The organism is Helicobacter pylori, assembly GCF_015904775.1.
Classification (GTDB): domain Bacteria; phylum Campylobacterota; class Campylobacteria; order Campylobacterales; family Helicobacteraceae; genus Helicobacter; species Helicobacter pylori_DM.
Genome location: NZ_JADZNC010000004.1, coordinates 57,513 through 114,814 on the forward strand (window position 1 = coordinate 57,513; position 57,302 = coordinate 114,814).

The window sequence follows — 57,302 nt, forward strand, 5'->3', positions numbered from 1 at the left end:
TTTCCTTAGGACTGATGCGCCTGCTTTTCTTTTCTAACCCTGCAATCCCTCTTTCAACCGCTTCTTTTAAATGCTGTTGCTTGACTTCTTTTTGATTGTTTCTTCCTGCTAAAAGCGCGGCTTCATTGATGATATTCGCTAAATCCGCTCCTGCAAGCCCTGCAGTGAGTTTGGCGACTTCTTGCAAATTCACATCGTTAGCGAGTTTCACGCCTTTAATATGCACTTTTAAGATTTCTACCCTGCCATTAAAATCAGGCTTATCCACTAAAACCTGTCTGTCAAAGCGCCCTGGACGCATTAACGCCGGGTCTAAGATTTCGGGGCGGTTCGTTGCGGCTAAGACAATCACAGGCGCATTTTCGCTCCCAAAACCATCCATTTCGGCTAAGAGTTGGTTTAAGGTTTGCTCTCTTTCATCGTTCCCGCTCACCACGCCTCCAGCCGCTCGGCTTTTACCTATGGCATCAATTTCATCAATAAAAATGATGCTAGGGGCTTGTTTTTTAGCGGTTTCAAATAAATCCCTAACCCTGCTTGCCCCTAATCCCACAAACATTTCAATAAAACTGCTCCCTCCCATAGAGAAAAACGGCACATGCGCTTCGCCGGCTACCGCTTTTGCTAAAAGGGTTTTACCGGTTCCTGGAGGCCCCACTAATAACACGCCTTTAGGGATTTTGGCCCCTAAATTAGCGTATCGTTCAGGGTATTTTAAGAAATCTACGATTTCTACCACTTCTTCTTTGGCTTCTTCATTGCCTGCCATGTCATTAAAACGCACATTGGGTTTTTCAGCGTTAATGAGTTTTTTCGCACTCCCCATGCCAAAAATACCCCCACCCATATTTTTTTGCATGCGGTTTGCCATAAACATCCATAGCCCTAAAATCACTAAAATAGGCATGAGCCACCCTAACATGTCCGTAAAAAAGTTAGACTCGCTAAAACCAGAATAATTGATTTTTTTCTCGTCTAACAAAGGCACTAAGGTCAAATCAGGCACTCGTTTAGCGATATAAATCACACGATTGTTGCCCTCTTTATGGCTGGCTTTGATCAAAGTTTGACCGATACTCACATTTTCCACTTCATTATTGCTGATGAGCTGTTTGATTTCATGGTAGCTCACATTTTTAGTGCTAGAAGCTAAGAAATTGTCCGAAAAACTGCCATCAGAATTGAAAGAGCGCAGAAAAAAAATGAGTAAAATCCCTCCAAGAACCGCAAGGATAATGGGACTTTGAAAAAAAGGTTTTTTAGGTTCGTTCGTTGGTTTCATTATAATCCTTAATTTATTGGTTGTTTTTTAAGCAATTTTAGAGCGACCCATTCGTTACGCTGTCGCTGTTCTAAAACCTCAAATCCATTATAATAGATCTGTAAAACAGAGTTTAAATGGGTTTCTAAAATCCCTGATAAAATAAGAGTGTGGTTACAAAGCCGCACAAATTCACTATACAAACTCTTAATCACATCAGCGACAAGGTTCGCCACAATAACATCAAAACGCCCTTCAATTTTTTGCGTAGAGCCATAAATGACCTTATCTTGCGCTAATAGGGGTATTTGATTCAAGCTAAAATTTTTTAGGGTTTCTTCAACGGCTAAACTATCCGTATCGCAAGCTACTAAAGCGCTAACGCCTTGTTTTTTTAAAGCGATGCTTAAAATCCCGCTCCCACAACCCACATCTAAAGCGTTTTTGCGTTTTAAATCAAGGTCAGAGAGCAGTTCCAAACACATAGAAGTGCTTTCATGATGGCCTGATCCAAAGGCCAAAGCCGGATCAATCATTATGCTATCATCTATAGCGGCATGGCTTGGTTTTTGATGCCAGCTAGGGTGTATGTAAAATTTGGCGCATCGCACCGGTAAAACAGCTTGTTTGTAGGCTTCTAGCCAGTCTTTTGAAGCCAGATTGCGTGAAAGGTAGAAAAAATCAAACTCACTTTGCAGGTTTTGCTTTAAGTTCAAACAAAACGCTTCTAACGCCGGAAAAAGCGAATCGCTCAAATTTTTTTCAGAGCGTAAAATAACGAAATTTTTGAGATGTGGGGGTTTTTCTTTTAAATTTTCTTTTAGGGGGTTATGAGTGGCGAAATAACGCCAACTGGATTGGCTTACAAATTCAATGGTTTCTTCATCGTCAAACGCTTTTAAATTTTCTAAGCTTGATTCTTCTAAGGCTAGATGCGTGGCGTCTAAAAGAAAGCTCTCAAAAAGCTCTCGCTCCTTAGGGAAGATAAAGAAAAACTCATAATACATTGGCTTTAACACTCAATCGTTTGTCCCTAAAACAACCTCTAATTTTTCTTTCAAAACTTGGGGGGTAAAAGGCTTCACAATATAGTTATTCACGCCCGCTTTCAAAGCCGTAATGACCTCAGCCTTACCGCCCTCTGTGGTGATCATGATAATAGGGATTTCTTTAAAACGGCTATCAGAGCGCACCTTTTTAACGAGATCCAAGCCGTTCATTTCAGGCATGTTCCAATCTGTAATAAGCACCTTAGTGTCCGCATTAGCGTCTAGTTTCTCCCAAGCTTCCACCCCATGCTCAGCTTCTAAAACATCTTCATAGCCTAAGCGTGAAAGTGTGTTTTTAATAATTCTTCTCATAGTTGAGCTATCATCTACTACCAGTAGTTTCAAAGCGCTTCTCCTTTTAAGATTGCATTTAAATTAGGCTCTTTTTAAACAGCCAAAGCGTCTCTAACGCCTTATAATAATAAATCATTCCAAATAATAGCATGTTTTGATTAAAATTACCTTGACCAACAATAATCATTGGCTAAATGGAGCGTTTAATGAGCGTTCTCATTTGTAAAAAAATTCAGTTTGTTTGCTATCATAATCGTTTAAAAGTAATAAAATAACTTTTGAGCACGATAAAGGGTCATTGGATGGTTTGAAAAAAGAAAGACAAGGATTTTACAAGTAAGTGTATTATTTAAGAATTTTAATGCTGGGTATAAGTTTTTTAAATATTTTAAATGCTGAAAATTTGAGTTACATGTCTTCTTCTTATCAAATAGGCACGGTGTTTATGCGCCCTTTAAACACTAACAAGCTTTTACAAGGGGCTTCAATCCTTCAAGGCTATGAAGTGAATCCTAAAAACGATTGGGCTTATTCTAGGTATTATTTCTTTATAGATTATGGCAATGTGCTTTTTAATAATGACTCTACTTTGCAGGCGAACATGTTCACTTATGGGGTGGGAGGGGATTTTATGGTCGCCTACGCTAAAAACCCTATCAACCGCTGGGCTTTTTTCTTTGGCTTGCAACTGGCCGCCAACACATGGATACTCAACAATAAAGTCAAAGATTTGGTGGTGAACACTTGGGATTCGTTAAAAGATTTCAATTTTCGTAACACTTATTTCAGGGCTATCGGGAAATTTGGGGTGCAGTTTCGCACGATCGTTTTGTACCATAAGGTGGATGTGGAAATTGGCATGAAAATCTTTCTAACCCCTGAAAGGAGCAGCTTGTTTGAAAGGAGCTTTTTGTTTTTTGTTTCGCATTCGTGGCATTTTTAAATGGCGGAGAGAGAGGGATTCGAACCCTCGAAGGCTTGCACCTTACACGCGTTCCAGGCGTGCTCCTTCAACCACTCGGACATCTCCCCTTAAAAAGGGTTTATTATAACTAAGATTTGTTTAAAAAGGGCTTATTTTAAAAGGAGTGAGTCTTTAGAAATCACGCCATCAATCTGACTTTTAGCACAAATTTCCCACAACTCTGTATCGTTTAAATCCATAGAAAACAAGATTTTGCTATCTAACAAGTAATTCGTGGCGTGTTGTTGGGCGAGTATGGCTTGTTTAATATCCTTAAAAATACAATAGAGCGGTTTGAAAGCGTTGAATAAAAAAAAGGCGTCCGTTTCTATCTTGTGCGATAAAAAGATTACGCTAAAATGGACGCTATTTTCACAGCAATACTTAGCTAATTCCAAATTTTTTGGGTGCGCTTCAAAACACACTATATCGTTATTGGTGCTGGAATGAATAGCATCGGTGTCTTTAATGAAAACAAAACGAGCACTAGGGATTAAAGGGTGTCCTAAAATAAGCATTTTTATCTCTTATCTTTCAAACAAGTTTCACTGCAATAGGCTACCGCTCCGCTGTAAATAGCGTCTTTGCTAGAGACATAGGTTTGGCATTTAGAGCATACAATCATGTGATCTTCTAATTCTTTGGGGGTTTGTTGCGTGTAAGAGTGGTTGTCTTTGGGGTCGTCTTTGTGGGGTTTTTGCCTCAAAAACAAACGCCATAAAATCCACACAATAATGAGCAAGGGGATTAAAATTATTAACATAAACTTTCCTTTGATTTGTAAAAATAAACTCGTTTTTGATACATAAAGCATTCAGTGTCTTTACAAGCGATTTCATCTTTTAGCTGCTCGCCTTTATAGAATAAAAAATACCCCTTATCTTTTAGGAAGCGTTGGCTTTTTTCTATCAAAAAAGAAGAGCTAGCGACCGCTCTAGAAGTGATCAAATCCACTTGTAAAAGATTTTGATAATCTTCTAAACGCTTTTTAATGATTTCAATATTTTTTAAAGGCAAAACACTTTTAAGGTAGTTTAAAAAAGCCGCTCTTTTTATTCTTGGCTCTAAAAGAATGAATTGCGCTTCAGGTTTTTCAAGGGCTAAAGGGATAGCAGGAAGTCCCGCCCCGCTCCCAATATCCAAGCAGCTTTTAAAATCTTTGATAAATTCTAAGGGCTTTAGAGCGTCTGTGATCTGGGGTTCTAACTCGCTTAAATTCCTCGCGCCGCTCAAGTTGTGCGTTTGATTCCATTCTAAAAGGATGCGCGCATAATCTTGCAATAAGGGGTTCATAAAATCAGCATCCCATCGCCATAAGAATAAAAACGATACTTCTTTTCTATGGCTATTTTGTAGATTTCTTTGGTTTTTTCTAAGCCTATCATCGCGCTTACAAGCATTAAAAGGCTTGATTTGGGCAAATGGAAATTAGTGAGCAAGTGATTGACATGCTGAATAGGATTGGCAAGATGCAAGAATATATCGCATTCAAACGATTCTTGATTAGGGTTTTTTAAACGCTTAAAGTATTCCACGCTCCTTAAAGCGGTCGTGCCGATGCATAAAATCTCTTGGGATTCTTGCAAAATTTCTTGGCTCTTTTTAGGAATATGCAAAACTTCTGTATGGATTTGATGCTCTCTAATGTCCTTAGTTTCTACGCTAAGAAAAGTCCCAGCTCCCACATGCAAGGTCAAAAAAGCGTGCTTGAAATCTTTCAATAATTTTTCTAAGGTATTTTGAGAAAAATGCAATGACGCCGTAGGGGCAGCCACCGCGCCGATGTGTTTAGCGAACACGCTTTGGTATTCATGTGCATCCAAACTCTCATCCGCTCTTTTAATATAAGGAGGTAAGGGCATATGTCCGTATTGCTCTAAAAGCTTTAAGATATTTTCTTGATTTAAGGGGGTTTGATTGTCATAAAAAGCGATCAAGCGCTGGCCGTTATGAAGCAATTCCAAAACTTCAGCGTAATAATTTGCATCAAAGAAGATCTTATCCCCCGCTTTGATCTTACCCTTGATTTGAGTTAGGGCGGTGTTGCCTTTAAAAAAGCGGTGGAAAAACACTTCAGTCGTTTTTGATGGCAAAAAGGCATGTTTAGATCCAAAAAGCCTGGCCTTCATCACTTTAGTGTCGTTCAACACAATAAGGGCGTTTTTAGGGAAAAAGTCTAAAACATGCTCAAAAGTGGTGTGCGTGATTGTTTGCGAACGCCTTTCATAGACGAGCAATTTAGCCTTTTCTTTGGGCAAAATGGGGTAGTTGGCGATCAATTCCTTAGGCAAATAATAATCATAGCTTTCTAGATCAAATTCTTTCAACTACGACTCGCTCTTTGTATTCTCTTTGGTGTTATTTTCGTTATCATTTTCGTTATTATTTTCGTTGTCTTTAGGAGCCGGATTGACCATTTTGGCGATTAAAATAGAAAGCCCATAAAGCCCCACTAAGGGTAACGCCATAAAGATTTGACTCACCACATCAGGGGGAGTGATAATGGCTGCTACAATAAAAATCACTACAATAGCGTATTTGAAATACGCTTTCAAGCTCGCATCGGTAATCAAGCCCACTTTGGCTAAAAAATACGCCAAAACAGGCAGTTCAAACGCCACGCCAAAGCCTAAAATCAAGCGTGTGAAAAAGCTCACGTAACTGGACGCAGAAATATTAGCCGCAAACACATCGCTCCCAAAAGTGGCTAAGTATTCAATGATGAAAGGGAACACCACATAATAAGAAAACGCCGCCCCAATTAAAAACATGCCGCTCCCAAAAAACACAAAAGGCAAAATCACTTTTTTTTCATTCTTATAAAGGCCTGGAGCGATAAAGAGCCACAATTGCCAAAAAATAATGGGCATGGAAATGACGATAGCGGCTGAAAAACTGATTTTAACCGCTACCATGACCCCTTCAATAGGGGAGAGCTGAATGAGCGTGCCTTTATAAGAATTTTTAACAAATTCAAAAATATTTTTCCAAAAATGAAAACACCCCAAAAACGCCACTAAAATCGTTCCCACAGAAACCATCAAACGCTTTCTTAATTCCTGTAAATGCGGTTTTAAATCTTCAAACATGCTCTTTTTCTTTGTCGTGTTCTTTGGCGTTGTTATCGGTTGTTAATTGGACTTCTTTAGGAGATTCATCGCTTGAAACTTCTTCATTTAAGACTTCTTCATTGGAAACTTCTTTATTGGAGTGGTTAGGGGGTGCGTTGTTTTCTAGGCTTTTTTGGTAATCTTGCATCAAATCCTGAATGCTTTTAATCTCCTTTTCCGCAGTCACTTTAGCGTCTTCTAATTCTTCAATCTTAACGCCTTTAAGACTCTCCACTTTGTTTTCAAAGAGCTTTTGATACTCTAGGGTTTCTTTTTTGATTTCTTCAATATTGATTTCTTTATCTAAAGTGTCCTTAGCGTCATTGAGCGTTTTTTTAACCGCACGAAAAAACTTCACCACATCCACGACCGCCTGGGGGAATTTTTCTGGCCCTAAAAAAATAATCGCTACAACCAACACCACAAGGATTTCAAAAAAGCCCATGCCAAACATAATAACCTGCTTTTACACCCTTTAAAATTTTATCGTTATTGTAGTGTAATTTTCTTTCTAAACAAGATTAAAATAAAGTTTGGGGGTTTAAAGTGGGGATTTTTAAAAGCGCATGGGTTTTAGGCGTGGCGATTCTGCCTTTAGCGGTGCGCTCTAAATAACCATTAGCGAGTAAAAAAGGCTCAATCACATCTTCAATCGTGCCTTCATCTTCTCTCATAGACGCTGCAATCGTATTCAAACCCACCGGCTTTCCTTGAGCGTTAGCCAACAAAGATAAATACGCCAAATCCGCTTCATCAAAGCCCAATTCATTCACGCCTAATTCATTCAAAGCATGCAAAGTGATGTTTAAATCCATCAAGCTTGAATTTTTGACTAGCGCAAAATCGCGCACCCTTTTTAAAAGCCTTAAAGCGATCCTTGGCGTGCCTCTGCTCCTTCTAGCGATTTCATCAGCGCTTTCTTCTTTGATGTCTTGGTTGAGTTTAACGGCGGCTTTTTTGATGATGAGAGCTAGTTCGCTAGGGCTATAAAATTGCATTCTAAAACTCATACCAAATCTGTCTCTTAAGGGGTTAGAGAGCATTCCGGCTCTAGTGGTAGCGCCGATGAGGGTGAAAGGGGGTAAATCAATTTTAATGGTTTGAGCGGCTGGGCCTGAGCCTATGATAATATCCAGTCTAAAATCTTCCATAGCCGGGTATAAAACCTCTTCAATCGCTGGGCTGAGTCGGTGGATTTCATCAATAAAAAGAATGTCTTTAGCTTGCAAATTCGTCAAAATGGCGGCTAAATCACCGCTTTTTTCTATCATGGGAGCGGCGGTGATTTTGATATTGGTTTCCATTTCTTTAGCGATGATATGGCTTATTGAAGTTTTACCCAAACCGGGCGGGCCAAAAAAGAGCATGTGATCCAAACTTTCTTGGCGTTTTTTAGCCGCGCAAATAGAAATTTGCAAGTTGCTTTTAATCTTTTCTTGACCGATAAAATCTTCCCAAAGATTAGGGCGCAAACTCACTTCTTGAGAAGTTTCAAAATCCAAAGTTTCTAAATTGACTATCCGTTCTTTCATTTAATGATAACTTTCTAACTCGTTAGGGAAGTTTCCCTTTTTCACATCATCAGCGTATTGCTTGATAGCGTTTTGAACCAATTCTTTCCCTTTGAGGTATTCTCGCACGAATTTAGGCTTAAAACTATCAAAAAAGCCTAACATATCGCTCCACACTAAAATCTGCCCGTCGCAATCTTTACCGCTCCCTATGCCGATCGTGGGGATTTTGATTGTTTGCGTGATTTTTTGAGCGATAGGGGCGGTTATGCCCTCTAAAACCAACAAACCCGCCCCGGCTTCTTCTAAACTCAAGGCGTCTTCTAAAAGTTTTTTTTGTTGCTCTTCATTTTTGCCCTTAATCTTATAACCTCCATCAAGACGCACGAATTGGGGCATTAAGCCGATATGCCCTACCACGATAACGCCCTCATCAGTGAGCGTTTTAACCAGTTTCGCTTTTTCTTTCCCTCCCTCTAGTTTGATCGCGCTCGCTTGGGTTTCTTTATAAACTCTGATGGCGTTTTTTAGGGCTGTTTTTTCATCTTTATAGCTTCCAAAAGGCATGTCTGTGATGATAAAAGGAGTCTTAGCGCCCGCACACACGGCTTTGGTGTGATAGAGCATCATTTTTACACTCGCGCTTAAAGTGTCGTTTTGGTTGAAAAAACTCATATTCAAACTATCGCCCACCAAAATCACATCCACTAGCGGATCAAATATTTGAGCGAACAGCGCATCATAAGCGGTAATGGCGATGATTTTTTCTTGATTTTTTTTAGCTTGGAGGTGGTTGAGAGTGATCTTTTTAATTGGGGCGGTTTGCATGCTCATTAAAAATCCTAAGTGTTAAATATAGTGGCATTGTAGCATGACTTTATTGGGGTGGGTAAAAATTTTACTCCATTTTAACCGGTCATTTTAATTATTTTAGTATAATTGAAAGAAACTTTTAACAAACAATTCAAGGGATTTAGCGATTTTGGGTCTTAAAAAACATGTTATTTTATGGTCTTTAATGGGGTTTTATGCGGGATTGAATGCGCTTGATTATGATACCCTAGATCCGAAATACTATAAATATATCAAGTATTATAAAGCCTATGAAGATAAAGAAGTTGAGGAATTGATCAGAGACTTAAAAAGAGCGAACGCTAAAAGCGGGCTTATTTTAGGGATCAATACCGGGTTTTTTTACAACCATGAAATCATGGTTAGAACCAATAGTTCCAGTATCACCGGGAATATTTTAAATTATTTGTTCGCTTATGGCTTGCGTTTTGGCTATCAAACTTTCAGGCCGTCGTTTTTTGCGCGCTTGGTTAAGCCCAATATCATTGGCAGGCGCATCTATATCCAATATTATGGAGGGGCTCCTAAAAAAGCGGGCTTTGGGAGCGTGGGGTTTCAATCGGTTATGCTGAATGGGGATTTTTTATTGGATTTTCCTTTGCCTTTTGTGGGGAAATACCTTTATATGGGGGGTTATATGGGTTTAGGTTTAGGGGTTGTAGCGCATGGGGTGAATTATACGGCGGAATGGGGGATGTCTTTTAACGCAGGATTGGCTCTAACGGTATTAGAAAAAAACCGCATTGAATTTGAATTTAAAATTTTAAATAATTTCCCTTTTTTGCAATCTAATTCTTCAAAAGAGACTTGGTGGGGAGCTATAGCAAGCATTGGGTATCAATATGTGTTCTAAAAAAATAAGAAATCTCATTTTATGCTTTGGTTTTATTTTAAGCTTGCACGCTGAAGAAAATACGGCTCAAGAGAATACGACTGAAGAAAACATGATTAAAGAAAATACCTCTAAAGACGCTCCCATTCTTTTGGAAGAAAAACGCACCCAAACGCTAGAGTTTGAAGAAAACAAGGAAGTTAAAAAGAATATTGATGAAAAAAGTCTGCTTGAAGAAATCCATAAGAAAAAACGCCAGCTTTACATGCTCAAAGGGGAATTGCATGAAAAAAATGAATCTCTCTTATTCCAGCAAATGGCTAAAAGTAAGAGCGGTTTTTTTATAGGCGTAATCCTTGGCGATATAGGGGTTAGCGCTCATCCTAACGCCCGATCTTATGAGAGCTTTGAACCTTTAAACAATATTCAGGCTTCTCCTTTGTTGTATGGCTTAAGGAGCGGGTATCAAAAGTATTTTGCTAACGGGATTAGCGCCTTACGCTTTTATGGGGAGTATTTAGGAGGAGCGATGAAAGGGTTTAAAAGCGATTCTTTAGCCTCTTATCAAACCGCAAGCTTGAATATTGATCTATTGATGGATAAGCCTATTGACAAAGAAAAAAGGTTTGCGTTAGGGATATTTGGAGGCGTTGGAGTGGGGTGGAATGGGATGTATCAAAATTTAAAAGAGGTTAAAGGGTATTCACAGCCTAACGCTTTTGGGCTGGTGTTGAATTTGGGGGTGAGCATGACGCTTAACCTCAAACACCGCTTTGAATTAGCCTTAAAAATGCCTCCCTTAAAAGAAACTTCGCAAACTTTTTTATATTATTTTAAAAGCACTAATATTTATTATATTAGTTACAACTATTTATTGTAAAGGCTAAAATGTTGAAATTTAAATATGGTTTGATTTATATCGTGCTCATACTGGGACTTCAAGCGACAGATTATGACAATTTAGAAGAAGAAAACCAACAATTAGACGAAAAAATAAACCATTTAAAGCAACAGCTCACCGAAAAAGGGGTTTCACCCAAAGAGATGGATAAGGATAAGTTTGAAGAAGAATATTTAGAGCGAACTTACCCAAAGATTTCTTCAAAGAAAAGAAAAAAATTACTCAAATCTTTTTCCATAGCCGATGATAAGAGCGGGGTTTTTTTAGGGGGTGGGTATGCTTATGGGGAACTGAACTTGTCTTACCAAGGGGAAATGTTAGACAGATACGGCGCGAATGCCCCTAGCGCGTTTAAAAACAATATTAAGATTAACGCTCCTGTTTCTATGATTAGCGTTAAATTCGGGTATCAAAAATACTTCGTGCCTTATTTTGGGACACGATTTTATGGGGATTTATTGCTTGGGGGAGGGGTGTTAAAAGAGGATGCAAGCAAGCAGTCTGTAGGCTCGTTTTTTTATGTTTTAGGGGCTATGAATACCGATTTATTGTTTGACATGCCTTTAGATTTTAAGACTAAAAAGCATTTTTTAGGCGTTTATGCGGGTTTTGGGATAGGGCTTATGCTTTATCAAGACAAGCCTAATCAAAACGGGAGGGATTTGGTAGTAGGGGGTTATTCAAGCCCTAATTTTTTATGGAAATCTTTGATTGAAGTGGATTACACTTTTAATGTGGGCGTGAGTTTAACGCTTTATAGGAAACACCGCTTAGAGATTGGCACCAAATTACCGATTAGCTATTTGAGGATGGGAGTAGAAGAGGGAGCGATTTATCAAAATAAAGAAAATGATGAACGATTGTTGATTTCAGCTAACAACCAGTTCAAGCGATCCAGTTTTTTATTAGTGAATTATGCGTTTATTTTTTAAGGCTTGATCTTGGAGTTAAGGTTTAAAATTTTAGCGTTAGTCGTTTTAATTTTGGGGGGTTATTTGATTTTTAACGCTTTAATCACAAAACCTAGAGCTTTAAGTTTTATTTTAAAGAGCGAAGAAAATGCGCTTAATGACAACAATGGAGCGCTTTTTTGGGATTTGAAAAAACCCATTAAGGTTAAAATAGTAGCCCCAAAGGGCATCAAACGCTATGAGATAAAAGTAACCACAAAAGACAATTTGATCTTATATGAAAAAGAAAGTCTGGTATTGGATAAACCCAAGTCTTTAGAAGTGCCTTTGATTAGGCCTGAAATCATGGGATTAGAAGACAAGTGCCTTGATTATGAATTTCAGGCGAGCGATTGGAGCTATGCTAATTTTTTCAATGGCAATAAGGCGTCTTTCAAACAGGAAGTGTGTGTTGATACGATAAAACCCTCAATCGTTATTTTATCTCGTTCTCCAAGCATCGCTTATGGAGGGAGCGCGATAGTCATCTTTGAAGCTTTGGATAAGAACTTGTCTCAAGCGTTTGTGCGCGTCAAAAAAAAGGATTTTAAAGCTTTCAGGCTTGTAGAATTCAAGCAGCGTAATGTTTTTATCGCTCTAGTGCCTTGGTCTTATAAAAATAAGGATTTTAAGGCGTTCATTGTCGCTAAAGATAAAGCCTATAACTCTAATACCACCCCTTTATTACTCAAGCGAAAAACCCATCGTTTGAGGGAAAAAGATATAGACTTAAGCGCCTTAAAAGATAAGATTGCAAAGCAAGAAAAATTTCAAAACTACACTGAGCAAACTTTATTAGAAAGATTTTCCAACGCGCGCTTAAAAGATTTAGAAAAAATCCAAAAGATCGCTTTAGAGCAAGGGGATTTTGATAAGGATTTTTCCCATTTTCAAGCGCTAAAACCCTTGAATGGGCCTTTTAAAATGGCAAGCAATTTTTTAGAAAATCGGCGTATCTTAAAGGACAATCAGGTGTTGTTCCAATTCTTGCATTTAGGGGTGGATTTGATACCTAGTAAGGATTTATCTTTAGCGTTTGATTTATCTGTGAAGAGGGTTTTTAAGGGGGAGTTGGATTTTTATGGTAATAGTTTAATCAATTGCTATGGGCTAGGTTTGTGCGTTTTTTTAGCGCATCTAAAAGATGATGAAAGCGTGGGGAGTAGTGGTTTGAAATTAGGGATTGGGTTGCATTTAGGAGTGCTTTTGCAAGGGGTTTTTGTCCGGCCTAATGAATGGCTTAATGAGCAATGGATAAAAACCAATATCATCACCCCCATAGAGCAAGCCAAACGGCTTTTAATGAAAGGATAGTCATGTTAAAAACGAATCAAAAAAACGTGCATGCGTTTGAAATTGAAAAGCAAGATCCTGAAGCGGTCATGGAATTTTTAGAAAAAAACCATGCCCTTTTGCAGTATTTTCTTATTATATTTAAATATGATATTGAACCAGAAGTCAAAGCCATTTTGCACAAATACCAGCTTTTGTTTTTAGAAACGAATCGCGCTTTAAACGGACGCCATATCAAAACCATGCCTTTAAAAGAAGAAACCAATCATTCAAAACCCAATCATTCTAAAACAGAAACCAAAACAACGATTTATGAGCACCATATCAGGAGTGGGGAAGAGATTTATAGCGCTAATCATCTTATTTTTTTGGGTAATATCCACAATGGAGCGAAGATTATTTCAGAGGGCTGTGTGTCGGTTTATGGGGTTTGCGAAGGGGCGATTGTGTGCTTTGGAGAGTGCTTGATTTTGAAAGAAGTCAAGAGCGCTCAAATCGTTTTTCAAAATAAAATTTTGTCTTTAAAAGAGGTTGAACGGCTTTTAGTAAATAAAAATATTAAAATAATCACTAAAAATGACGATATACTAGACATAAAGGAAGTATTATGAAACAAACAACCATTAACCACTCTGTGGAATTAGTAGGGATAGGCTTGCACAAGGGCGTTCTTGTGAAGCTTGTTTTAGAGCCTTTAGGAGAAAATCAAGGCATTGTTTTTTACCGCTCTGATTTGGGCGTGAAGCTCCCCTTAAAACCTAAAAACATCGTGGATACCAAAATGGCAACCGTGTTGGGTAAGGATAACGCTAGAATTTCTACGATTGAGCATTTGCTTTCAGCTATCCATGCGTATGGTATTGACAATCTTAAAATCTCTGTGGATAACGAAGAGATCCCTATCATGGATGGGAGTGCTTTGACTTATTGCATGCTTTTAGATGAAGCAGGGATTAAAGAATTAGACGCTCCTAAAAAGGTGATGGAAATCAAGCAAGCCGTTGAGGTTAGAGAGGGCGATAAATTTGTTAAAATTGAGCCAGACAGCCAACTTTCCTTGAATTTCACGATTGATTTTAACCATCCGGTTATCGCTAAGCAAGCCCACCATTTTGTCTTTAGTAAAACCGCTTACAAAGAGCAAGTCGCTAAAGCCCGCACCTTTGGGTTTTTGCAAGAAGTGAATTACTTGCGATCCATTGGTTTGGCTAAAGGGGGGAGCTTGAATAATTGTATCGTGCTGGATGAAAACAGCATTTTGAATAAAGAGGGCTTGAGGTGCGAAAAGGAATTCGTGTGCCACAAGATTTTAGACGCTATGGGGGATCTAATGGTCTTAGGCATGCCTGTGATGGGCAAATACACTTCTTTTTCAGGGAGTCATAAACTCAATTCCATGTTGGTTAAAGCCATTTTAGCGGACGCTAAAAATTACGAAGTTTTGATCGCTACGAATCCGGCTAAAGAATTTGCGTTGCAAAAGGCTTTCGCTTAATCCTAAATTAGGGTTTATTTTTTGGAATTGGATTTAGCACTTATTTCTTTAGGCGAGGGGGTCTTGCTTGGGGTGTATCAAAACAATTTTTTATGCGCTTCTTACACTTCCAAATCAAAAACAAGTGAAGCTTTGGTGGAAGTTTTTTTGCAATTATTCAAAGATTTTAAAAACCCCACCATTTACCCCACGATCTACCCTACTTTACCGGCGATTAAAGGGGTTTATTACGCTAAAGGGCCAGGGAGTTTCACTAGCCTAAAGCTCACGCATGTTTTCTTACACACTTTGGCTTTAATCCATGACTTTGAACTCTATTCCACCACAGGCTTTGATTTTAACGACAACACGCCCATTTTGGCGTATGCCAATAAATACTTTGTTTCAAAAGAAAGGGAAAGCTTAACCGATTTTAAGGATTTGAAAATTGCACCAAAAGATTTCATGCTGCCCTCTTTTTTAGAGAAAGACAAATTCACCCAATTGAACACGCCGTTTTACATTTTGCCTCCTATTTAGTGTATAATGCTAGTTTTAAAAATGAAAGGGTATCAACAATAGGGGTTTAAAATTTGGTAGTGAGTGTTCCTGCAACAAGTGCGAATTTAGGCCCCGGTTTTGATTGCTTGGGTTTGAGCTTGAATTTACGCAATCGGTTTTTTATTGAGCCTAGTAGCTTCCATGCGGTGAAATTGGTTGGGGAGGGTGAAGGGATCCCTAAATTTTTAACCAACAATATTTTCACTAAAGTGTTTTATGAGATTTTAAAAAAGCATGGGAATGACGGATCGTTTAAATTTTTATTGCATAATAAAGTCCCTATTACAAGGGGCATGGGGTCTAGCTCGGCGATGATTGTGGGTGCGGTCGCTTCAGCGTTTGCGTTTTTAGGGTTTGATTTTGATAGAGAAAATATTGTCAATACCGCTTTAATTTATGAAAACCACCCAGATAATATCACTCCGGCGGTGTTTGGGGGGTATAATGCAGCGTTTGTGGAAAAAAAGAAAGTGATAAGTTTAAAAACCAAAATCCCTTCTTTTTTAAAAGCGGTGATGGTGATCCCTAATAGGGCCATTTCTACCAAGCAATCGCGCCATCTCTTGCCCAAGCGTTACAGCGTGCAAGAAAGCGTGTTTAACCTTTCGCATGCGAGTTTGATGACGATGGCGATTGTGCAGGGGAAGTGGGATTTATTGCGTTGTTGTTCTAAAGACAGGATGCATCAATATAAGCGCATGCAAACTTATCCCGTGTTGTTTGTGATCCAAAAGCTCGCTTTAGAAAATAACGCCCTAATGAGCACGCTTTCAGGGAGCGGTTCGTCGTTTTTTAACATGTGTTATGAAGAAGACGCCCCTAAATTAAAGCAGGTTTTGAGCAAGAAATTCCCTAAATTCAGGGTAGCGGTTTTAGATTTTGATAATGATGGAGTCCTTATTGAGAAAGACTGAAATTAAAATCCGCATGTGTGTGGCGTGCAGAATGCGCCAACCTCAAAAGGATTTGTTGCGTTTGAAAAGTTTTGAAAATCAAATCATGGAATTTGATGGCAAAGGCCGTAGTTTTTATGTGTGTGGAAATTGTTTGAAAAATGGAGAAAAAAAGTTGTTGAAAGCGGTTTCAAAAATAAAGAACGCCCCAAAAGATACCAAAAATATCATTACTTGGATTAAGGAGAGAAGCATAGCATGAGTGGTATGGTTGATTTAAAAGAATTTTTAGCCGAGCTTGGTAAGACCCAAAAAGAGCTTAAAAATGTGATCGAGCAAGCCAAAGACATTGGTTTAGAGCTTAAGACAAATTCTAAAATGACCCCAGAGCAAGCAGGCAAGCTATACAAATACATTGTGGATGGCATTAAAGAACAAATACAAGCCAATCAACCCGCTAAGAATCTTGAACAAGACAATAAAGACGATTTGAAGATAGCCGCAACGCCTAAGCCGCTTGCTAAAAAGGCTTCCAAAACGCCTAAAAAAGAAGAAACAAAAAGCCAGCCAAAGCCCAAAAAAACTAAAGAAAAGAAAAAAGAGACTCCTACGCCTATTATCAAAAAGAAAGAAATAGAGATTGTCAATACTTTTGAAAACCAAACGCCCCCTGTAGAAAGCACCCCTAAAGCGGTTAGCCACTCTCAAATAGAAAAAGCCAAACAAAAGCTCCAAGAAATCCAAAAAAGCCGAGAAGCCCTAAACAAACTCACCCAAAGCAACACCAATACCACTAACAACGCTAACAGCGCTAGTAATGTCAGCAACGCTAAAAAAGAAATCAGCGAAGTTAAAAAGCAAGAGCAAGAGATCAAACGCCATGAAAACATTAAAAGACGCACGGGTTTTAGGGTGATTAAACGCAATGATGAAACTGAAAATGAAAGTGAAAACAGCGTAACAGAAAGCAAAAAACCCACTCAAAGCGCGGCAGCTATTTTTGAAGACATTAAAAAAGAATGGCAAGAAAAAGACAAACAAGAGGCTAAAAAAGTTAAAAAACCCAGTAAGCCCAAAGCCACCCCCACAGCCAAAAACAACAAATCCCATAAAATTGATTTTAGCGATGCGAGGGATTTTAAGGGCAATGATATTTATGATGATGAAACCGATGAAATTTTATTGTTTGATTTGCATGAACAAGATAATTTCAATAAGGAAGAAGAAAAAGAAGCACGCCAAAATATCAACGACAGGGTGCGCGTCCAAAGGAAAAACCCTTGGATGAATGAAAGCGGGATCAAACGACAATCCAAGAAAAAACGCGCATTCCGTAACGATAGCAGCCAAAAAGTGATCCAAAGCGCGATTGCAATCCCTGAAGAAGTGCGCGTCTATGAATTCGCGCAAAAAGCGAATTTGAATCTGGCTGATGTGATTAAAACCCTCTTTAATTTAGGGCTTATGGTAACTAAAAACGACTTTTTGGATAAGGATAGCATAGAAATTTTAGCCGAAGAGTTCCATTTAGAAATTTCTGTTCAAAACACTTTAGAAGAATTTGAAGTAGAAGAAGTGTTAGAGGGGGTGAAAAAAGAACGCCCACCTGTGGTGACTATCATGGGGCATGTTGATCATGGTAAAACTTCACTATTGGATAAAATCCGTGATAAAAGAGTCGCTCACACGGAAGCTGGGGGGATCACTCAGCACATTGGCGCTTACATGGTAGAAAAAAATAACAAATGGGTGTCTTTCATTGACACCCCAGGGCATGAAGCCTTTAGCCAGATGCGTAATCGTGGGGCTCAAGTAACAGATATTGCAGTGATTGTGATAGCGGCTGATGATGGCGTGAAGCAGCAGACTATTGAAGCTTTAGAGCATGCAAAGGCGGCTAATGTGCCTGTGATTTTTGCGATGAATAAAATGGATAAGCCTAATGTGAATCCGGACAAACTCAAGGCCGAATGCGCTGAGCTTGGTTATAACCCTGTGGATTGGGGCGGGGAGCATGAGTTTATCCCTGTTTCAGCTAAAACGGGCGATGGCATTGACAATTTATTAGAAACCATTCTTATCCAGGCGGATATTATGGAATTAAAAGCCATAGAAGAGGGCAGCGCTAGAGCGGTTGTTTTAGAAGGAAGCGTGGAAAAAGGGCGTGGGGCAGTGGCCACTGTGATTGTCCAAAGCGGGACTTTGAGCGTGGGGGATAGTTTTTTTGCCGAAACGGCGTTTGGTAAAGTAAGAACGATGACTGACGATCAAGGCAAGAGCATTCAAAATTTAAAACCCTCTATGGTGGCTCTCATCACAGGCTTGAGCGAAGTGCCGCCTGCGGGATCTGTTTTAATAGGGGTAGAAAACGATTCCATCGCGCGCTTGCAGGCTCAAAAGAGGGCGACTTATTTACGCCAAAAAGCCTTGAGTAAAAGCACTAAAGTGTCTTTTGATGAGCTTTCAGAAATGGTCGCTAATAAGGAATTAAAAAACATTCCTGTAGTCATTAAAGCGGATACGCAAGGAAGCTTAGAAGCCATTAAAAACAGCTTGTTAGAGCTTAATAACGAAGAAGTGGCGATCCAAGTGATCCACTCAGGGGTGGGGGGCATTACTGAGAATGATTTGAGCCTAGTCTCTAGCAGTGAGCATGCCGTGATTTTAGGCTTTAATATCCGCCCCACCGGTAACGTGAAAAATAAGGCTAAAGAATACAATGTGAGCATTAAAACTTACACGGTGATTTATGCCTTGATTGAAGAAATGCGATCGCTACTATTAGGCTTGATGAGTCCTATCATTGAAGAAGAGCATACCGGACAAGCGGAAGTGAGAGAGACCTTTAATATCCCTAAAGTAGGCACGATAGCCGGGTGTGTGGTGAGCGATGGGGTGATTGCTCGTGGCATTAAGGCGCGTTTGATTAGAGATGGCGTGGTGGTTCATACCGGCGAAATCCTTTCTTTGAAACGCTTTAAAGACGATGTGAAAGAAGTTTCTAAGGGTTATGAGTGCGGGATCATGCTAGACAATTATAATGAGATTAAAGTGGGCGATGTGTTTGAAACCTATAAAGAAATCCATAAAAAAAGAACCCTCTAATGAACGCTCATAAAGAACGCTTAGAATCCAATCTTTTAGAATTACTGCAAGAGGCTTTAGCGAGCTTGAATGATGGCGAGTTGAATTCTTTAAGCGTTACTAAGGTGGAATGCTCTAAAGGGAAACACCACGCTTTGGTGTTTGTGCTTTCATCAGATCATAAAATCCTTTCCAAATTAAAAAAAGCTGAGGGTTTGATTAGGCAATTTGTTTTGCAAGCGAGCGGATGGTTTAAATGCCCAAAACTCAGTTTTGTTTTAGATGATAGTTTAGAAAAGCAGCTCCGCCTAGACGCTTTATTCAATGAAATCGCTAAAGGGAAAGATAATGACTAAAAGAATAGAAGAGAAAATAGAGGGCGTGATTGAAAGTTTGGGTTATTTGCTTTATGATGTGAGTTTGGTTAAAGAAAATGAGCAGCATGTTTTAAGGGTGAGCCTTAAAAACCCTAACGGAGCGGTTAGTTTGGACATTTGCCAGCAAGTGAGCGAGATCATTTCGCCTTTATTAGATGTGTGCGATTTTATTCAAGACGCTTATATTTTGGAAGTGAGCTCTATGGGGTTAGAAAGAGTGCTTAAAACCCCCAAACACTTCAAGCTTTCTTTAGGCGAAAAAGTGGAAGTCAAACTCACCAATAAAGAAAGCTTTCAAGCCATCCTTAAAGATGCTAACGATTTGAGTGCGGATTTTGAATTAGAGGATCATGCTATCAAAAGCGTGGAGTATAAAGATTTAAAGAAAGTTAAAACGCTTTTTGAGTGGTGAAATAATGCGAAGCGGTAGCGTTCCTACACTTTATGAGAAATTATCGCTTGATTGAAATTGGACTCTTATTATTTGGCTAAAAAACGCTAAAAAGCATTTTTTAGATTTTACTCCTCCATTTGAGCGATACTCATTATTTCTTTAACTACATTCACATCTTCTAGCGTGCTTAAATCTTGAGTGATAGGCTCTTTTTTGGCGATAGATTTCAAAAGCCTTCTCATGATTTTCCCGCTCCTGGTTTTAGGCAAACCTGGCACATACATGACATTGTCTAATTTAGCGATCTTTCCAATTTCAACGGACAAGATATGATTCATTTCTTTTAACAATTCCAAACTCTCGCCAAGATTGCATTTAGCCCCATCGCACAGCACCACAAACGCAAACAAGCCCTCTCCTTTAATCGTATTAGGGATACCCACTACCGCGCATTCAGCCACCATTTCATGCTTGGAAATAGCGCTTTCCACTTCAGCCGTGCCAATCCTATGCCCGCTCACATTCACAATATCATCTGTGCGCCCAATAATAGTGATGTATCCGTTTTCATCCACGATAGCGCCATCTCCAGAGAGGTAGACATATTCCCCATTCAACTTGATCTGAGAAAAATAGCTATCAATGTATCGTTTTTCATCGCCCCAAATGTTTCTTACCATAGAAGGCCATGGCTTAGTGATGCATAAAAACCCTTGCTCTCCGGGCTTTGTTTTGGTGCCGTCTTCGTTTAAAACTTCCGCATGGATTCCAGGCAAAGGTAAAGTTGCGCAACTGGCCCTTATAGGCGTAGCTCCCGGTAAAGGGCTGATGATATGCCCGCCTGTTTCTGTTTGCCACCAAGTATCCACGATACTGCATTTTGAGTTGCCGATTTTTTCATAAAACCATTTCCATGCTGTAGGGTTAATGGGCTCTCCCACCGTTCCTAAAACTTTGAGTGACTCTAAATTATACTTTAAGGGTTCGTTTTCGCCTTTGGCATGCAACATTCTTATAGCGGTAGGGGAAGTGTAGAATTTATCCACGCGGTATTCTTCTATCATTCTCCACCATCTCCCATAATCCGGATAAGACATCGTGCCTTCTAGTATCAAAGTCGTCGCCCCACAAGCTAAAGGCCCATAAACCACATAAGTGTGCCCTGTGATCCAGCCAATATCGGCGGTGCACCAAAAATTATCGTTATCTCTAATATCAAAAACCCACTCCATCGTCATTTGCGCCCATAGCAAATACCCTGCACTGCTGTGTTGAACGCCTTTAGGTTTCCCGGTTGATCCGCTTGTATAGAGCAAGAATAAAGGATCTTCAGAGTCCATCATTTCAGGTTCGCATTTATCGGATTGGTAATTGACCATTTCATTATAGACAAAATCGCGCCCTCTCACATAGTCAATCTCTTTGGCGTTTCGTATCACAATGAGCGCTTTTTCCACACTAGGGCAGGCATTATTTTCTAGAGCCTTGTCAAGGGCTGGCTTGAGCATATAGGGTTTGCCTTTTCTAAAAGTCCCATCCGCTGTGATAACTAATTTGGCTTGAGCGTCGTTGATCCTATCCCTCAAGGCTTCAGGGCTAAACCCAGCAAAAACGATGCTATGGATCGCTCCAATCCTAGCGCATGCGAGCATCATATAAACGCTTTCTACAATCATAGGCATATAGATAATGACTCTATCGCCTTTTTTGACATTGAATTCGTTTTTTAAAAGGTTGGCTGTTTTATTGACTTCAGAGTGGAGTTTTCTGTAAGTGATGACATTATAATCCCCCATTTCCCCTTCAAAAATGATCGCTACTTTATTTTTTTTGTCTTTTAAATGCCTGTCTATGCAATTGTAAGAAACATTGATTTTGCCGTTTTCAAACCATTTGAAAAAAGGGGCGTTATCGCTGTTTAAAACCTTATCAAAAGGTTTAAACCATGTGAGTTTTTGCTTGGCTAACTCGCCCCAAAAATGTTCATAATCTTCATTGGCTTCATGCACTAAATCTTTATATTCGCACATATTTTTAATCCTAGCTTGCTTGGCAAACGCTCTGTTAGGGTTAAAGATTTTTTTAGCGAATTCTAAATCTTCGTCTAATTGCATCGCATCTCCTTTTTCATGGTTTTAAGTGCATTTTTTATTATTATATCCAAACTCACACTCTTTTAAAGGGAGGGATACTTTTCTCTTTCTGTGTGGATTGAGACTGATAAAAAAGGAAATAGCACGATGAAACCTAAAGGGTGTATTAGCGTCAATATGATAGAATGACAGAACACTTTATGATAATAAAAGGGTGGTATGCTGATCTCCATAGCGTTTTTATTGGTTTTGTGTCTTTTGAATTATAGTTCTTTTAGGATATTGAAGTCGTTTTTAACCTTAAAGAAAATCTCTCAATACGCTTATTTATGGTTTTTTATCCTTTTGAGTGCGGGCGAGGCGGCTTTTGCTTTTTATAGAAATAACATGCCTAGCCATTTGTTTGTTTTGACTTCGGCGTGTTCGTTTGTATCTTTTATTATTTTTATCCTTTCTTTAAGTTTTTACGGGTTTTCCTACTCCATAGAAAAAATAGATTTCTTACCTTCAAGGCGTAAAGGTTTAAAAAACTTTTTAAAGTTAGGGTTTTATCTGGCGTTATTAGGGTATTTTTGGCGCGGGTTTTATGAGGGGTTGGCCCGCCCTAAAATCAAAGAAACCCCTATTTATTTAGACAAGCTGGATAAAGAATTAAAGATTATTTTACTCACAGACATGCATGTGGGGAGTTTGTTGCAAAAAGATTTTGTTGATTACATTGTAGAAGAAGTCAATCAAAAAGAAGTGGATATGGTGCTGATTGGGGGGGATTTAGTGGATGAAAACATTGAAAAAGTCAAATCTTTTTTACTGCCCTTAAACAACCTTAAAAGCACGCATGGCACTTTTTATGTGCCAGGAAATCATGAGTATTATCATGGCATAGAGCCGATTTTATCGTTTCTTGACACGCTTAATTTGACGATTTTAGGGAATGAGTGCGTGCATTTAGGGGGGATCAATTTGTGCGGTGTGTATGATTATTTCGCAAGGAAGCGTCAAAATTTTGCCCCTGATATTGACAAAGCTTTAAAAAAGCGTGATAGTAGTAAGCCTACGATCCTTTTGGCCCACCAACCTAAGCAAATTAGAAGCCTCAAAGAAAACCACTCTGTGGATTTAGTGCTTTCAGGGCATACCCATGCAGGGCAAATCTTCCCCTTTAGCCTTTTAGTCAAGTTGGCACAAACCTATTTATATGGTTTATACAAGCACAGCGACACCACTCAAATTTACGTGAGCAGTGGGGCAGGGTATTGGGGCGTTCCTTTAAGGTTTTTAGCCCCTAGCGAGATCGCATACCTTAGGCTTTTACCTAAAAATCAAGCTTAGTTAAACAAAGCTTTAAAATCTTAATCATGCGGTTAAAAACAAGGAGTTAAAAAACAACCGCCAAGACAAAGGGAAAGGAGGGGGAGGTGACCCTTTAATCTTAAGCGGTGCCAACCAAACCATAAGGAATGGTTGGATTGTAATTATACAATAAAATGGTGATTTTTAGCAAATGATTTTAAAAATTATCCATAAAAAACGCTTAAAGGCATTTTTTACAACCAACAACCAAATACAAAAGAGCTTGATTTTAACTAAAGCTTTTATTAAAATTTTCTTAAACTAATTTAAATTTATGATATAATCAGTGTTCGAATTACTCTTAAATGCAGGAGTCCATACACCATGCGCGTTCTACTGATTGAAAAAAATTCTGTTTTAGGTGGAGAAATTGAAAAGGGCTTAAATGTTAAAGGCTTTATGGCTGATGTAACAGAGAGTTTAGAGGATGGGGAATACCTTATGGATATTAGGAATTATGACTTAGTTATGGTTAGCGATAAAAACGCTTTAAGTTTTGTTTCTAGAATCAAAGAAAAGCATTCTTCTATTGTTGTTTTAGTTTCTTCTGATAACCCTACAAGCGAAGAAGAAGTCCATGCGTTTGAGCAAGGCGCGGACGATTATATCGCCAAGCCTTATCGCAGCATTAAGGCTTTAGTGGCAAGGATTGAGGCTCGTTTGAGGTTTTGGGGCTCTAATGTGATTGAAATTGGGGATTTGACCATTAGCCCTGATGAAGAAAAGATTATTTACAAGGGGCGTGAGGTTGAAGTTAAAGGAAAGCCCTTTGAAGTGCTGACCCATCTTGCCAGACATAGGGATCAAATCGTCTCCAAAGAACAGCTTTTAGACGCTATTTGGGAAGAGCCTGAAATGGTTACCCCTAATGTCATTGAAGTGGCTATCAATCAAATCCGCCAAAAAATGGATAAACCCTTGGGGATTTCCACGGTTGAAACCGTAAGGCGCAGAGGCTATCGTTTTTGTTACCCCAAACCGGCATGTGAAGAGTAAATTCCGTGGTTTGCTAAAAAATAGATTAGAATGAGGGTGTGGAGCGGGTAAAGTCAAATACTTTAATAGCGATAATAGAGACACTTATATCATGCTGGTGTTTAGCTAGGAGCATGATCATTTCATCTGCGATTGATAAGGTGTTTTGGTTAAAAAACGCTCAAATAAATTCGTATCAATTCATGGATTTAAATATTTATCAAAATACAAACTTTGGCTCCGTTTTCATTGGATATTGAAAAAGTCTTATTTTTGTGGGATTTTTATGGGATACAAGAAAAATACACAAAGAAAACGCTAGCTAAACCCTAGCTTGCACTAAAATTTTAGTGTAGTGGCGTTGTGAGAACCATTAAAACTATGATTGCTAATAGTAGTTTTATAGTTGGTCATCTCCTTTTTAAGATAGCCGCTCATTATTACCCCAAACCCTAACATGCTCCAAATACCCGCAACAAAAAACAATAAAATAGAGAGATAACTTAAAATGATTATTTGCGTTGGCGTGATGATAATTTAAAAAACCTAAAAATACTAAAAAAGCGTTTTTTACAATCAAATGATTAAAAGAGCTTGATTTTAATCAAGCGATGGATTTTTAAGCGCTCTTTTGAGGGTTATGGGGGTTAGTTGGAGGTTTGTAGGGAGAGAATTATTTTAAAACACTCCTTATTCCCTTAAAAAATGAGTTTTTGCCATAAAACGACGGAATGAAAATTTTTAAACCTTATCAAAAAGAGTTTTTAAACTCTTTTTAGTTTTTGTTAGCTTTTTCTAAACAGCTTAGTTTAAGCGTTGTTGAAGATTTCTTCAATTTGTTCTTTAATATCCCTATAATTAAAACTTTCTCTAAAGCCATCAATCTTGCCTCCGCTCGCATTCCTATGCCCGCCCCCATTAAAACACATTTGACTGAGTTCGCACACATCGCAATTCCCGTTCGCTCTTAAGCTCACATTCCCTTTAGAATTCACATCTATATAAAAATCAAAATCCGGATTTTGCGTTAAAAAAAGGTTAGCCAACACGCTAATACCCCCCATAGAATAACTTAAAAACCCTTTTTTATCCTGGTAATAAACGCTGCAATCATGCTTTTTTAAAGAGAGCAAATGCGTTTGCGCGTTTGAAGAGATATTGTCCATCGTTTCTGTATCAGGGTCGCCCCCCAGAGCGATTTTTTTAAGCTTGAACAAATCATTATCATAGGCTACAGGGGCATTTTCTAAAAACAAATAGTTTTTAACTTCTTCTAAAAGCTTTAATTTATAGTTGCGGTTTTCATCATCAAACATGAAACGATTCAATTCAGAGCTTTGGTTAATCATGCGCATACACACCTTGCCTAATTCAAAGCCATAACCTTGCGTGTCCCAAATATCCACAGAATTGACCATTTCCACCAAAGGCTCTAGCCATGTTGTGTTTTTTGACTCTAAAAGAGCGTAATGCTTTTTCAAAAATTCATACACGATTTTAGTCGCGCAGCGGTTCGTGTCTAAAAAATACCAATGGAAACTCTCAGCCACTTCCTTACCGCTGATATGGTGATCCAAAAGCTGGATTTGAATGTTTTTGTTTTGCAAGCGGTGTTCTTGGATTTTATCCTGCAAATACTGCGCTTCGTTTAAATTCAAATTCAAATCGCTAATCAAAATAAGGAATTCACTCTCTTTAGATTGAGCGATTGCGTTTAAAATCTCATAAATTCTCGCTGAAACTTCACGCCCGTAATTAGCGTTATAGCATTGGGTATTTTTAAAAAATTGTTTTGAAACAAGCTGGCATGCATAGCCGTCTAAATCAATGTGTGAAAGGTGATAAACTTGCATCATTCTCCTTTTTTATCAATTATTTATCCATTAAAAGTTAATATGGATCGTGCCTAAGGCTTCAAAATTAGAGTTAGGATCTAATTCAGCATGGCTTAGCACGACCACATCAATCCTAGCCTGCTCCATTTGATTGGAAAGGGCTTTTCTTAAATTAGGCTCTACGATCAAAATCACCGGAGCGATCCCTTTTTGCAAGACTTTCATAGCCTCTTCAGAGACCACTTCAATGAGTTTTTGCAATTCGCTCACATTGAGCAACAGGCTCTTAGAAGTGCCATTTTCTCGCAATTTATTAAGCAAAAATTGTTCGCTATCGGTAGAAAAGGTTAAAAATTTCAAACGCCCGTCTTCAGATTTAAAAGCGTTAGTGATCACCCTAGAAAGCCTTGCTCTCACTTGTTCGGTTAAGATATTCACATCGTTTTGAACCAATGGGGCAATATCGGTAATCGTTTCTAAAATAGTGAGCATGTCCTTAATGGGAATTTTTTCATGCAACAAGGCTTGCAAGACTGAGCGGATCGCACCGGTGGGGATTTTTTTACTCTCTTCTACAATTGTAGGATAGTCTTTAGCCAAGCGCTCTAAAAGGGATTTCACTTCATCTTTAGTGATAAAATCTTCAGCGTATTTTTTCACTAATTCGCTGGTGTGTGTCGCAATAACGGTGCTTGGATCAATAATGGTATAGCCTTGAATAATGGCTTCCTCTTTATTTTTAGTTTCAATCCATAAAGCGTCCATTCCAAAAGCCGGCTCTTTAGTAGGAATGCCTTCAATTTCTTTATTCACAAAACCGGTATTCATGGCTAAAAACTTGTCTGGCATCACCATGCCTTCACCAATCACAATGCCCTTAAGCTTGATTTCATAATGCGTTGGGGGGAGCTGCAAATTATCCCTGATCCTAATTTGTGGCATCAAAAAACCATAATCGCTCGCTATCTTTTTTCTAATACCCCTAATCCTTTCTAACAGATCGCCCCCTTGTTTCATGTCCGCTAAGCTGATGAGCTGATAGCCTAAAGCCAATTCTAAAAATTCAATTTTTAACACTTCATCAATCGCTTGTTCTTCTTCTCTTTTAAGCTCTTCTTGGGTTTTAGCCCTTGTGGTTGGGGTGTGGGGTTTGATTTTGGAGCTGTGGGGTTTTTCGCTCAAATCCAAGCCGAATTTTTGACTCAAATAATTTTCTAATTTAGTGAGCAACCCGTCTTTTCCCTCCCTGCTAATCAGCCATGCGATGAATAAAAAGAGAGTCCCTACAAACGCTAAAGAAAAGGTAGGGAGTCCAGGAATGGTTGCAAAAAGCAATAAAATCGCTCCCACAATCACTAAAGTTTTGCTTTTATTGGTGAGCTGTGTGATGAGTTTGGAAGCAAAATCTTCTTCTTCGTTTTGCGTGGTGCGAGTGGCGACAATACCGGTCGCTGTCGCAATGATTAAAGCAGGGATTTGCCCCACAAGCCCATCGCCAATGGTTAGGATAGTGAAAGTGCTAGCGCTAAAGCTCAAACTCATATCCCTTTGAAACACGCCCACTAAAAACCCTCCAATAATATTGATAAGCGTGATGATGATAGAAGCGATCGCATCGCCTTTGACGAATTTAGACGCGCCATCCATCGCGCCATAAAAATCCGCTTCTTGGCTTAGAGCGGCGCGCCGTTTTTTGGCTTCCTTATCATCAATAAGCCCTGAGTTTAAATCCGCATCAATCGCCATTTGCTTTCCTGGCATAGCGTCTAGAGCGAATCGCGCCCTAACTTCAGTAACCCTAGTAGAGCCATTAGTAACCACCAATAAATTCACTAGCACTAAAATACTAAAGATAATCGCCCCAATCACATAATTCCCGCTCACGCTAAATTCCCCAAACGCCGTGATAATATCGCTCACCGCGCTAGGCCCTTTATAGCCTTGGGTTAAAATCATTCTAGTGGTGGCGACATTTAAAGCCAAGCGGTATAAGGTTACAATGAGTAATAAAGTGGGGAAAGCGCTAAAATCAGTAGGCTTGTCAATATAAAGCCCGATTAAAATAATCAACACCGACAGCGCGATAGAAATCGTGAGTAAAAAATCCAACACAAAAGGCGGTAACGGCACGATAATGATCGCTAAAATAGCGATCACAAAGACCACAAGGGCTAAGTCTTTGGATTGCAAAAAGCGTTTAAAGACAGGGAAAGTCTTTTTAAAAGCTAATTTAGAGCGTTCGTTTGCCATAATCTAAAATCAATGCCTTAATTTTGGTAGGTGTGTTTGTCTCTTATTATAATATAAAGTTTAAAAGTATGGCACAAAAAAGCTTATTTTACGCTATAATATGATCTTTATTAAATTACCAATTAGGAGGTCGTTATGGCTTTGAATCTGGAGAAAAAACAAGAAATCATTAAGGCGTTTGCCACTAAGGAAAACGATACGGGTTCTTGTGAGGTGCAAGTGGCGTTGTTGAATGAAAGGATCAGGCTTTTAACCGAGCATTTAAAGGCTAACCCCAAAGATCATTCCAGTCGTTTAGGGCTTTTAAAATTAGTCGCTCAAAGACGCAACTTGTTGAAATACATCAAACGCACCGCTCATGCGCGTTATGTGGTTTTGATTGAAAAGTTAGGTATTAAAGACAGATAATTTTTATCGGTTTTAGGGTATGGCGAGTTTGTGTTGAAAGAGCGTTTGAAAGTCTTTTTTAGTGCGGACTCTGTTTTCACTTTAATTTTTGCCCTTTTCTTTCTCACTTCGTTTAAAAAGCCTTTAACTCAAGTCTTATTGATTGTTTTAATGGTTTTTTTGTTTTTTAGGTGTTATTTCCAAGCGTCTTTGAAAGAGACCTTTAGAGTTAATCATCTAAAAACAATGCCTTTTAAATGGCTTACTCTGGCTTTTTTGGGCGTGTTTTTAAGCATCTTCCCTAACATGTTTAACATGTATGATAGCCAAACTTTCCGCTACAATTTATTCGCTCTAAACATGTCTTTAACTTATGCTTGTGGGGCGTTATGCTTGCTTTTTACTAGCCGTTTAAGAATCAAATTGAATCAAAAAATCCTTTTTTATAGCATGGCTGTGGCAAATTTCATCAACGGCTTGCTTTCATTGGTGCAAAAAATTTATTTTAACATGCCCAGAGCGCAAGGGTTTAGCACGGTTAAGGAGTATGTGGTTTTAGTGAGCGTGTCCATTTTAGGCTGTTACATTTATGCACTCTATTCGCAAAGTCAAAAAGAGAAACTTTTTTTCACCCTTTCTGTTTTTGTGGGGTTTTTAGTCGTTATTTTAAGCGCCACAAGGAGCGCGACAATCGCTTTTGTAGCTACTTTTTTAATCCTTTCTTGCTTTATTTTATACGCCAAAAAATCGCTCAGACCATTGGGTTATATGGTGGTTGTGAGTCTTATTTTGAGCGCTTTGTATGTGGGGAGTAACGCTTTAGAAAAAAGGGGGGCAATAGAGCAATCTAGGGTTCAAAACCAAAGCTTTGAAGAAGATTTGAAACGCTACGCTAAAAAGGACGCTGATAGCAGTATCGGGTGGCGTTTGGAGCGCTGGAAAGAAGCCCTAACGGTTTTGCGTTTAAGGCCCTTTTTTGGTATGGCCGCTAGCGAGAAATGCCAGAGGTTAGAAGAGATTTTATCCTTATCAAAGTCTTATAGAGCCAAAGATTTGATTCTTTGTTATGAAAGGTATGACAATCAAATCATTCATGTTTTAGCCACTAGGGGGATCATAGGCTTTTTAATCTGGCTCTTTTTTTTATTAGTTATTGTAAAGATTTTTTGGAGCGGGATAAAACAAAATTCTTTAATATCGCTCTTTATATTAACGACACTCACTTTTTACCTCATTTTTGGCATCGGGTTTGACCCCTTTGATTTCTTCATTACGGGAAGTTTTTTTGTAGGAATGGTCATGATGGCTGTTTTTTTAAAAAAGGATAAAAGCGCTTTTTAGCATCAAAGAGTTTGATGTTAGTCAAGCGGTAGTTTCTTGTGATGCGCTCTTAGGGGGATTTAAGGGGTAAGATAAAAACTTATGCTATAATGCGGTTTCATTCCATATTCAACAAGGAGAAATAAATTAATGAAAATTTTAGTGATTCAAGGGCCTAATTTAAACATGTTAGGACACAGAGACCCAAGACTTTATGGCATGGTAACTTTAGACCAAATCCATGAAATCATGCAAACTTTCGTGAAACAAGGCAATTTAGATGTGGAATTAGAGTTTTTTCAAACCAATTTTGAGGGCGAAATCATTGATAAAATCCAAGAGAGCGTGGGCAGCGATTATGAGGGGATTATCATTAACCCTGGAGCGTTTTCGCACACTTCTATTGCGATTGCGGATGCGATCATGCTAGCGGGCAAACCCGTTATTGAAGTGCATCTCACTAACATTCAAGCCAGAGAGGAATTCAGGAAAAATTCTTACACTGGAGCGGCTTGTGGAGGCGTGATCATGGGATTTGGCCCGCTTGGTTACAACATGGCTTTAATGGCGATGGTCAATATTTTAGCCGAAATGAAAGCGTTCCAAGAAGCCCAAAAAAACAACCCTAATAACCCCATTAACAATCAAAAATAAAAGGGGGCTACCCATGAAAGGATTAGAAAGAGAATCGCATTTCACGCTCAATGAGAACGCGATGTTTTTTGAGTGCGCTTATAGTTGCGATAACGCTTTGTTTTTGCAATTAGACGATCGCTCGTTTTTTATCACTGATTCTCGCTACACTCAAGAAGCTAGAGAAAGCATTCAGCCTAAAAATGGCGTTTTAGCGGAAGTGGTAGAATCTAGCGATTTAGCGCAAAGCGCGATTGATTTGATCGCAAAGAGTTCTGTTAAAAAGCTCTTTTTTGACCCCAATCAAGTGAATTTGCAAACCTACAAGCGTTTGGATTCAGCGATTGGGAGTAAGGTTATTTTAGAGGGCGTGCCTAGTTACCACCGCCAAAAACGCATCATTAAAAACGATCATGAGATCCAACTTCTCAAAAAATCTCAATCGTTGAATGTTGAAGCTTTTGAAAATTTTGCCGAGTATGTGAAAAAGATTTTTGATGAAAAAGAGTCATTGAGCGAGCGGTATTTGCAGCATAAGGTTAAGGACTTTTTGACTAAAGAGGGGGTTTATGATCTGAGTTTTGAGCCTATTTTAGCCTTGAATGCGAACGCGAGCAAGCCCCATGCTTTGCCTAGCACGAAGGATTTTTTAAAAGCGGAGCATAGCATTCTTTTGGATATGGGGATCAAATACGAACGCTATTGCTCGGATAGGACTCGCACGGCTTTTTTTGACCCTAAAGATTTTGTCTTCAAAAGAGAGCAGAGTTTCAAGGATAAAGAGCGTCAAAAGATTTATGATATTGTGAAAGAAGCGCAAGAAAAGGCTATTTCAGGCATTAGAGCGGGCATGACCGGTAAAGAAGCGGACAGCTTGGCTAGGGGAGTGATTAGCGATTATGGTTATGGGCAGTATTTCACTCACAGCACCGGGCATGGCATTGGCTTAGACATCCATGAGCTTCCCTATATTTCATCGCGCAGTGAAACCATTTTAGAAGAGGGCATGGTGTTTTCTGTAGAGCCTGGGATTTATATCCCTGGGTTTTTTGGGGTGCGCATTGAAGATTTAGTGGTGATTAAAAATTCTAGGGCCGAGCTTTTGTGATGCGAGAGATCCTTACTAACCGCTTTTTCCCCAGCCTTTTTAAAAAAAGGCTTGATTTTTCTAACAGAGTGGTTTTAGGGTTGGGATCTAATCTCAAGAATCCTTTAAAAATATTAAAAAATTGTTTTTTATATTTTAAAAATCATAGTAAAATCGGGAAAATTTTTTCTTCGCCCATTTATATCAATCCGCCTTTTGGTTACACTAATCAACCTAACTTTTATAACGCTACGATCATTCTTAAAACATCTTTAAGTTTGCGCCATTTTTTTGCTCTGGTTTTTTATATAGAAAGGCGTTTTGGGCGCCAAAGGAAGCGCGATTTTAAAGACGCTCCAAGAACTTTAGACATTGATATTATCGCTTTCAACCAAGTCATTTTAAGGCAGAACGATTTGGCTTTACCTCACCCTAAATGGAGTGAAAGAGACTCGGTGTTAGTGCCTTTAACTTTGCAACAAATTCTTTTTAAAAAAGGGGAGTGGTGAAATTCTATACCTATAGTGGGGAGACGGCCGCTGAAGCTTTAAAGATCGCTCAAAGCCACCATGGGGTGGATACGCTGGTGTTTAAAACCCAAGAAATCCGTAAAAAAACGCTCACTTCTTCTGGGCTTTATGAAATCGTTGTGGCGGTTGAAGAAGAAAGCGAAAACAAACCCCCTAAAGCCCCCCTTATTCCTGAAAGTTTGTATGATGAAGAATTGAATGAAGAAGATGTGGTCATGCAGCTTTCAAGCACTGTAGAAGAAATGCGCAAACTCGCCGGGGTTTCATCTAATCAGCGCAACTATAGTTTTTCAAAAAATAAGACTCTTTTAGAAAAAGACGCTCCATTAGAGGATGCGCCCTTAGAGGCTAATAAGCAAGACGCCTTGTTGCAAGCCTTAAAAGATGAAGCCAACCATAAAAAAGAAAGAGAAAAAAGAGAAGTCAAACAAGAAGAAGAAATTAAAGACATCAATCTGCAATTAAGTAAAATCAGAGACAGCTTAAAGCTTATTCAAAACATGTTTTGGGATGAGAAAAACCCCAATTCTGTCAATATCCCTCAAGAATTTGCAGAAATTTACAAACTAGCCAAACAAAGTGGCATGAAATCCAGCCATTTAGATGAAATCATGCAATTAAGCCTGGAATTGATGCCTTTACGCATGCGGGAAAATTCTGTAACGATTAAGCGCTATTTTAGAGAAGTGTTGCGCAAAATGATCTTGTGCCGCCCTGAAGATTTGAATTTGAGGCAAAAACGCATTTTAATGCTTGTAGGGCCAACAGGCGTGGGGAAAACGACGACTCTAGCCAAATTAGCCGCACGCTATTCTAGAATGCTAGCGAAAAAATACAAGGTGGGCATTATCACTTTAGACAATTATCGTATTGGGGCTTTGGAGCAATTAAGCTGGTATGCTAATAAAATGAAAATGAGTATAGAAGCGGTGATTGACGCTAAGGATTTTGCTAAAGAAATTGAAGCTTTGGAATACTGCGATTTTATTTTAGTGGATACGACAGGGCATTCGCAATACGATAAAGAAAAAATTGCCGGTTTGAAGGAATTTATAGATGGGGGTTATAATATTGATGTGTCCTTAGTGCTTTCGGTTACCACTAAGTATGAAGACATGAAAGATATTTATGATTCTTTTGGGGTGTTAGGGATTGACACTTTAATCTTTACGAAATTAGATGAGAGTAGGGGGCTAGGGAATTTGTTTTCTTTAGTGCATGAAAGCCAAAAGCCTATCAGCTATCTTTCTGTCGGCCAAGAAGTGCCTATGGATTTGAAAGTGGCTACTAATGAATATTTAGTGGATTGCATGCTAGATGGCTTTAGTAACCCTAATAAGGAACAAGCATGAACAATCAAGCGAGCCGCTTGGATAATTTGATGAATCTTAAAAACCCTAAAAGTTTTTTTGATAATAAGGGGAATACCAAATTCATCGCTATCACAAGCGGTAAGGGAGGCGTGGGGAAATCCAACATTAGCGCTAATTTAGCTTATTCTTTATATAAGAAAGGTTATAAGGTAGGGGTGTTTGATGCGGATATTGGTTTAGCGAATTTAGATGTTATTTTTGGGGTGAAAACCCATAAAAATATCTTGCATGCCTTAAAAGGTGAAGCCAAATTACAAGAAATCATTTGCGAGATTGAGCCCGGGCTTTGCTTAATTCCCGGGGATAGTGGCGAAGAAATTTTAAAATACATTAGCGGTGCGGAAGCTTTAGATCAATTCGTGGATGAAGAGGGGGTTTTAAGCTCTTTGGATTATATTGTGGTTGATACGGGAGCTGGGATTGGAGCCACTACACAAGCGTTTTTGAATGCGAGCGATTGCGTGGTGATTGTTACCACACCCGATCCTTCAGCGATTACGGATGCGTATGCATGCATTAAAATCAACTCTAAGAATAAAGATGAATTGTTTCTTATCGCTAACATGGTAGCCCAACCTAAAGAGGGTAGGGCGACTTATGAAAGGCTGTTTAAAGTGGCTAAAAACAATATCGCTTCATTAGAATTGCACTATTTAGGGGCGATTGAAAACAGCTCCTTATTGAAACGCTATGTGAGGGAGCGCAAAATTTTGAGAAAAATAGCCCCTAACGATTTGTTTTCGCAATCCATTGATCAGATAGCGGGCCTTTTGGTTTCTAAATTAGAAACCGGCGCTTTAGAAATACCAAAAGAAGGTTTGAAAAGCTTTTTTAAAAGGCTTTTGAAGTATTTGGGGTAGACTGATGAGAGTTCAAAATTTTATCCATTTTTCTGTTGTGGTAGGGTTTTTTTTAGGGTTAGTGTTTTCGGTGTTGAAATTCAATGAGCCAGAGAGCATTTTATTATGGACGGTGTTATCCACGCTTGGAGGATACTTGATCGCGTTGTTATTCGCGTCTATTTTTATCACTTGCACGGATTTAGATATTTGTCTTTTTGACAAAAAAGGCACTGAAGAGAGCTTGCTTCGTTTCAACCATGAGTTTAAGAACAGAGAAAAAGAAGTGGCTAGTATTTTAGAATACATTAGAAGTTATGATTTTGATGATGGAAAATAGAATGCCCAAAGGAATTCAAAAAACTGAAACCAGCGAAAAAAATATAGAAAAGGTTTTGAACGCCTATGATAAGCAACAACACCACCATCAAGACGATCTCGCTATCCAGTATTTACCGGCCGTGCGCGCGATGGCGTTTCGTTTAAAAGAGCGCTTGCCCAGCTCTATTGATTTTAACGATCTGGTTTCTATTGGCACTGAAGAGTTGATTAAATTAGCCAGGCGTTATGAGAGCGCGTTAAACGATTCTTTTTGGGGGTATGCTAAAACGCGCGTCAATGGGGCGATGTTAGATTATTTGCGCTCTTTAGATGTGATTTCTCGCTCTAGTAGGAAACTCATTAAAAGCATTGATATTGAAATTACCAAACACCTTAATGAGCATGGGAAAGAGCCTAGCGATGCGTATTTAGCAGAAGCTTTAGGCGAAAATATTGAAAAGATTAGAGAAGCCAAAACGGCCTCAGATATTTATGCGTTAGTGCCAATAGATGAGCAATTCAATGCGATTGAGCAAGATGAAATCACTAAAAAGATTGAAGCAGAAGAGTTGTTAGAGCATGTCCAAAAAGTATTAAATCAAATGAGCGAACGAGAGCAAATCCTTATCCAGCTTTATTACTTTGAAGAGTTGAATTTGAGCGAGATTAAAGAGATTTTAGGCATCACTGAATCGCGCATTTCTCAAATCATTAAAGAAGTGATTAAAAAGGTGCGTAAATCCTTAGGAGTGGATCATGGCTGATATTTTAAGCCAAGAAGAAATTGATGCGCTTTTAGAAGTCGTTGATGAAAATGTGGATATTCAAAATGTCCAAAAAAAAGATATTATCCCGCAGCGTAGCGTAACCCTCTATGATTTCAAACGCCCTAATCGTGTGAGCAAGGAGCAGCTGCGCTCTTTTAGGAGTATCCATGACAAAATGGCTAGGAATCTTTCTAGTCAAGTTTCTTCTATCATGCGTTCTATTGTAGAGATCCAACTCCACAGCGTGGATCAAATGACTTATGGCGAATTTTTGATGAGTTTGCCTAGCCCTACAAGTTTTAATGTCTTTTCCATGAAGCCTATGGGAGGAACAGGGGTTTTAGAGATTAATCCTAGCATCGCTTTCCCTATGATTGACAGACTATTAGGGGGCAAGGGGAGCGCGTATGATCAAAACAGGGAGTTTAGCGATATTGAATTGAATTTATTGGATACGATTTTACGCCAAGTGATGCAAATTTTAAAAGAAGTGTGGTCGCCCGTGGTGGAGATGTTTCCTACCATTGACGCTAAAGAATCCAGCGCGAATGTGGTCCAAATCGTCGCTCAAAATGAAATTTCTATCATGGTGGTTTTAGAGATTATTATTGGGCATAGCCGTGGGATGATGAACATTTGTTACCCGGTGATTTCCATTGAGAGCATTCTTTCTAAAATGGGGAGTAGGGATTTGATGCTTTCAGAAACGAACTCTAAAAAGAGCCGTAATAAGGAATTGCAAGCGCTATTGAGCGGGGTGAGCGTGGATATGATCGTGTTTTTGGGTGCGGTAGAATTGAGTTTGAAAGAAATGTTGGATTTAGATGTGGGGGATACTATCCGGTTGAACAAGATCGCTAATGATGAAGTGAGCGTTTATGTGCATAAAAAAAAGCGTTATTTAGCGAGCGTGGGGTTTCAAGGGTATAGGAAAACCATTCAAATTAAAGAAGTGATCTATAGCGAAAAAGAACGCACTAAAGAAATTTTAGAAATGCTAGAAGAACAGCGCAGAGGCAAAGTGGGCGATATTATGAAGATAGAAGAAGAGTGAGAAATGCAAGATTTTATTAAGATTTTTATTCAAGAGGTTGTTTCTACTTTAGAAGGGTTAGTGGGTAAGGCTCCAAGCGTGGGATTAGAAAAAGAAGTTTCTAGTAGTGAAGAATCTTTTTTGAAATTAATCAGCGCGCCTTATGCAAGGGTTAAGATTAGCGCGATTGAAAAAAATGAAAGTCCTATTGAATTACTGGCTCCGGCAGATTTAGTTACCGCTTTGAGCGATTTGATGCTAGGGGGTGAGGGGGCGAGTAAGGAAGAAATGGATAATGACGATTTAGACGCTTTTAAGGAAATGGCTTCTAATATTTTTGGCGCGATCGCTACAAGCTTGAAGTCTCAAGAATTGCTCCCCAAACTCAATTTCACTACCACGGACGCTGAAATCGCTAAGGAGCTTCCTAAAAAAGAAGATTACGCTAAAGCGATGGTGTTTTCTTTTAAAATGGAAGCCATCAAAGAAAGCCAAATCATTTTATTGACTACGGCAGCTTTTGAACGCCAATTTGAAAAAACGCATAAAGAAGAAAAAGAAGAAACGACACAGAGCGCTACTGAAGAGATTAAAACCCATGATGCGTCTTTAGAAAACATAGAAATCCGCAATATCAGCATGCTTTTAGACGTAAAATTGAATGTTAAGGTGCGTATTGGGCAAAAAAAGATGATTTTAAAAGATGTGGTCTCTATGGATATAGGGAGCGTGGTAGAGTTGGATCAATTGGTGAATGACCCTTTGGAAATTCTTGTAGATGACAAGGTGATCGCTAAGGGCGAAGTGGTGATTGTGGATGGGAATTTTGGTATTCAGATCACGGATATTGGCACTAAAAAGGAACGCTTAGAGCAACTGAAAAATTAAACCATTAAAGTAAAGAAGGAAGGAATATGGCTATTTTTGGGGAATTAGGCTCGCTTGGGCATTTGTTTAAAAAAACGCAAGAATTAGAAATTTTGTATGCGTATTTAAAAGAGGTCATGCAAAAGGGTAGTGGAGCGAATCAAAGGGTTTTAAACCTCGATCCTAATACGGAATTTCAAACGCCTTTAGGGCATGGCATTTTTAGCATAGAGCAGAGTTATTGTTTAGAGCATGCTAAGGAAAGCGAGAAAGGCTTTTTTGAAAGCCACCAACAATATGTGGATTTCCAGCTGATTGTCAAAGGCGTTGAGGGGGCTAAAGTTGTAGGTATCAATCAAGCCACCATTAAAACCCCTTATAATGAAAAAAGAGATTTGATCGTTTATGAGCCGGTTCAAGAGGCTTCTTTTTTGCGTTTAGATGCGGGCATGCTGGCTATTTTTTTTGAAAACGATGTGCATGCGTTGAGGTTTTATGGGGAGTCTTTTGAAAAATATAGGGAAGAGCCGATTTTTAAAGCGGTCGTTAAAGCACCCAAAGGATTGATCAAATTAAAATTATGAAATTGGTGAGTCTTGTTATAGTTTTTTGTTGTTTTTTAGGGGCTGTAGAGTTGCCTGGAATTTATCAAACTCAAGAATTTTTATACATGAAAAGCTCTTTTGTGGAGTTTTTTGAGCATAATGGGAAATTTTATGCTTATGGTATTTCTGATGTGGATGGCTCTAAAGCCAAAAAAGACAAGCTTAATCCTAACCCAAAACTAAGGAATCGCAGCGATAAAGGCGTGGTGTTTTTAAGCGATTTGATTAAGGTCGGAGAACGATCTTATAAAGGCGGTAAAGCGTATAATTTTTATGACGGCAAGACCTACTATGTGAGGGTTACTCAAAATTCAAACGGGGATTTAGAATTCACTTCAAGCTATGATAAATGGGGGTATGTGGGCAAGACTTTCACTTGGAAACGCTTGAGCGATGAAGAAATTAAAAATCTAAAACTCAAGCGTTTTAACCTGGATGAAGTCCTTAAAACCATTAAAGATAGCCCTATTTAAGCTAGCTTTTTTAAAATCTTTTAACATTCACTCTCTTGGCATTCTTTGCACCACACAAACATTTTCATGTCATGGCTGATCAGCTTGGCTTGGTATTTTTTAACGACTTCGTTCTGGCGGTTTTCAATTTCAGGGTCTGCAAATTCAATGATCTTACCGCAATGCAAACAAATGATGTGATCATGGTGCTCTTTAGCCGCAATTTCATAGTGCCGACCGCTTTTTGAAGTCTCTAAAACACAGATAAAATTTTCTTTTTCTAAGAAATTCAAAATGCGATAGACTGAAGAAATGCTGGTGTTTTTGTCCTTTTGGCGGATAGAATGCGTGATTTCTTCAGGGCTTAGGTGTGTGCCGCTGCGATACAAAACGCTCACCACTTCTTCTCTTTGTTTTGAATTTTTGAGTCCGTTTTTTTTGATAGACATTCTCAAGCGCTCTAAAATAGATTCTAAAGTTTCTAATCTTTTCATGCTAATATTTCCCTTATCCGTAAAATGATTTTTATAACTAGAATATTATTATACAATAATAATGCGATGAAACATAGATAAAACTCATTATTATTTTAATTCAATCAAAAAATATTGATTTTTTATTACCATTGTCGCATTTTAATGTAACTTATAAGATCAATTTCTTATTTTATCAAGCCATTCTAAAAGGGTTTTTTCAAACCCTATGCCTTGAGAAGAAACCAAATCTAGAGGTTTTTCTAAATAATCTTGTTTGACATAGCCGTTATAATCATGCGGGTAAAGATAGTCTTTAGAATGAGGCAGCAGGTGTTTAGGAATAGGGTAGAGCAAGCCCTTTTGAACGCAATCCAAAGCCTGATTGATCGCTCTATAAGCCGTGTTAGACTTGGGCGAACAAGCCAAATAAATCACGCACTGGCTTAAAATGATGCGCGCTTCAGGGTAGCCGATTTGTTTGACTGAAAACAAGCAAGAAGCGGCTAAATTAAGGGCGTTCGGGTTGGCGTTACCAATATCTTCGCTCGCAAAAATCACCAACCTTCTGGCGATAAATTCCGGGTTTTCCCCACCAGCAATCAGGCGCGCCAGATAATAGATGGAAGCGTTTTCATCGCTCCCTCTTAAAGATTTGATTAACGCGCTAGTGAGATTATAATGCGTATCATCGCTATAAGATCCGTCATTTAGGCTATGAGGCCGTAAGGATTGCAAGGTTTTTAAAGTGATAGGATCTTCTATTTTAGCGCTCAAATCTAAAAGGTTTAATAACGCTCTGGCATCGCCAGCGCTGTTGTTTAAAAGATAGGTTTTGGCGTCAGGCTCTATTTGTTTTTTGAGTAATGTTAAAGCTTTAGCGCAAAGCCTGTCTAAATCGCTCTTTTTTAGGGGGGTTAATTCAAAAGTAAAACTTCTTGAGCGGATCGCATGGCTTAGGCTGTAATTAGGATCTTGCGTGCTAGCCCCTAAGATTAAAGCGTGATTTTTTTCCATAATGGGGAGTAAAAATTCTTGTTGGGTTTTATTCAGTCTGTGGGTTTCATCAATAAAAACAACGGGCTTTAAAAGGGTGTTTTGGTAATTTTTAAGCTTAAGGCGTAAATCCTCTAATTTGAAATCCGTCGCATTGAATAAAAGAATGGGGCACTCTAGCATGCAGGCGATGATTTGAGCCAGGCTTGTTTTACCCACGCCAGGAGGGCCATAAAAAAAGGCATGGGGGAAGTGTTTGGATTGTAGGGCTTTAAATAAGGGGGCGTCTTTCCCTATTAAATGCTCTTGGCCTAAAAAATCTTCTAGGCTTTTTGGGTTTAAAAGCGAAGTCAGGCTCATTTTTTAAACAGAATCAATTCGTAAAAATTAGTAGGGGTGTTTAAATTTTTCGTTGGGGTTTTGTGGTTTTTAGAGTGTTTTTGCAGAGCGTCTTGCAATTCTTTATTGAGATTGTCTAATTCATCAAGCTTTTCTTTTAAACGCAAGATAATATCCACGCCCGCTAGATTAACCCCCATATCCCTTGTAAGGCGTAAAATCGTTTTGATTTTGTCCATGTCTCGTTGGGAATACAAGCGCATTTTCCCATCAGTCCTGCTAGGCTCTATCAAACCCTCTTTTTCGTATTGGCGCAAGGTTTGAGGGTGCACGCCTAAGATTTTAGCCACAACGCTGATTAAATAAAGCGGTTCATCATAATCGCACACGATTCCTCCTTACAATTCTTTTTCTAATAACGCTTTTAACTCATTAGAAAGCGTTTCGGTTTTAGGCAAAATCAAACGAGCTTGCAAATACAAATCCCCCACATGCGAAGTTTTTCTGTTTTTAATCCCTTTGTCTTTGATGCGGAATTTTTGCATCGCTTTGGTGTTAGGGGGAATGGTTAGGGTTAAGGTTTTATGCCAAGTAGCGATTTCAACCTTCCCTCCAAAAAGAGCCGTTTTTAAGGGTAAATCAAAGATTTGGATAATATCGTCTTTCTCGCGCCTATACATTTCATCTTCTTCAATATGAATCTGCAAGAGCAAATCGCCCCTACCCGTTCGCCCAGTTTTCCCTTTGTTGCGAACCCTGATTTTTTCGCCCTCTTCCACGCCGATAGGGATTTTAAGGCTAAAAGTCTCATTATTGATGCTCACTTGTTTTTTATTGCCTAAAAGGGTGTCTAAAACAGAGACATTTAAAGTGGCGGTCATGTCTAAATTTTCAGGGGCGAAATTGGAAAAATTAAAGCCAGAAAAGCCTTGCGAGTTTTGAGAAAATCTTTGTGAAAAGCCTCCTTTCCCAAAAATAGAGCTTAAAATATCGTCTAAATCTTCATTAGCACTACGACTTCTGGCAAAATCGCTGAAATTCTGCCCGCCAAACATGTTATCGCCAAACTGATCGTATTGGCGGCGTTTTTCTTCATCACTCAAAATTTCATAAGCGGCGTTGATTTCTTTGAATTTCTCTTCGGCTTCTTTGGTCTTGTTCAAATCCGGGTGGTATTGCCTAGCTAAACGGCGGTAGGATTTTTTGATTTCATCTTGGCTGGCGTTTTCGCTCACGTTTAAAGTTTGGTATAAACTCTTGCTCATGAATCACCTTTAAAATAGTTTTATTAGAATACTATCATAAATCTTTAGTGTTAGTCAATCAAGTTTATTGATAATGTTTAGTGGTAATAGAGATTTTAAACCCGTTTCAGCACAATTAAAAGGAATTTTAACTAAAATATTGAGTTTAAATCCACGATGAGTTTTTAATGCAATATAAGAAAAATAAGAAAAGATATTATTATTTAGCGTTAGGGATCCTTTTTTTAAATGGTCTGTCTTTGAAAGCTTTAGAAATTGCAGTCAAACCTTTTGGCTATCTGGGGTTATTATATAATCAAGGGGCGCAAAAAAACCCTCACAGCTATGTGGGGGCTTTAGCGCGCCTTGGGGTGGATTTTTCTTATAGCAACGGGTGGTCCTTTGGCATCGGAGCGATTGGGGCTTGGAATATTTATAACAAACAGCGTTTGGCTAACCTTTACATCAGTCTAGGGAATTTTTTTGGTAACCCTAACAACGTTAAACCTTATTTGAGTGCTGGCGATGTTTCTGATGCGTATCTTCAATACGCTAACCAGCGTTTTAAAATCGCTTTAGGGCGTTTCAATACCGATTTTGTGGATTTTGATTGGATAGGGGGCAATATTCAAGGGATCTCTGTGGCTTTTAAGCAAAATTCCATGCGTTATTTTGGGATTTTTATGGATAGCATGCTTTATAATGGGCATCAGATCAATAAAGAGCAAGGGAATCGGATCGCTACTTCCCTAAACGCTCTAGCGTCTTATGACCCTGTGTCTAAACGCTTGTATGTGGGGGGGGAAGTGTTTGTTTTAGGCGCAGAATACAAGCATGAAAATCTTAAAGTGGTTCCTTTTATTTTAACGGACACCCGCTTGCCTTTGCCCACCCAAAATGTTTTAGTGCAAGTGGGGGGTAAGTTGGAGTATGACGCTTCTTTAGCTAAGGGTTTCACTTCGCACACTCTAGTGCATGGCATGTATCAATACGGCAACACTGATAATGCTACCAACGCTAAAAATGCCGGCTTGTTTTTGATCGATCAAACTTTTAAATACAAAATTTTTAATTTTGGAACGGGTTTTTATATCGTTCCGGCAAGGAACAATAAGGGCTATCTATGGACTTTTAACGACAGGACTAAATTCTATGGCCGTGGGATCAACGCACCCGGTGTGCCAGCGATTTATTTTGCAAACTCCAGCATTTCAGGCTATGTTTTTTTAGGGCTTAAGACTAAAAGGGTGCGTTTAGACGCAATGGTGGCTTTTGGGGATTATCAAGAATATTCTTTAATGAGCAGTTTTAGGGTTTGGACTTATAGGAGTTTGTCTTTTGATATGGGTGGGGGGTATGTGTATGCTTACAATTCTAAAGCCACGAGAAAAAGCCTTGGAAATAGTTCTTTTGTCTTTTTTGGGAAGTTTTTGTTTTAAAAAAATGCCGTTTTTACAATCAATAGCAAAGGGCTTGCCAAAAGTAAGCGATAAAGTAAGCGATAATTTCTTCTTTTTAAAAATCAATATTAAAAGAAGTTTTTGTTTTAAGAAATTCTTTTAAAATCAGGTCTTTGGGGTTTTTTAGGGAAAAAAGCTTTTTTAAACTCAGGCTCCCATAGTTTGATCACGCCATGGTGGGTCATCTGGTGCATATTGACTAAACGCATGTTTAAAAGAGCCTTTTCTTTAGCTTCGCTGTCGCTCAAATCTTCTTTAATTTTGAACGCTTGAATGATTTGCTCCCACAATTCATGTTCTTTAGCGTCTTCGTTTAAAAAATCTTTATAGTTGAAGCCGCCAATCCCTTTAACCCCCTTAATATTATCCCCTTTATCCCCCACAACGCATTGGTAATAAGCAAAAAAATGAGCCTCTTTTTGACTCACATTAAAAAAGGCGTTGGTTTTCAAGTTGAAATGAGAACCTCTATTGGAATATAAAATATCCTTATCCATGCTGGCTATCACGTAATTGTTGGGATCTTTCTTTTTGTAAAAAGAGATAATATCATCGGCTTCATATTCAAAACAATGTTCGCCCTGGATTTTAGCCCCTTTTTTTAGGGGGTATTTTTCCACTAAAGCGATCTTTAGAGTTTTTAAAAGGGATCTAAAATCTTCATCAAATTGGTGGCGTTTTTGTTTGTAATGATCGCACAGCTGGTAGCGGAAACTCTCTCTGCCCCTAGTGATAAAAAAGAGCGTTTTAGAGCAACGGGTTTTGCGCATGATAGATAAAATTTGAGTGGTGAGAAAAATAATGCCCACTTCTTGCAAGCTGTAAGTAGCGAATCTTTTAGGGAGCGTTTTATTAGAGAGCAAACGCCTAACAATATTAGGGATAACGCAATCAATGTCTAGTAAAAGAGTTCTTGAATGCATGAATCTTGTTTTGTTAAACGCTTGTCTAATGGTTAATCCTTAAGTTGAATTTCTCTTTTCAAAAGTTAAACTATTATAGTAAATATATAGCAAATAATAAGTTATTTTAATAATAATTAGCTCTATTCTCATTAAATACGCTAAATTTTAAGAGATCATCGCTTGTTTTAGCTCTTTTGATTGCAAAAACGCTTTTGGCATTCTTGCATTTTATAACTAACGCCCAACGAGAACAAAGCCTAAGAATTTCCCCACTATTTGCGCGGTAAGTTATACTTCCGGCGTTTTTCCCAAAGGCTTTTACGGCTAATGCCAAGCTTGTTAGCCAATTCTGTATCGGTGCAAGTAGAAGAAAAATGCCTGATCGCTTCCTTTTCGTATTCTTGAATGGAAAGAAAGGTCGTGTTATTGCTGAACAAAGATAGGGGTTTATTGCCGCATTCAATGCTCACAATTTTAGGGAATTCTAATGGCTCTTTATGGGTATAGGACAAAACAATGGGGCATGAACGAGCCAATTCCAACAATTTCAATTGCTCATCTTTTTTAAGCTCTTCTAAATGCATGATGTAAAAAGGGCGTTCTAGTTTGTCTTTATTCTTGTATAGCTCTTTCCAAGTGGTATCCTTTAAAGAGAAAAAAGAAAAATCCATTTGCCTTTCTTTAGCGTATTGCAATAAATAAGCGTTCGCAAGCTCTTGAGAGGGCGTGTGGATGATAAAAGGCGGTCTGTAAGAAAAATCTCTAGGCAAGGGCAATTCCGCATGGATAAAGTCTAAGTAATTTTCATAAAATCCCAAGCGAGCGGTCATTTCTTGGTAGGCTTTGTGGTATTGGATCTTACGCAACAATTCGTCCATTTTAAAAGGCTTTAGAATATAATCTCTCGCTCCCGCTTGAATGGGTTTATTCACGCCATCTTCATTGACATGCGAAGCCATCATGATAATGATTTGCTTGGAATTGTAGCGCACAAAGTGTTCGCAACGCCCTTGAGTGCAAACTTTAGAAGAAACCAAAATCACATCATAAGGCTCTTTATTTTCTTCTGAAATGCTAGAGATGATCTCGCAAAAATGCCCCAAATCATGCAAATTATGAGAGATACTCCTAGCTAGCGCTAAATCATCTTCAATGATTAAGATTTTCATTAATTCTTCCTTTTATCGCATTTTAAAGTTTTTGTTTATAACGCATGCTCACATGCGCTTGGACTAACAGCCCTTCTTGTTTGCCAATGAACCCCATTTTTTCCATAGTGGTGGCTTTCAAGCTGATTTGAGATTTTTCTAAACCCAAAAGTTGGCTCAAATTCTCTAAAATCGCCGGTTTGTAAGGAGTGATTTTAGGGATTTCGCTAAAGATGGTCGCTCCCATTTCAAACAATTCAAATCCGATGCTTTGAGAAAAATCCAACACGATTTTTAAAAGCTCTTTAGAAGAGGCGTTTTTGTATTTGGGGTCATTATCAGGGAACCATTCGCCAATATCCCCCCCTTTAATCGCTCCTAAAATCGCATCAATAACCGCATGCAACAAAGCATCGCCATCGCTATGAGCCTTTAACCCAAACTCGCAATCCAAAACCACCCCCCCTAAAACCATAGGCTTATTTTTAACAAACGCATGCGTATCAAAGCCCATGCCTATAAAAGTGTCTTTTGCTGGGTTAAAAAAGAGAGCAAAATGTTTCAAATCGTCGCTCGTGGTGAGTTTGTGCAAATTTTTACTGCCTTCAATATAACTCACACGATCAGGGAAAGCTTGTAAAATCGCACTGCTTTCATCTTTAAAATCCCCTTGATTTAGGGCTGATCGGAGCGCTTTGGTGTGGCTTAATTGCGGGGTTTGAATGAGTTTGATCGCTTCTCGATCTAAAACTTCATTATAATAGATCGCTGTGTCATAGCAAGGCAAGTAAGGAGCGATGCAATAATGGCTTGTTTGTTGGAGGGTTACAAACAAACTTTTAAGCGCTTCCATATTCGCTAAACCCCTAGCCACATCGCTGGTGAGCGTGTAAGCGCTATCAATTACTTTTAAAGCGTTACGCACGGATTCTTGGCGCGATGTCCCGCCTTTTATAAGCTTGATTTCAGGGTAATGGCGTTGGATATAAATATAATCCAATCCGCTTACAACTAAAATGATTTCTTTAAAGTCTAGGGCTTTTTTAAAGCTCTCATAAACGCTGAGCCATAAGGGGGTATGATTAGAGCGCAACCATTGTTTTTTGATGGTTTGAGAAAAACGCTTAGACTCCCCAGCAGCCAATAAAACAACGCTCGTTTGTTTGATAAGCGTTTCTAGCGTTTCTTTAGTTTCAAAAGGGTCTTCTTCTAAACTTTCTAAAGAGAGTTTAAAAGCTTCCCCATTCACTCTAATCAAAGACATGCGACTAACAACCCACCTCTATCATTTCACCAAAATGATCCTATAACCTTGATTCAAGTCTAAAACTAAGAATCGTTTGGGTTTGCCTTTATATTTTTCTAAAGCATGGTTAAAATCCGCAACGCTTTTCACTTCAACCTCTTCAATTTTTGTGATGATGTTACCTTGCCTGAAGCCAGCTTGCTCTGCTGGGGAATTTTCATTCACTTGAGAGACTAAAACCCCTTGAACATCATCGCTCAAACGCATAGACCTTTTGGTTTTTTGGGTTAAATCTTCTACTTGAAGCCCGTTCAACTGGCCTTGCGCGCCGTTTTGAGTAGAAATGGTTTCTTTTTTGTTAGGGTTTTTCCTTTCAGCAAGAGTGAAGGTGAAGGCGCGTTCTTTTTTGTCTCTAATGACTTTTAAGGTTACTCTTTGATTGGGCAGCATAGAGCCGATTAGGTTTCTTAATTCATTCGTGTTTTTAACCTTTTTCCCATTGACTTCAGTGATCAAATCCCACACCAAAATCCCTGCTTTTTTAGCCGGAGAGTCTTTTTCTACGCTAATAACTACTGCCCCTTCTTTATTGTCATAAGAATTTTGCAAATCGCCACTCAAATCTTGCAAGCCCACGCCCAAGTAACCTCTTTCAATCTTACCGGTTTTGATGAGCTGGGTTACAATATCTTTAACCATATTAGAAGGGATGGCAAAGCCAATACCATGGTTACCTCCGGTTTTAGAGATGATAGCGGTATTAATCCCCACTAACCCTCCACGGCTATCGATTAAAGCACCGCCAGAATTTCCAGGATTGATAGAAGCGTCTGTTTGAATGAAATTTTCATAGCTGTTGATCCCTATCCCGCTTTTATTGAGTGCTGAAACAATGCCTTGAGTAACGCTTTCGCCCACGCCAAAAGGGTTACCGATCGCAAAAACCAGATCGCCCACTAAAATATCATTAGAGTCAGAGAATTTGATCGTGGGCAGGTTGTCTTTAGTGATGCGAATCACCGCTAAATCGCTTTCAGAATCCGTGCCTACTAAAGTAGCGGAATATTCTTTATTGCTCCCTGGAATGGTTACTTTAATCTTATCTGCGCCATCAATCACATGGTTATTCGTAACGATATAGCCATCTTTAGAGATGATGACGCCGCTGCCTAAAGCCCTTTCCATTCTTTCTTTAGGGATCATACCGCCCAAATCCCCGAAAAATTGTTGGAAAAAGGGGTCATTAAACACACCGCCACCTATAAAGTTGTTTTTAATCTTCTTTTCAGTAGAGATATTCACCACCGCTTTAATCGAATCCTTAATAGAATCGTGGTAAGAATAGATCGTATCGTCTTTAGAAGGGACGCTTATTCGCTCTTTCACTTTGGGCATGTTTTGGATTTGGATATTGCCCGCATTCAAGCTTAACGCTAAAGCCAAAGAGATAAAAAGGGTTTTTTTCATCATGGTTACTTCCTTAAAATGTGCTAAACTTCAAAATTAAGAAAAGATTATATCAAATCTTTTTTGTTATTTTCATTAGCTTTTTGTGTAAAATAGTATCCAATGTAACACACAACAGCAAAAATAATCGTTAAAATCATCCCAATGCGTTGATCCTTATCCATAGCCGAACCAATCACGCCGATGGCACACCCAGTGATCCCTATGAGTTGCAAAAAGGGCAGGAAAGGGGCTTTATAAGGCAAATCCTCTAAAGAATGCCCAGCTTTTAAGTATTGCTTGCGGAAAGAATATTGCGAAACAGACACGCTAACCCACACAATAATCACCGTGAAACTGATCACATTAATCAAAGCTTCCACGACATTTTCTTTGGCATAAATTTGGACTAAAAGCCCTATGAGAGAAAAAGAAAGGGAAAAAAACATCGCATAAGTGGGCGTGCCTTGTCGGTTGAGTTGGGAAAAAACTTTAAAAAACATCTTTTGTTTGGACAGCCCATAAATCATGCGGCTCGCTCCATAAAGCCCTGAATTAGCGGTAGAAAACATCGCCGTAATGATAACAGCGTTCATTATATCAGCCACATAAGGGACACCCATGCCAATAAAGGGCAAATTAATGCGTTCTAAAACGCTCACAAAAGGGCTTTGCGCGATAGAAGAATCGTTCATGGGCAAAAAAACAGAAATGACAAACACAGAGCCTAAAAAGAAAAAGACAATCCGCCACAAGGTCGCTTTAATCGCTTTAGGCATCACTTCGCTAGCGTTTTTAGTTTCTCCTACAGCCACCCCAATCACCTCTGTGCCAGTGAAAGCAAAAATAACAGCGAGCATAGCAGAAAAAACCGCCGCGCTCCCGTTAGGGAAAAACCCCTTATCGCCAAAATGGAAGTTATCAAAAATAGAACTAAACCCATGCAAATAGATTTGATAAACAATCCCAATCGCGCCAATCCCTATAAAAGCGATCACTGCTAAAACCTTAATCAGGCTAAAGAAAAACTCGCCCTCGGCAAAAATTTTAACCGAAAAAAAGTTCAATAAAAAAACTAACGCAATGCATGAAATGACCCAATAATGGATGGGAATATTTACAAACCAGCGTTGCATGAGCATGCCTATAGCGATGTATTCTAACGCAACCGTGATCACCCAGCCAAGCCAATACATCCAAAAAACCATATAGCCCGTGCCAGGGCCTATGAATTTAGTCGCATAATCCCCAAAACTTCCCGTAGTGGGATAAACGCTAGCCAACTCGCCTAAAGAGAGCATGATGCAATAGACCACAAGCCCTCCAAAACAATAAGCGATCAAGGTCCCTAAAGGGCCAGCGCTCGCAATATTACCCCCAGTGCCTACAAAAAGCCCTGTGCCGATCGCTCCCCCAAAGGCAATCATCAAGAGATGGCGCATTTTCATGTCTCTTTTAAGCTCGCCTTGTTTTTGCGTGGTATTTTGATGCGTTATCTTTTGATTGTCCATGCGACACCTCCTTAGATTGAAAATAAAAATAGCTTGAATTATAACAAAAATAAAATAAAATGATTTTTTTAAATAAAAATAAGGATTTGTTTTAATCAAATTGGATAAGCCTTATTAAATTTTAATATTTTTAATTTTTTAAAAAATGGGGTTTTGGTTACTTTATTAAACTCGTTTTCTTAAAAAGCTATCACTTGACTGGCATCAATTCTTTTGTGTTTTTTATTATCAGTATTATAAAATCAATCTAAAACTTAAGATTTATAATATTTAATCGTGTAATCTATCCCCGAATAAAGGGTTAAAAAAACCGCTATGGCCACAAGTGCATAGGAGTAAGTTAAATTGGCTAATAAAGCGCCAATCGCCACGACTTGAGACACGGTTTTATACTTGCCTAACGCATTGACAGGAATATCCTTTTTTTCATTAGCGGCTAAAACCCTAAGCCCTGAAATAAAAAATTCGCGCCCTAAAATCACAAACGGGACCCACGCATTCACACGATCCAAATAAACTAATCCTAAAAACGCGCTCAAAATAAGGATTTTATCCGCTAAAGGGTCAAAGATTTCCCCAAAGCGCGATTTGGCTTTATAGCTTCTGGCGATATAGCCGTCCAATAAATCCGTGAGCGCGGCAAACAAAAAAACCGATGAAGAGATCATGTTGGTGTGAAAGGGGGTTAAAAAACTAAAATAAGTGCGCGTGTTTAACAATAAAAATAATAAAAATAAGGACAAGACAATGCGTAAAATCGTTAAAAAATTAGGCAGGAGTTTTAAAACTTTCATGCTTTCAAAAAGACTTGTGAAAAATTCAAGAACGCGCGCCCTAAAAAGCTAAGCGCCACACACATTAAAATCACAGCGATCGTTAAAAAAATGATAACTAACGCTTGTGCTAAAACCCCTAAAAGAGCGATCATGAAACTAAAAAGCAACAATCTAAAACCGCTTAAAAAAAACCTTTCTTGTGTGTAAAGGCTCAACTCTCTATAGAGTTTATGCAGATAAAAAATAGAAACGCCATTACCGATTAATGAAAAGGCGTTACTGGCGTTAGGGATAAGATAGCTTAAAAGAGCGCATAAAATCACCGCCAAAAAACTGAAAGCAAAATTTTCAAAAAAACTCAGATGGCGCGTGATTTTAGAAAGCCTGTAAAAACCAACCGCTCCGGCAATGAACCCAATCGCGCATAAAAAAAGAGATAGTAAGACGATATAAGCTAGTTGATTATTGAAAAGGTTAGAAATTTGAAACGATTTTGCCCCGCTTGAAACAAGAAAAAGCACCAACAAAATAGCCCCACACAAAGGGGCGAAAAAATAGCCCAACAAACATTTTTTAATGAATTGCAACTCTTTGTTTTGGTGGATATGGATAATGTTTTTCAAAAAAAATCTTTATTTAAAAGTGGTCCCACCATCCACAACGATCGTTTGCCCTGTAAGCCAACCGCTTTGGGTTTCATCGCATAAAAAATAAGCCGCTCCGGCTAGATCGTTAGGATTGCCCATGCGTTTTAGGGGCGATTGCTCTTCTACTTTTTCTTTAATCTCCACATAATCAGGGAAAGCTTTCAAAGCGTCCGTATCAATAGGCCCGCCACTAACCGCATTCACTCTAATGTTAAACTCGCCTAAATCCACGGCAGCGTATTTGACCATGGTTTCTACGGCGTTTTTAGAATTGCCATGCCCGGCGTAATTGGGCATATAAACTAGATTCCCGGTAGAACTTAAACTCACGATCGCCCCGCCGCCTATTTTTTGCATGCGTTTTGCCGCTTCTTGAGCCCCTACGACAAACGCTAACACGGTGGCTGTGTAAATGTTGTTTAACCCCTTAGGTTTTAATCGCATGAAAGGCGCGAATCCGCCCACGACAGAGCGCCCATAAATAATGGCGTTAGAAATAAAAAAATCCACTCTGTCAAAATCAGCGTCAATTTGTTTAAAAAGCTCCGTGTATTGCTCAGGCTCTAAAACATTAAGAGAGTAAGCTTTGGCTTTAATGGAATATTTTTGCTCCACATCTTCTATGATTTTGTTGGCTTCTTCAACATTTTTATTGTAAGTGAAAGCGATATTCACGCCGCTTTGAGCGAAACGATACAATATCGCCTTGCCAATCCCTCTAGTCGCGCCGCTGATCACTAGGGTTTTATTTTTCATGTGATTGGAACCATTCATGCAATTACCTCATATTGTTGTAAAGTTTTTTCTAAAAGTTGAATCGTTTCTTTGCTTGGAGCCACTAAAGGCAGTCTGTAGCTTGGGTTTTCAATCAAGCCGGCTAAATGCATAGCCATTTTAATAGGGATAGGATTTGTTTCTACAAAAAGGGCTTGATGCAAATCAAAAAGCTTATTTTGGATTTCTAGGGCTTGTTGGTATTTTTGTTTAATCGTGCAATTGACCATTTGTGAAATCAGATTGGGCATTAAATTACCGGTCACTGAAATCACGCCGCACCCCCCTGAAAACATGATGGAGTGGTTGAGTGAATCTTCCCCGCTAAAAATTTTAAAATCTTTTTCATAGTAATGCAATTCTGTTACTCTTTTCAAAGAGCCAGACGCTTCTTTAATGGCTTTAATGTTAGGGACTTCTCTAAAGAGTTTGAGGGCGGTTGGAACTTCAATAGACACGCCTGTGCGGCTTGGCACATCATAAAGCATGACAGGGATTTCCACCGATTGAGCGATCGTTTTATAATGTTCAAACAAGCCTTGTTGGGTGGGGCGGTTATAATAAGGGCTTACGCATAAAATCGCATCCGCACCGATTTTTTGAGCGAACTTTGCTAAAGAAAGGGACTCGCTCGTGGCGTTACTGCCCACGCCGGCTAACACTTTCATGCGCGAATTTGAGGGCGTTTTAGTGTTTTTGCAAGTCTCTATGGCGATTTCAATGCAACGCATGTGCTCTTTGTGGGTGAGCGTGGCGGATTCTCCTGTCGTACCAACAGGCACGCATGCGTCCATGCCTTGAAAAATTTGGCGCTTGATCAAGGATTCATAAGCGACCTCATCAACGCTCAAATCTTTTTTAAAAGGCGTAATTAACGCGCTAGATGAATGAAATTGCATGCGATAAGGCTCTTTTAAGGTTTCAAAAACACGGTGGTTGATTGGGTGTCTTTAAAATATTCATTAGCCACACGCACCAAATCGCTCACTTTTAAATCCAAAAATTGTTGCTGATAATCCGTCAAGCCTTGAATATCGTTTTGCACTAAATAGTCCGCAAAAAGCCCCGCAACATCGCTAGAACTTTCTAAATTAGAAATAAAGTCAGCTTTTTGATTGATTTTGAGCTTGTCTAATTCCGCTTGAGTGATTTCGCCTTTTTTAAGCTTTTCTAAAAGCACTACGATTTCTTTTTGTAAGGCTTCGGCTTTGATATTAGGATTACCCCCCGCAATGAATAAAAACACGCTTTCATCTTGTAATTGCATGTTGTGCGAGAAAGCTTGAGAAGCCAGGCGTTTTTTATCCACTAATTCACTTTGCAACCACGAGCTTTTACCTTCGCCTAAAAGCCTACTCAAAGCGTCTAAAGCGACTTGATCTTTATGCTTGAAAGCAGGCACTTTATACCCTAACGCTACCCATTCTAAATGGACCCCATCTTTATGCACGACTGCCGTTCTGGCTCCATCTTGTTTAGGCTCTTTCATGTAAGGGGTGGGGATAGCTTTTTCATCAAGGTTTTTTAAGGATTCAAAATGCTTTTTACTCAGTTCAAAAACCTTTTGGGAATTGACATCGCCCACCACTAAAATAATAGCGTTTTTAGGCTGATAATAGAGCGAATGGAATTTTTTAATGTCTTTTAAAGTCCAGTTTTGAATATCGTCCATAAAACCAATGGGCGTCCAATGGTAGGGGTGATAGACATAAGCGGTGTTAAAAAAGCGGAAATAAAGCATGCCTATAGGGGAATTATCGGTGCGCCATCGCCTTTCTTCAGCGACCACTTGACGCTCAGGCAAAAATTCATCTTCTTTTAAATTCAAAGAACCCATGGTTTCAGCGAACAATTCTAAAGACTTATCCAAGTTAGCCTGACTGGTTTTAATGAAGTAGCGCGTAATATCAAAACTCGTAGAAGCGTTACTCACGCCCCCAAAACGCTTAACGATCTTATCAAATTCGCCGGCTTTAAGGTTTTTGGTGCTTTTAAAATTCAAATGCTCCAACATGTGAGCGATCCCGCTCTTGCCCATGACTTCGTTTCTAGAGCCGACTTTATAAAGCACATCCACTTCTATAACCCCGGTTTTATTTTCTAAGGGGACGCTCACGACTTGCAACCCGTTTTTTAAGGTAACGCTCTCATGTCTGGGTAAGTAAGATTGTGCGTGCATGCTCACTCCTAAGGTTACTAATAAGACAGAACAACGCCCCAAAAGTCTTTTAACAGAAAAATATTTCATCTTAAATCCGCTCCTATAGCCTCTTTGACGCTCAAAAATCCATCTTTTTGGAGTAATTTTACCAAATCTTTAAGAATATTTTGGCATAAATTTGGCCCTTTGTAAATAAAAGCGCTATAAATTTGTAACAGACTCGCTCCCATTTTAATCCTTTCATAAGCTTCTTTCGCATCGCTAATCCCCCCCACAGAAACAAGAACGCTTTTATTAAAAAAGGCTTTAGCCAATTCTTTAAAGATTTCACGGCTTTTTTTAGTCAAGCATTTCCCGCTCAAGCCCCCCGTTTCTTTAGGAGCGAACACCAGGCTTTTATCAATCGTGGTGTTAGTCGCAATAATCCCATGCACTCCTGCTTCAATAGCGCTATTGACAACCTCTAGCATGTCATCTGTTTCTAAATCCGGGGCGATTTTTAAAAATAAAGGCTTATGAGTCATTTCTTTAGCCATGCAAAAAAGCTCATGCACAAACGCTTTATTTTGTAAATCCCTTAAATTAGGGGTGTTGGGCGAAGAAAGGTTGAAGGTGTAATAATCGCCAATGTTTAAACATTGATTTAAAACCGCCTGATAATCTTCTAGGGCATGCGCTTGCTCTATGTGTTTGTTTTTGCCTAAATTGATGCCAATAGGGGTTTTATAGGGGGCGAAGCGATTGAACGCTCTTACCCCCAAAATCGCCCCGTAATTATTAAACCCCATCGCATTTTGTAAGGACTCTTCTTCAATGTGCCTAAAAAGCCTTGGTCTTTCATTCCCCACTTGCGCTTCATTGGTGAGAGTGCCTGCTTCTAAATAGCCAAACCCAAAAGCGATTAACGCCCTGAGCATGGAGATATTCTTATCAAAACCGGCGGCTAATCCTAAAGGGTTAGGGAAATGCAAGCCTAAAATTTCATTTTCAAGCTTTGGGTTTTTATAACCCCATTGAGAATCAATCAAACCACACAAAAAGGGCGATGAAGAAAGCATTTTTAAAATTTTACACACTTTTTCATGCGCGTCTTCAGCGTCTAGGCTAAAAAGATATTTTTTTAATAACGAATAAAGCATTTAAATCCTTATCTTTTATGATTTGAACGATAACCCTTAAAAGGTTTTAAGGGCTTGTTTTTCAAAGTAATCTTGCGAATTTAAAGGATCGTTAGGGTTTGAAACTTTAGCGTAACGGCCTTTAGAATTTAACTCGTAGCGTTTTAGGGTGTCTTTTAATTGGATTTCTAAAATATGCAACAATTTATTAGCGATCTTTGGGTTTGTGGCTGGGACAAGCAATTCCACGCGCCTTTCTAAATTCCTGGGCATTAAATCTGCGCTAGAAAAATAGATATTTTCATGTTTAAAATAATAAATGCGTGCATGTTCTAAATATTTCCCCACAATAGAATACACCCTGATATTTTCGCTCAATCCTTTGACTTGGGGCTTTAAACAGCAAATCCCCCTGATAATGAGATCAATTTTAACCCCTTTTTGAGAGGCTTGATAGAGCCATTCAATGATTTCGCTATCCACTAGGGCGTTGGCTTTTAAAATGATATAGCCTTCTTGTTTGTGGTTCATTTCGTTTTGAATGAGTTCAATGATTTTAGGCTTGATCTGTTTGGGCGCCATAAAAAGCGTTTCTAATGCGTTATTAGTCGCGCTGCTAGTGAGCAAGGAATGGAAAAGCTTGATAATGTCGTTAGCAATTTCATTTTTAGCGCTAAAAAAACTCACATCGGTATAGATTTTAGCGCTCAAAGGGTTGTAATTGCCCGTGCTTAAATGGGTGAAATGGCGTAACTGGTTGTCCGTTTTTTTAGTGATCAATAGCATTTTAGCATGCACTTTGAGTTTGAAAACCCCATAAACGACCAACGCGCCCGCCCTTTCTAAAGCTTTTGCCCAATGCAGATTGCTTTCTTCATCAAAACGCGCTTTTAATTCCACTAAAACGCTCACTTGAATCTTGCTCGCCGCTTCAATTAAGGCTTTGACAATGGGGGAATGCTTGCCCACACGATAAAGCGTCATTTTGATAGAAAGGGTGGTCGGATCGCTAGCGGCTTGCTCTATTAAATCAATCACAGGCTCAAAACTTTCATAAGGATGAAACAGCAACAGATCCTGTTTTTCTATGGATTTGAAAAGATCGTTTTCATTGAAATGAGGGTGGATTTTGGGCGTGAAATTGGGCGATTTGAGCGCTTTAAAATCGCTATGATTGACTAATTCCCACAAATCCCCTAAATTGAGCATGATCGCGCTTTTATAGATATGCATGCCGGTGAGTTTGTGCTTTTTGTAAGAGTGGGTTTGAAAACTCCTTAAAGACGCTAAAAGGGTTTTTAAAAGCTCTTGACTCCCTTTTTGGGTTTGCAAGCGCACGATTTCGCCTTGATTTCTTTTCCTCAAACTCTTACTCATCAAATCCGCATAATCATGCGCTTCGTCTTCAGTGATAGCAATATCCGCATCGCAAGTTACCCTAAACGCCATGCAATCTAAAATCTCATGCTCTAAAAACAATTCTTCTAAATGCGCTTCTACGATTTCTTCAGCCAGCACAAACAAGCCTTTTTCCAGCTCTACAAAACGGAAGATAAAAGAGGGGAGTTTGATGAGCGCATAGGAGGCGCTTTGGGTTTCTTTGTCTTTAATGTGGGCAAAAAGCGCGAAAGTCAGATTCGCTAAAGGCGGGAAAGTGTGCGAAGAATCCAACTTAAAAGGCAAGACTAACGCATAAAGCTGCTCTTTAAAATAGGTTTTAGCCTTCGCTTTTTGCTCTAAATTCAATTCATTATAGGGGGTGATACAAAGCCCTTTTTTAAAGAGTAGGGCTTGGATTTTTTGGAATTCTAATTCCCTTTCTTCAATTTCATGCGCTAAATAATGCTTGATTTTTTCCAATTGTTCTTCAGGGCTTGCACCATCAATGCCTTTAGAGGCGATTTTATGCTCATAGAGTTGTTTAAGCCCGGCCACTCTTATCATGTAAAATTCGTCTAAATTCGTGTCATAAATGGCTAAAAATTTCAAGCGCTCTAATAAAGGCAAGCTCTCATCTTTGGCTTCGTTTAAAACCCTTGTGTTAAAAGCTAACCATGAAAGCTCTCGGTTAAAGAAACGATTCAATAAAAATCCTTTAAATCATCATGTTTAAAAATTGATTTTGTTTAGTGTGATTATATAATGAAATGATAATCATTGAAGCTTTTTTAATGGTCGGAGTAGCGGGATTCAAACCCACGACCTCACCCACCCCAAGGGTGCGCGCTAATCAGGCTGCGCCATACTCCGCAATCAAAAAGAGAGATTGTAGCGCGAGTTTGCTTAGTTGTTGTTTAAAAACTCTTTTTTGTAAAACTTCATTTTTTGAATAAAACTTCATTTAACCCTAAAAGATCGCTTAAAATTTTTTTTAGCGTTTTTTGGGCTGATTGTTTCTATAATAAACGAACGCAAGTAGTAATCTCTTGGTTTTCTCTTTGGTTGTGGTATTTGGAGTGTGTTAGGGTTGGGGGTAACAGTGGGCGGTTATCTCGAAAGGAGATAACCTAACATGAGATTAGTAATCATAGTTTTAAT

At 38.9% G+C, this 57,302-nt stretch carries 59 protein-coding genes and 2 tRNA genes (1 of these 61 only partly in view); 29 read left to right on the forward strand and 32 right to left on the reverse strand.

Going from position 1 to position 57,302, the window contains the following annotated elements; translation table 11 throughout:
• The 3 genes in view from ftsH to I6852_RS03560 are tightly spaced (at most 12 nt apart) and all read right to left on the reverse strand, a layout consistent with a single transcriptional unit that may run on beyond the window.
• On the reverse strand, positions 1-1,282 hold the 5' portion of the coding sequence (gene ftsH, locus I6852_RS03550) for an ATP-dependent zinc metalloprotease FtsH (RefSeq protein WP_120857179.1). The gene continues 617 nt to the left of window position 1, outside the view; the window shows 1,282 of its 1,899 coding nt (coding positions 1-1,282); its start codon is at positions 1,280-1,282; its stop codon lies off the left edge, out of view.
• Between the two features lie 8 nt (positions 1,283-1,290).
• Positions 1,291-2,268: a 50S ribosomal protein L11 methyltransferase gene (prmA, locus tag I6852_RS03555; RefSeq protein WP_197291441.1), complete on the reverse strand. Its 978-nt coding sequence runs from the start codon at positions 2,266-2,268 to the stop codon at positions 1,291-1,293.
• A 12-nt stretch (positions 2,269-2,280) separates the two neighbouring features.
• Complete coding sequence (locus tag I6852_RS03560) at positions 2,281-2,655, reverse strand: chemotaxis response regulator CheY (RefSeq protein WP_000772151.1); 375 nt, start codon at positions 2,653-2,655, stop codon at positions 2,281-2,283.
• A 310-nt stretch (positions 2,656-2,965) separates the two neighbouring features.
• On the opposite strand from I6852_RS03560, the gene I6852_RS03565 reads away from it, so the two are divergent.
• Positions 2,966-3,547, forward strand: a complete 582-nt coding sequence (locus I6852_RS03565; protein WP_231626113.1) for an outer membrane protein — start codon at positions 2,966-2,968, stop codon at positions 3,545-3,547.
• 1 nt (position 3,548) lies between these two features.
• Here I6852_RS03565 and I6852_RS03570 read toward each other — a convergent pair.
• The 9 genes from I6852_RS03570 to panB all read right to left on the reverse strand — a co-directional run bounded on the left by I6852_RS03570 (position 3,549) and on the right by panB (position 9,023).
• Positions 3,549-3,636 (reverse strand) — tRNA-Ser (locus tag I6852_RS03570).
• A 42-nt stretch (positions 3,637-3,678) separates the two neighbouring features.
• Positions 3,679-4,086, reverse strand: a complete 408-nt coding sequence (locus tag I6852_RS03575) for a hypothetical protein (protein WP_197291403.1) — start codon at positions 4,084-4,086, stop codon at positions 3,679-3,681.
• Positions 4,087-4,088: 2 nt separating this feature from the next.
• The gene (locus I6852_RS03580; RefSeq protein WP_197291402.1) at positions 4,089-4,331 is read right to left on the reverse strand and encodes a PP0621 family protein; all 243 of its coding nucleotides are present in this window, start codon (positions 4,329-4,331) and stop codon (positions 4,089-4,091) included.
• Positions 4,325-4,861, reverse strand: coding sequence for a 16S rRNA (guanine(527)-N(7))-methyltransferase RsmG (gene rsmG, locus I6852_RS03585; RefSeq protein WP_197291401.1), 537 nt, complete (start codon positions 4,859-4,861; stop codon positions 4,325-4,327). The genes I6852_RS03580 and rsmG overlap by 7 nt, the downstream gene beginning before the upstream one ends.
• A complete protein-coding gene (gene queA, locus I6852_RS03590; RefSeq protein WP_197291400.1) occupies positions 4,858-5,895 on the reverse strand; it encodes a tRNA preQ1(34) S-adenosylmethionine ribosyltransferase-isomerase QueA in 1,038 nt (345 codons plus the stop codon). Before queA ends, rsmG begins: the two co-directional genes overlap by 4 nt.
• A complete protein-coding gene (tatC, locus tag I6852_RS03595; RefSeq protein WP_187899302.1) occupies positions 5,896-6,657 on the reverse strand; it encodes a twin-arginine translocase subunit TatC in 762 nt (253 codons plus the stop codon).
• The gene (tatB, locus tag I6852_RS03600; RefSeq protein WP_120808799.1) at positions 6,650-7,132 is read right to left on the reverse strand and encodes a Sec-independent protein translocase protein TatB; all 483 of its coding nucleotides are present in this window, start codon (positions 7,130-7,132) and stop codon (positions 6,650-6,652) included. Before tatB ends, tatC begins: the two co-directional genes overlap by 8 nt.
• Before the next feature lie 67 nt (positions 7,133-7,199).
• A complete protein-coding gene (gene ruvB, locus I6852_RS03605) occupies positions 7,200-8,210 on the reverse strand; it encodes a Holliday junction branch migration DNA helicase RuvB (protein ID WP_197291399.1) in 1,011 nt (336 codons plus the stop codon).
• Positions 8,211-9,023: a 3-methyl-2-oxobutanoate hydroxymethyltransferase gene (panB, locus tag I6852_RS03610; protein ID WP_197291398.1), complete on the reverse strand. Its 813-nt coding sequence runs from the start codon at positions 9,021-9,023 to the stop codon at positions 8,211-8,213.
• A gap of 148 nt (positions 9,024-9,171) precedes the next feature.
• Here panB and I6852_RS03615 point away from each other — a divergent pair, with 148 nt between their 5' ends.
• From I6852_RS03615 to I6852_RS03670, 12 genes are read left to right on the forward strand one after another with little or no spacing between them, the layout of a single operon-like run.
• The gene (locus I6852_RS03615) at positions 9,172-9,894 is read left to right on the forward strand and encodes a hypothetical protein (RefSeq protein WP_000523302.1); all 723 of its coding nucleotides are present in this window, start codon (positions 9,172-9,174) and stop codon (positions 9,892-9,894) included.
• Complete coding sequence (locus I6852_RS03620) at positions 9,884-10,753, forward strand: outer membrane beta-barrel protein (protein ID WP_197291397.1); 870 nt, start codon at positions 9,884-9,886, stop codon at positions 10,751-10,753. Before I6852_RS03615 ends, I6852_RS03620 begins: the two co-directional genes overlap by 11 nt.
• Before the next feature lie 8 nt (positions 10,754-10,761).
• A complete protein-coding gene (locus tag I6852_RS03625) occupies positions 10,762-11,706 on the forward strand; it encodes an outer membrane beta-barrel protein (RefSeq protein WP_197291396.1) in 945 nt (314 codons plus the stop codon).
• A gap of 9 nt (positions 11,707-11,715) precedes the next feature.
• Entirely contained in the window at positions 11,716-13,038 is a 1,323-nt protein-coding gene (locus I6852_RS03630) for a M23 family metallopeptidase (RefSeq protein ID WP_197291395.1), read from the forward strand.
• Between the two features lie 2 nt (positions 13,039-13,040).
• Positions 13,041-13,628, forward strand: coding sequence for a septum site-determining protein MinC (gene minC, locus I6852_RS03635; RefSeq protein WP_197291394.1), 588 nt, complete (start codon positions 13,041-13,043; stop codon positions 13,626-13,628).
• On the forward strand, positions 13,625-14,512 hold the full coding sequence (gene lpxC / locus I6852_RS03640) for a UDP-3-O-acyl-N-acetylglucosamine deacetylase (RefSeq protein WP_197291393.1): 888 nt from the start codon (positions 13,625-13,627) through the stop codon (positions 14,510-14,512). The genes minC and lpxC overlap by 4 nt, the downstream gene beginning before the upstream one ends.
• Before the next feature lie 21 nt (positions 14,513-14,533).
• On the forward strand, positions 14,534-15,031 hold the full coding sequence (locus tag I6852_RS03645) for a tRNA (adenosine(37)-N6)-threonylcarbamoyltransferase complex dimerization subunit type 1 TsaB (protein WP_197291392.1): 498 nt from the start codon (positions 14,534-14,536) through the stop codon (positions 15,029-15,031).
• 53 nt (positions 15,032-15,084) lie between these two features.
• Positions 15,085-15,966, forward strand: a complete 882-nt coding sequence (gene thrB / locus I6852_RS03650) for a homoserine kinase (RefSeq protein ID WP_121292195.1) — start codon at positions 15,085-15,087, stop codon at positions 15,964-15,966.
• Positions 15,953-16,207: a DUF448 domain-containing protein gene (locus I6852_RS03655; protein WP_001232504.1), complete on the forward strand. Its 255-nt coding sequence runs from the start codon at positions 15,953-15,955 to the stop codon at positions 16,205-16,207. Before thrB ends, I6852_RS03655 begins: the two co-directional genes overlap by 14 nt.
• Positions 16,204-19,050 carry a translation initiation factor IF-2 gene (gene infB / locus I6852_RS03660; protein ID WP_197291391.1) on the forward strand — a complete coding sequence of 949 codons (2,847 nt, stop codon included), beginning with the start codon at positions 16,204-16,206 and terminating at the stop codon, positions 19,048-19,050. Before I6852_RS03655 ends, infB begins: the two co-directional genes overlap by 4 nt.
• Positions 19,050-19,385, forward strand: coding sequence for a 30S ribosome-binding factor RbfA (gene rbfA / locus I6852_RS03665; RefSeq protein ID WP_000991152.1), 336 nt, complete (start codon positions 19,050-19,052; stop codon positions 19,383-19,385). Before infB ends, rbfA begins: the two co-directional genes overlap by 1 nt.
• Positions 19,378-19,818 (forward strand): ribosome maturation factor RimP, encoded by a 441-nt coding sequence (locus I6852_RS03670; protein WP_197291390.1) that lies wholly within the window; start codon positions 19,378-19,380, stop codon positions 19,816-19,818. Before rbfA ends, I6852_RS03670 begins: the two co-directional genes overlap by 8 nt.
• A 107-nt stretch (positions 19,819-19,925) precedes the next feature.
• Here I6852_RS03670 and acs read toward each other — a convergent pair whose 3' ends face one another.
• A complete protein-coding gene (gene acs / locus I6852_RS03675) occupies positions 19,926-21,914 on the reverse strand; it encodes an acetate--CoA ligase (RefSeq protein WP_197291389.1) in 1,989 nt (662 codons plus the stop codon).
• Between the two features lie 198 nt (positions 21,915-22,112).
• Between acs and I6852_RS03680 the strand changes: the two genes are divergently transcribed.
• Together I6852_RS03680 and hsrA are read left to right on the forward strand one after the other, a co-directional pair.
• On the forward strand, positions 22,113-23,225 hold the full coding sequence (locus tag I6852_RS03680) for a metallophosphoesterase (protein WP_197291388.1): 1,113 nt from the start codon (positions 22,113-22,115) through the stop codon (positions 23,223-23,225).
• Between the two features lie 345 nt (positions 23,226-23,570).
• Positions 23,571-24,242: a response regulator-like transcription factor HsrA gene (gene hsrA / locus I6852_RS03685; protein ID WP_001264984.1), complete on the forward strand. Its 672-nt coding sequence runs from the start codon at positions 23,571-23,573 to the stop codon at positions 24,240-24,242.
• Positions 24,243-25,030: 788 nt separating this feature from the next.
• Here the strand turns inward: hsrA and I6852_RS03690 are convergent.
• On the reverse strand, positions 25,031-26,074 hold the full coding sequence (locus I6852_RS03690) for a 3',5'-cyclic-nucleotide phosphodiesterase (protein WP_197291387.1): 1,044 nt from the start codon (positions 26,072-26,074) through the stop codon (positions 25,031-25,033).
• Between the two features lie 30 nt (positions 26,075-26,104).
• A complete protein-coding gene (gene flhA, locus I6852_RS03695) occupies positions 26,105-28,306 on the reverse strand; it encodes a flagellar biosynthesis protein FlhA (RefSeq protein WP_001262895.1) in 2,202 nt (733 codons plus the stop codon).
• Positions 28,307-28,441: 135 nt separating this feature from the next.
• Between flhA and rpsO the strand changes: the two genes are divergently transcribed.
• From rpsO to I6852_RS03760, 13 genes are all read left to right on the forward strand, one after another.
• Complete coding sequence (gene rpsO, locus I6852_RS03700; RefSeq protein WP_100963784.1) at positions 28,442-28,714, forward strand: 30S ribosomal protein S15; 273 nt, start codon at positions 28,442-28,444, stop codon at positions 28,712-28,714.
• 30 nt (positions 28,715-28,744) lie between these two features.
• Entirely contained in the window at positions 28,745-30,034 is a 1,290-nt protein-coding gene (locus I6852_RS03705; RefSeq protein ID WP_197291386.1) for an O-antigen ligase family protein, read from the forward strand.
• 129 nt (positions 30,035-30,163) lie between these two features.
• Positions 30,164-30,667 (forward strand): type II 3-dehydroquinate dehydratase, encoded by a 504-nt coding sequence (gene aroQ / locus I6852_RS03710; RefSeq protein ID WP_000699284.1) that lies wholly within the window; start codon positions 30,164-30,166, stop codon positions 30,665-30,667.
• A gap of 13 nt (positions 30,668-30,680) precedes the next feature.
• Entirely contained in the window at positions 30,681-31,754 is a 1,074-nt protein-coding gene (locus tag I6852_RS03715) for an aminopeptidase (RefSeq protein ID WP_197291385.1), read from the forward strand.
• On the forward strand, positions 31,754-32,242 hold the full coding sequence (gene folK / locus I6852_RS03720) for a 2-amino-4-hydroxy-6-hydroxymethyldihydropteridine diphosphokinase (RefSeq protein ID WP_165567994.1): 489 nt from the start codon (positions 31,754-31,756) through the stop codon (positions 32,240-32,242). Before I6852_RS03715 ends, folK begins: the two co-directional genes overlap by 1 nt.
• The gene (flhF, locus tag I6852_RS03725; protein WP_001991968.1) at positions 32,239-33,615 is read left to right on the forward strand and encodes a flagellar biosynthesis protein FlhF; all 1,377 of its coding nucleotides are present in this window, start codon (positions 32,239-32,241) and stop codon (positions 33,613-33,615) included. The genes folK and flhF overlap by 4 nt, the downstream gene beginning before the upstream one ends.
• A complete protein-coding gene (gene ylxH, locus I6852_RS03730) occupies positions 33,612-34,496 on the forward strand; it encodes a flagellum site-determining protein YlxH (protein ID WP_001064482.1) in 885 nt (294 codons plus the stop codon). Before flhF ends, ylxH begins: the two co-directional genes overlap by 4 nt.
• Positions 34,497-34,500: 4 nt before the next feature.
• Positions 34,501-34,815, forward strand: coding sequence for a hypothetical protein (locus tag I6852_RS03735; protein ID WP_197291384.1), 315 nt, complete (start codon positions 34,501-34,503; stop codon positions 34,813-34,815).
• A complete protein-coding gene (locus I6852_RS03740; RefSeq protein WP_033741836.1) occupies positions 34,793-35,560 on the forward strand; it encodes an RNA polymerase sigma factor FliA in 768 nt (255 codons plus the stop codon). Before I6852_RS03735 ends, I6852_RS03740 begins: the two co-directional genes overlap by 23 nt.
• On the forward strand, positions 35,553-36,617 hold the full coding sequence (gene fliM / locus I6852_RS03745; RefSeq protein WP_000763575.1) for a flagellar motor switch protein FliM: 1,065 nt from the start codon (positions 35,553-35,555) through the stop codon (positions 36,615-36,617). The genes I6852_RS03740 and fliM overlap by 8 nt, the downstream gene beginning before the upstream one ends.
• Before the next feature lie 3 nt (positions 36,618-36,620).
• Positions 36,621-37,484 (forward strand): flagellar motor switch protein FliY, encoded by an 864-nt coding sequence (fliY, locus tag I6852_RS03750; RefSeq protein ID WP_197291383.1) that lies wholly within the window; start codon positions 36,621-36,623, stop codon positions 37,482-37,484.
• Between the two features lie 26 nt (positions 37,485-37,510).
• On the forward strand, positions 37,511-38,047 hold the full coding sequence (locus I6852_RS03755; RefSeq protein WP_197291382.1) for a NanQ anomerase/TabA/YiaL family protein: 537 nt from the start codon (positions 37,511-37,513) through the stop codon (positions 38,045-38,047).
• On the forward strand, positions 38,044-38,541 hold the full coding sequence (locus tag I6852_RS03760) for a DUF2147 domain-containing protein (protein ID WP_042629850.1): 498 nt from the start codon (positions 38,044-38,046) through the stop codon (positions 38,539-38,541). The genes I6852_RS03755 and I6852_RS03760 overlap by 4 nt, the downstream gene beginning before the upstream one ends.
• A gap of 20 nt (positions 38,542-38,561) precedes the next feature.
• On the opposite strand, the gene fur is transcribed toward I6852_RS03760, so the two are convergent.
• The 4 genes from fur to I6852_RS03780 form a co-directional block, all read right to left on the reverse strand.
• Positions 38,562-39,014 carry a ferric iron uptake transcriptional regulator gene (gene fur / locus I6852_RS03765; RefSeq protein ID WP_000824984.1) on the reverse strand — a complete coding sequence of 151 codons (453 nt, stop codon included), beginning with the start codon at positions 39,012-39,014 and terminating at the stop codon, positions 38,562-38,564.
• A gap of 159 nt (positions 39,015-39,173) precedes the next feature.
• Positions 39,174-40,349: a replication-associated recombination protein A gene (locus tag I6852_RS03770; RefSeq protein ID WP_197291381.1), complete on the reverse strand. Its 1,176-nt coding sequence runs from the start codon at positions 40,347-40,349 to the stop codon at positions 39,174-39,176.
• Positions 40,346-40,717 (reverse strand): heat shock protein transcriptional repressor HspR, encoded by a 372-nt coding sequence (locus tag I6852_RS03775; RefSeq protein ID WP_000332996.1) that lies wholly within the window; start codon positions 40,715-40,717, stop codon positions 40,346-40,348. Before I6852_RS03775 ends, I6852_RS03770 begins: the two co-directional genes overlap by 4 nt.
• A 9-nt stretch (positions 40,718-40,726) precedes the next feature.
• Positions 40,727-41,593, reverse strand: coding sequence for a DnaJ C-terminal domain-containing protein (locus tag I6852_RS03780; protein ID WP_197291380.1), 867 nt, complete (start codon positions 41,591-41,593; stop codon positions 40,727-40,729).
• 167 nt (positions 41,594-41,760) lie between these two features.
• On the opposite strand from I6852_RS03780, the gene I6852_RS03785 reads away from it, so the two are divergent.
• Complete coding sequence (locus tag I6852_RS03785) at positions 41,761-43,011, forward strand: hypothetical protein (protein WP_197291379.1); 1,251 nt, start codon at positions 41,761-41,763, stop codon at positions 43,009-43,011.
• Positions 43,012-43,118: 107 nt separating this feature from the next.
• Here the strand turns inward: I6852_RS03785 and I6852_RS03790 are convergent, their stop codons facing one another.
• The 13 genes from I6852_RS03790 to I6852_RS03850 form a co-directional block, all read right to left on the reverse strand.
• A complete protein-coding gene (locus I6852_RS03790; protein ID WP_197291378.1) occupies positions 43,119-43,955 on the reverse strand; it encodes a 5'-3' exonuclease in 837 nt (278 codons plus the stop codon).
• Positions 43,956-44,209: 254 nt separating this feature from the next.
• A complete protein-coding gene (locus I6852_RS03795) occupies positions 44,210-45,106 on the reverse strand; it encodes an OriC activity response regulator (protein ID WP_000697590.1) in 897 nt (298 codons plus the stop codon).
• A gap of 22 nt (positions 45,107-45,128) precedes the next feature.
• Positions 45,129-46,349 carry a bifunctional 2-C-methyl-D-erythritol 4-phosphate cytidylyltransferase/2-C-methyl-D-erythritol 2,4-cyclodiphosphate synthase gene (locus I6852_RS03800; protein WP_197291377.1) on the reverse strand — a complete coding sequence of 407 codons (1,221 nt, stop codon included), beginning with the start codon at positions 46,347-46,349 and terminating at the stop codon, positions 45,129-45,131.
• A 21-nt stretch (positions 46,350-46,370) separates the two neighbouring features.
• Positions 46,371-47,801, reverse strand: a complete 1,431-nt coding sequence (locus tag I6852_RS03805) for a Do family serine endopeptidase (RefSeq protein ID WP_197291376.1) — start codon at positions 47,799-47,801, stop codon at positions 46,371-46,373.
• 44 nt (positions 47,802-47,845) lie between these two features.
• A complete protein-coding gene (locus tag I6852_RS03810; protein ID WP_197291375.1) occupies positions 47,846-49,288 on the reverse strand; it encodes an amino acid permease in 1,443 nt (480 codons plus the stop codon).
• Positions 49,289-49,542: 254 nt separating this feature from the next.
• The gene (gene pgsA / locus I6852_RS03815) at positions 49,543-50,082 is read right to left on the reverse strand and encodes a CDP-diacylglycerol--glycerol-3-phosphate 3-phosphatidyltransferase (RefSeq protein WP_079295114.1); all 540 of its coding nucleotides are present in this window, start codon (positions 50,080-50,082) and stop codon (positions 49,543-49,545) included.
• Entirely contained in the window at positions 50,079-50,687 is a 609-nt protein-coding gene (locus tag I6852_RS03820) for a hypothetical protein (protein WP_197291374.1), read from the reverse strand. The genes pgsA and I6852_RS03820 overlap by 4 nt, the downstream gene beginning before the upstream one ends.
• Before the next feature lie 9 nt (positions 50,688-50,696).
• A complete protein-coding gene (locus tag I6852_RS03825; protein ID WP_001014517.1) occupies positions 50,697-51,485 on the reverse strand; it encodes an enoyl-ACP reductase in 789 nt (262 codons plus the stop codon).
• Positions 51,482-52,384 carry a 4-hydroxy-tetrahydrodipicolinate synthase gene (gene dapA, locus I6852_RS03830; RefSeq protein WP_197291373.1) on the reverse strand — a complete coding sequence of 301 codons (903 nt, stop codon included), beginning with the start codon at positions 52,382-52,384 and terminating at the stop codon, positions 51,482-51,484. Before dapA ends, I6852_RS03825 begins: the two co-directional genes overlap by 4 nt.
• Before the next feature lie 14 nt (positions 52,385-52,398).
• Positions 52,399-53,733, reverse strand: a complete 1,335-nt coding sequence (pqqE, locus tag I6852_RS03835; RefSeq protein WP_197291372.1) for a zinc protease PqqE — start codon at positions 53,731-53,733, stop codon at positions 52,399-52,401.
• Complete coding sequence (locus I6852_RS03840) at positions 53,730-54,785, reverse strand: quinone-dependent dihydroorotate dehydrogenase (protein WP_197291371.1); 1,056 nt, start codon at positions 54,783-54,785, stop codon at positions 53,730-53,732. The genes pqqE and I6852_RS03840 overlap by 4 nt, the downstream gene beginning before the upstream one ends.
• Before the next feature lie 36 nt (positions 54,786-54,821).
• Complete coding sequence (locus tag I6852_RS03845) at positions 54,822-56,849, reverse strand: RNA degradosome polyphosphate kinase (protein WP_197291370.1); 2,028 nt, start codon at positions 56,847-56,849, stop codon at positions 54,822-54,824.
• Between the two features lie 87 nt (positions 56,850-56,936).
• A tRNA-Pro gene (locus I6852_RS03850) sits at positions 56,937-57,014 on the reverse strand.
• Between the last annotated feature and the right edge of the window lie 288 nt (positions 57,015-57,302).

Bases quoted from the DNA above. Each gene is read 5' to 3' on its own strand.
- prmA (WP_197291441.1), bottom strand. From the start codon at position 2,268: ATGTATTATGAGTTTTTCTTTATCTTCCCTAAGGAGCGAGAGCTTTTT.
- I6852_RS03565 (WP_231626113.1), top strand. From the start codon at position 2,966: ATGCTGGGTATAAGTTTTTTAAATATTTTAAATGCTGAAAATTTGAGT.
- I6852_RS03575 (WP_197291403.1), bottom strand. From the start codon at position 4,086: ATGCTTATTTTAGGACACCCTTTAATCCCTAGTGCTCGTTTTGTTTTC.
- I6852_RS03580 (WP_197291402.1), bottom strand. From the start codon at position 4,331: ATGTTAATAATTTTAATCCCCTTGCTCATTATTGTGTGGATTTTATGG.
- rsmG (WP_197291401.1), bottom strand. From the start codon at position 4,861: ATGAACCCCTTATTGCAAGATTATGCGCGCATCCTTTTAGAATGGAAT.
- tatC (WP_187899302.1), bottom strand. From the start codon at position 6,657: ATGTTTGAAGATTTAAAACCGCATTTACAGGAATTAAGAAAGCGTTTG.
- tatB (WP_120808799.1), bottom strand. From the start codon at position 7,132: ATGTTTGGCATGGGCTTTTTTGAAATCCTTGTGGTGTTGGTTGTAGCG.
- ruvB (WP_197291399.1), bottom strand. From the start codon at position 8,210: ATGAAAGAACGGATAGTCAATTTAGAAACTTTGGATTTTGAAACTTCT.
- panB (WP_197291398.1), bottom strand. From the start codon at position 9,023: ATGAGCATGCAAACCGCCCCAATTAAAAAGATCACTCTCAACCACCTC.
- I6852_RS03620 (WP_197291397.1), top strand. From the start codon at position 9,884: ATGTGTTCTAAAAAAATAAGAAATCTCATTTTATGCTTTGGTTTTATT.
- I6852_RS03625 (WP_197291396.1), top strand. From the start codon at position 10,762: ATGTTGAAATTTAAATATGGTTTGATTTATATCGTGCTCATACTGGGA.
- minC (WP_197291394.1), top strand. From the start codon at position 13,041: ATGTTAAAAACGAATCAAAAAAACGTGCATGCGTTTGAAATTGAAAAG.
- lpxC (WP_197291393.1), top strand. From the start codon at position 13,625: ATGAAACAAACAACCATTAACCACTCTGTGGAATTAGTAGGGATAGGC.
- infB (WP_197291391.1), top strand. From the start codon at position 16,204: ATGAGTGGTATGGTTGATTTAAAAGAATTTTTAGCCGAGCTTGGTAAG.
- rbfA (WP_000991152.1), top strand. From the start codon at position 19,050: ATGAACGCTCATAAAGAACGCTTAGAATCCAATCTTTTAGAATTACTG.
- I6852_RS03670 (WP_197291390.1), top strand. From the start codon at position 19,378: ATGACTAAAAGAATAGAAGAGAAAATAGAGGGCGTGATTGAAAGTTTG.
- acs (WP_197291389.1), bottom strand. From the start codon at position 21,914: ATGCAATTAGACGAAGATTTAGAATTCGCTAAAAAAATCTTTAACCCT.
- I6852_RS03680 (WP_197291388.1), top strand. From the start codon at position 22,113: ATGCTGATCTCCATAGCGTTTTTATTGGTTTTGTGTCTTTTGAATTAT.
- hsrA (WP_001264984.1), top strand. From the start codon at position 23,571: ATGCGCGTTCTACTGATTGAAAAAAATTCTGTTTTAGGTGGAGAAATT.
- I6852_RS03690 (WP_197291387.1), bottom strand. From the start codon at position 26,074: ATGCAAGTTTATCACCTTTCACACATTGATTTAGACGGCTATGCATGC.
- flhA (WP_001262895.1), bottom strand. From the start codon at position 28,306: ATGGCAAACGAACGCTCTAAATTAGCTTTTAAAAAGACTTTCCCTGTC.
- rpsO (WP_100963784.1), top strand. From the start codon at position 28,442: ATGGCTTTGAATCTGGAGAAAAAACAAGAAATCATTAAGGCGTTTGCC.
- aroQ (WP_000699284.1), top strand. From the start codon at position 30,164: ATGAAAATTTTAGTGATTCAAGGGCCTAATTTAAACATGTTAGGACAC.
- I6852_RS03715 (WP_197291385.1), top strand. From the start codon at position 30,681: ATGAAAGGATTAGAAAGAGAATCGCATTTCACGCTCAATGAGAACGCG.
- folK (WP_165567994.1), top strand. From the start codon at position 31,754: ATGCGAGAGATCCTTACTAACCGCTTTTTCCCCAGCCTTTTTAAAAAA.
- ylxH (WP_001064482.1), top strand. From the start codon at position 33,612: ATGAACAATCAAGCGAGCCGCTTGGATAATTTGATGAATCTTAAAAAC.
- I6852_RS03735 (WP_197291384.1), top strand. From the start codon at position 34,501: ATGAGAGTTCAAAATTTTATCCATTTTTCTGTTGTGGTAGGGTTTTTT.
- I6852_RS03740 (WP_033741836.1), top strand. From the start codon at position 34,793: ATGATTTTGATGATGGAAAATAGAATGCCCAAAGGAATTCAAAAAACT.
- fliM (WP_000763575.1), top strand. From the start codon at position 35,553: ATGGCTGATATTTTAAGCCAAGAAGAAATTGATGCGCTTTTAGAAGTC.
- fliY (WP_197291383.1), top strand. From the start codon at position 36,621: ATGCAAGATTTTATTAAGATTTTTATTCAAGAGGTTGTTTCTACTTTA.
- I6852_RS03755 (WP_197291382.1), top strand. From the start codon at position 37,511: ATGGCTATTTTTGGGGAATTAGGCTCGCTTGGGCATTTGTTTAAAAAA.
- I6852_RS03760 (WP_042629850.1), top strand. From the start codon at position 38,044: ATGAAATTGGTGAGTCTTGTTATAGTTTTTTGTTGTTTTTTAGGGGCT.
- fur (WP_000824984.1), bottom strand. From the start codon at position 39,014: ATGAAAAGATTAGAAACTTTAGAATCTATTTTAGAGCGCTTGAGAATG.
- I6852_RS03770 (WP_197291381.1), bottom strand. From the start codon at position 40,349: ATGAGCCTGACTTCGCTTTTAAACCCAAAAAGCCTAGAAGATTTTTTA.
- I6852_RS03780 (WP_197291380.1), bottom strand. From the start codon at position 41,593: ATGAGCAAGAGTTTATACCAAACTTTAAACGTGAGCGAAAACGCCAGC.
- I6852_RS03785 (WP_197291379.1), top strand. From the start codon at position 41,761: ATGCAATATAAGAAAAATAAGAAAAGATATTATTATTTAGCGTTAGGG.
- I6852_RS03790 (WP_197291378.1), bottom strand. From the start codon at position 43,955: ATGCATTCAAGAACTCTTTTACTAGACATTGATTGCGTTATCCCTAAT.
- I6852_RS03795 (WP_000697590.1), bottom strand. From the start codon at position 45,106: ATGAAAATCTTAATCATTGAAGATGATTTAGCGCTAGCTAGGAGTATC.
- I6852_RS03800 (WP_197291377.1), bottom strand. From the start codon at position 46,349: ATGTCTTTGATTAGAGTGAATGGGGAAGCTTTTAAACTCTCTTTAGAA.
- I6852_RS03805 (WP_197291376.1), bottom strand. From the start codon at position 47,801: ATGATGAAAAAAACCCTTTTTATCTCTTTGGCTTTAGCGTTAAGCTTG.
- I6852_RS03810 (WP_197291375.1), bottom strand. From the start codon at position 49,288: ATGGACAATCAAAAGATAACGCATCAAAATACCACGCAAAAACAAGGC.
- pgsA (WP_079295114.1), bottom strand. From the start codon at position 50,082: ATGAAAGTTTTAAAACTCCTGCCTAATTTTTTAACGATTTTACGCATT.
- I6852_RS03825 (WP_001014517.1), bottom strand. From the start codon at position 51,485: ATGAATGGTTCCAATCACATGAAAAATAAAACCCTAGTGATCAGCGGC.
- dapA (WP_197291373.1), bottom strand. From the start codon at position 52,384: ATGCAATTTCATTCATCTAGCGCGTTAATTACGCCTTTTAAAAAAGAT.
- pqqE (WP_197291372.1), bottom strand. From the start codon at position 53,733: ATGAAATATTTTTCTGTTAAAAGACTTTTGGGGCGTTGTTCTGTCTTA.
- I6852_RS03840 (WP_197291371.1), bottom strand. From the start codon at position 54,785: ATGCTTTATTCGTTATTAAAAAAATATCTTTTTAGCCTAGACGCTGAA.